We start from the raw sequence: 40,450 nt of genomic DNA on the forward strand, positions 1-40,450 counted from the left end.
CAATAATTTGTTCCCTCGTAACGATTCAAAGGTGAAATCACTCTCATCTCCCCACAATGCATAATTGGTGATGGCTGGCACAGCCGTTGGATCATCGGGTGGTGGTAAAATCGCTGCATTCAGGTCGGTACCCACTTTATACGCTCGAAAATCAACCACAGGTAAGTGTTGGATCGCATTGTACGAGATCAAAAGAGAGAACACCAGCGAAGCGGCTACCACGATGCTAGCCATTCGCCCTTTGGCTTCAGCAACCTCTTTTCTTTTCATGAATAGGATCACTATGAAAAAGAGCAGCACCACATCCTTACCAAAAGACTGCCAAGGCGTTAGCTTGATCGCATCTCCAAAGCACCCGCAATCGGTCACTTTGTTGAAATAGGCAGAGTAAAAGGTGAGAAAGGTAAAGAAAACGATCATCCCTAAAAGTATTGGGGCCGTTAGCTTTTCTTTGAACTTAAGCAAGAGTGCAATTCCAAGCACCACCTCCAAGGTCGAAAGCGTGATCGACAAGAACAAAGAGGCCGGTTTCAGGCTATTGAAAAAGGGCGCAATGTCTATGGCAAAAACGGTAAAGTATTCTTCCAATTTGATCTGTGTGCCAACGGGATCGTTGATCTTGATCAGGCCGGAAAAGATAAAAAGCCCCCCAACCAAATAACGCGCTACTGAATGCAATACTTTCATGATTTTACAAACCCCATTAAGATCAAACAAAAAACAGCATAATTGATCATGTCCATGTAATTCGCGTCAATGCCTTCCGAAACAAGCGTCTCCCCTTCGTTGTCTTCTATTTGTTTGACGCGCAACAACTTCATTAAAATAATGTCGGTCATTGAACTGACGCGCATATCGCGCCAAGCCTCACCATAGTCGTGGTTTTTGTTTTCTAGCAATTGGCGTGTGGCTTCAGCGAAATGATCGTATCGCTTTTCCAAGTAATCTACCTCTAGCTCCATTGGTGCATTTTCGTCCAATTCCATTTGAATGAGCGCGATCAGGCAGTAGTTGATGATCCCCACAAATTCTCCGGTAATGTCATCATCGACTCGCTGACCTCCCTTTTCTTGGATGGATCGGATCCGTTGTGCTTTGATAAAGATCTGGTCAGTCATGGACGATAGCCTCAAGATTCTCCACGCAGAACCATAATCGATCGTCTTCCGCATGAACAATTCTTTACAGACCTTAATAACTTCTTTATATTCGCCTACCGTTTGTTCTTCCAAGATGTGAGGAGTTTAGCAATGATCAATTTTTGAACGCGAAAGATAGTTTTTTTCAGGTGAAAAGCACATTGAATATACATGGAAATCTATGGCATTTAAACGAGCCCAAGGTCATGGGGATATTGAATGTAACGCCTGATTCGTTTTATGCAGGAAGCCGCGTTCAAGAAGAGGAACAACTCTTAATGAAGGCAGAAGAAATGGTGAACGATGGTGCAGCCATTTTAGACATTGGGGGTTATTCTACACGCCCGGGTGCAGAAGACATTAGTCCTTCTCAAGAAATTGAACGAGTGGTATCAGCAATTAAGACCATCAGGCAGGCCTTACCGAACACCCTGATCTCTATTGATACATTTCGAGCATCTGTAGCGACCGAAGCCATTGCAGCTGGTGCTTCGCTCATCAATGATGTATCAGGTGGTAACTTGGATCCACTCATGTTCGAAACCGTTGCCTCCTTAAAAGTACCCTACATTCTTATGCACATGAGGGGTACACCGCAAACCATGAAATCACTGGCTGAGTATGAAAATGTGGTGCCAGAAGTCTATCAAGAGCTTCAAACAAAACTCAACCGGCTCCATCAATTAGGCGTTGCCGATGTCATCATTGACCCAGGTTTTGGATTTGCCAAGACGATCGAACATAACTTTAGGTTACTCAGAAATTTACGCTATTTTAAGGCCCTCGGCCAACCTGTTTTGGCTGGGGTTTCACGTAAATCCATGATCTATAAAACGCTCGACATTACACCAGAAAATGCACTTAACGGCACAACTGCTCTGCACATGGTTGCTCTTGAGCAGGGTGCAAGCCTCTTACGGGTGCATGACGTGAAAGCCGCCATGGAATGTGTTCAACTTCATCACAAATTGAACGCATGATCTTTCTTTTTAAAATAGGCTTTTTAGACATCCGATGGACCGACATCGTGGATATTCTCTTGGTGAGCATTCTCCTTTATCAGGTGTACAAATTGTTGAAGGGAAGTGTAGCAGTAAGGGTATTGATCGGTTTTCTACTACTCTACCTCATTTACCTGATTGTACGAGCGGCAGAAATGGACCTGCTGGCTGGAATACTCGGCCAATTCATGGGGGTTGGTGTACTTGCCGCGATCATTATTTTCTCTCAAGAGATCAGAAAATTCCTTCTCCTACTTGGCAAATCCACCTTTCGGCAGAACGAATTATTAAAGTCGATCATGATCTGGAAGAGAAGGCAAGGAAAAGAAAACGTGAACATCAGCCCGATCATCGAAGCGACTAAAACGCTGTCTGCCTCGAATACCGGAGCGTTGATGGTAATCTCTCGTAACTCAGAATTAAAATTCTACGCCGATACCGGCGATATCATGGATGCGCAACTCTCTAAACGATTGATTCTCTCCATTTTCAACAAATATTCTCCCCTCCACGATGGAGCAGTGATCATTTTTAAAGAACGAATCAAAGCCGCTCGTTGCGTACTGCCGGTAAGTGAAGAGGAATTGCCGGCACAATTCGGTATGCGGCACCGCGCGGCCCTCGGCATGTCGGAAGCAACCGATAGCCTGATTCTCATCATTTCTGAAGAAAGTGGGCAGATCAGCATTGCCAGAAACGGCAGTCTGGATAACAACCTATTGATACCGGACGTCCGTAAACGAATCAATGAATACCTACAGGAAGTAGAAAGCAATCTTACTGAAGATGCCGCCCCTGAACAGAACGTAGAGGTGGCCACTCAGAATTAAATGCAACACTAGGCCTGAGTCCAGAAGCAGGAAGTTTGTGCTTTGCACTATTGACGAAGACTAGATAAGGTGCACTAATAATGACCATTCCTAATCCCGAGCACCCACAAATAACGCCACTGCGCCAACACTGAAGCTTGCGCGCAAGCGTTCAGAACGTATCCGGATGAAATCGGAAGAAGCGATGAGTCTTCTTTTCGTATTGAGTATTGGTTCTTGAGTCATGTGATAGTGAGCATTTGTCACCATTCAAACGAACTGTCTATTCTCAATCGAGCACAAACTTATTGAGCCCTAGCAGAACACTAGGACTAGTGCGTAGAAACGGGATAAAGAACCTAACCTCAGAGGCAGTCGATCAAACCACCCCAAGTTCTTTACCCACTTCTGTAAAGGCCTGAATGGCTTTATCCAAATGGTGCTTTTCGTGACCTGCAGAAACTTGTACCCTGATCCTGGCTTGTCCTTTTGGTACTACAGGGTAGAAGAAACCGATCACATAAATACCCCTTTCCAAGAGTGCGTCGGCCATCTTTTGAGCCAATGGTGCGTCATAAAGCATCACAGGAACAATGGCATGTTCTCCTGGCTTGATATCGAAACCAGCAGCCGTCATTTTTTCTCTGAAGTACTTCGTGTTTTCTTCCAGCTTATCTCTCAACTCCGTGGTTTCGGATAGCATATCGAATACCGCAATGGAAGCGCCTACGATAGATGGTGCTAAGGTATTGGAGAACAAATAAGGTCTTGACTTTTGGCGTAGCATCTCGATGATCTCTTTTTTACCCGCCGTGAAGCCTCCACTCGCTCCACCAAGCGCCTTGCCCAAGGTTCCGGTAATGATATCCACACGATCCATGCAATGGCAATGCTCATGCACACCTCGTCCTGTTTTACCCATAAATCCGGTAGAATGACATTCGTCGGTCATCACCAAGGCCTCATACTTGTCAGCTAAATCACAGATCTTGTCTAATTGCGCAATGGTGCCGTCCATAGAAAAGACACCATCTGTTACAATGATCTTGTTCTTGGCTCCTTTTGCATTGGCATCTTGCAATTGTTTCTCCAGGTCTGCCATGTCGTTGTGCTGATAGCGGAAACGCATGGCTTTGCATAACCTGACGCCATCAATGATGGAGGCATGATTCAATGCGTCGGAGATGATGGCATCTTCAGGACCCAATAACGGTTCAAAAACACCACCATTGGCATCAAATGCCGCCGCATAAAGAATGGTATCTTCGGTTCCCAAGAATTCGGAGATCTTGCGCTCCAGCTCTTTGTGAATATCTTGTGTACCACAAATAAAGCGCACCGAGCTCATTCCAAAACCGTGCGTATCGATAGCATCTTTTGCCGCTTGAACAACCTTAGGGTGTGAGCTCAGCCCCAAATAATTATTTGCACAAAAATTAATGACCTCTTTGCCATCGGCAGTTTTGATATCTGCAGCCTGAGGACTGGCAATGACACGCTCTCTTTTGAAAAGGCCTGCTGCCTTGATCTCTTCTAATTCAGCTTCTAACTTCGGTTTTAACGTTTTGTACATGTTACTCAGATTTAGGTTTTGCTATTTTCGGACGCATCACTGGCTTCTTCTTTACCTGCGTTTCGGCCGCTAGGGCCAACGGATTTTCCCGCCGGATCTTATTGATCAAAAAAAGCTTTTGTTGGGTAAAACTGTTCGGATGCATTTGGTCAAATTCAACCTTCCATTGCTCAAACATCGAAGCATCCGCTGAATAGAACTTTTTCGGATCGATCTTCTTGCTTTTTAAGTAGGCTGTGAAAGTCAATTCTTCCATGAAGGACAAAGATATAAAGAATGTTTGCTCAATTACCTTTCACGATGCAAACGTTTTACATCTCCTCTTGTTTGTCTAATATTGCAGCCAACGAAAGATAGGAATGGAAAGAGTTTTAGTCATTGGAGCCAGTGGTCAGCTCGGTTCGGAACTTACCAACGCCCTTGGTGAGCTCCATGGGAAAGACAATGTAATTGCATCGGATATTGCTGGGCCAAGCCCCGGTATTTCCGAATTTCAATTCGAACATTTGGATGTGATGAATGCCGAAGCCATTGATAGCTACATCCAAAAATATCAGATCACGCAGATCTATCACTTGGCCGCCATTCTCTCTGCCAAGGGAGAAGAGAACCCGCAGTGGGCTTGGAACCTCAACATGACCAGTCTGCTCAACATACTGGAAGCAGCACGTAAGCACCAACTCAATAAGATCTATTGGCCAAGTTCAATTGCCGTTTTCGGTCCAAATACACCAAGACAACATACACCTCAATACTGTGTCAAAGACCCAAATACTGTCTATGGCATCAGTAAGTTGGCAGGCGAACGTTGGTGTGAATACTATTACAACAAATATGGTGTTGATGTGCGTAGCTTAAGATATCCCGGACTAATTGGCTACAAATCCCTTCCCGGAGGTGGTACCACCGACTATGCCGTGGACATTTATCACAAAGCACTAGCCGGTGAGCCATTCACTTGCTTCTTATCCGAAAACACCTCGTTACCCATGATGTACATGGCCGATGCCATAAAAGCCACCATCGATCTGATGGAAGCGCCAAAAGAAAAGGTAAAAGTAAGGTCCAGCTATAATGTAGCCGCTTTTTCATTCACCCCATTAGAGCTGGCCTCGTCGATCCAACGGCATCATCCAACTTTTGGTATTGATTTTGCTCCAGATTTCAGGCAAGCCATTGCCGACTCCTGGCCTGATAGTATCGACGACAGTGTCGCAAGAGCGGACTGGGGTTGGCAGCAGGGATACACCGTCGACGACATGACGGATGATATCCTCAGCAACTTGCCTAGGTACTTTCCAAGCTAGGAAAAAGCTTGGTAGTGGCAACGTAAATATCACAACTTATGAATAAGGCCAATTTAGCTCTTATGGTATGGGGCACACTCTTTTCCTGTGAAAAAGAGAGCGCAAATCCTGCAAATAAAAGACGGGCATTTTTTGAGAATGTGGAATTGAGCCTTAGCGATAATGCAGGGGTATACCCCATTTGGACTCGAGGTGAAAAAACCATTTTTCAGTATGCCTTTGTACATCCAGATGAACCGCTAATTTCTGACGACGAACTTACTGAACACTTCTGGATTGAAATCCCTTCCGACCTTGAGGAGTTTAGCATTGAAGAACCCTTATCAGAAGGGAGCACTATTGAGGCATACTATACTCGATCTTGTTTCTGTTATATCCCAGAAGCCTTTGAATTTACCCAACTCAAGGTGAATGGCAGAAAGACAGCAAAAAACCAATGGACCATCTCTTTCGAGATGAAAGCAGAGGGAAAGTACGGTACTTATCAATTATCAGATTCTGGCACCTATCGGATCGACACGTTTACTTGGGAATAAAAAAAGGCTTCATTACTGAAGCCTTTTGGTTTGCTATTCTTTTTTTACTCTCCTTGACTCAAGGAATATCCTCTTTCCCCGTCAAAGAAGTACAAATGCTCTGTTTTGATAAAGTCAAAACCGGCAGCTTGTACGCTTTGGAGCAACTCAATCACATGATCGTTCTTTAAGGTCTCTCCTTCTGGGTGAACAAATCGACATCTCCAGTGGTCTGTTTTGAATGTTTCGGGCATACCATTCGGGTACACTAAAACTCCCCTATTCGAGATAAGCTTCAATTTGAGCTTATCAGTAGAGGCGTCATTCAACAAACGGTCTCCGATGACATCCGCATCTCTTCCTGACTCTCTCCAATCAATGAAAACATCCACTCCTTTCAGCTCTTTTTTCATTGCAGGCTTTTCCTCAACATTCACACTGATCTTGACGTTATCGTTGTATCTCACCGCTTTCAGTTTATCTGGTTTTTGCCCCAAACGATCGATGATGGCATCAGCAAACTCTTTGGTACCTACACGTTGTTTACTGTGCTGAGCCGTATAAATGTCGCCAGTGTGGATACCATCTTCCAAGGTGCGTAACCATGCGTTTTGAATCAACTCTGCTTTGTCGGCCATGCCTAATTGCACCAGCATCATGGTGGCACCATTCAGCAATCCGGACGGATTGGCAATATTTTGACCGGCAATATCCGGTGCAGAACCATGAATAGCCTCGAACATGGCATGCTCCATGCCGATATTTGCAGAGCCGGCCATGCCCACAGAACCCGCTACTTCAGCCGCGATATCTGAGATCACATCACCATATAGATTGAGTGTAACCACAACATCTAAGGTTTCAGGTCTAGAAGCCACCACAGCTGATCCGATGTCAATGATCCAATGATCTGCAGCGATGTCTGGGTATTCCTTAGAGATCTTATCGAACACGCGATGGAAAAGCCCATCGGTATGCTTCATGATGTTGTCCTTGGTCATGCAGGTCACCTTTTTGCGACCATAGGCTTTCGCATATTCGAAAGCATATCGGATGATCTTTTCAGAACCTGGCTCAGAGATAAGTTTTAGCGTTTGCACCACTTCGGAGGTTTGCTGGTGCTCAATACCCGCATATAGGTCTTCTTCGTTTTCTCTGACGATCACAAGATCCATCTGAGGGAAGAACGACGGAACATAGGGAGGGTAAGAACGAAATGGCCTTACGTTAGAATAAAGACCTAGTGATTTTCTGATGGTGACATTTAAGCTTTTGTAGCCTCCACCCTGTGGGGTGGTGATTGGTGCTTTTAACAAGATCTTGTTCTTCCTGAGGGTTTCCCAAGATTCAGGACTGATGCCTGACTTATGACCGGCTTTGTAGACTTTTTCACCAATGTCAATGGTGTCATAGGCCAACTTAACTTCTGCGGCATCCATGATACGCAAGGTGGCATCCATGATCTCAGGTCCTATTCCATCACCGTGAGCTACTGTAATTCTTTGTTCCATCCTTCTTATGCTTGATTTTGGCGCAAATGTAACTGAGAATCCCTTAAATAGAAACTCTATTGTACTTAATCGGTAAGGGCAAAGGCAAGAGATCGAAAAAGCCCTTTTTGAGTTTCGCGGGCTACTGTTATCTTTGAGTCGACTCAAAGCTGAAAAGGCCATGTACGAAAACCTGAAGTTCGAAGTAGAGAATGGAATCGCCACGATCACCATCAATCGCCCAGACAAACTCAATGCGCTCAATTTGAAAACCATCGAGGAAATCAACTTGGCATTTGAAAGGGTCTACGATGAGGACGAGATCAAAGCGGTTATCTTGACGGGTGCTGGAGAAAAAGCCTTTGTCGCTGGTGCAGACATCAGCGAGATCGCGGAGCTCAACGAAATGAATGCCAGGCGATTTGCGGAGAATGGACAAGAGGTTTTTGCCTCCATTGAAAATTGTCATAAACCGGTAATTGCCTTGGTCAATGGATTTGCTCTTGGTGGCGGTTGTGAGTTGGCCATGGCTTGCCACATGAGAGTCTCTACGGCAAACGCGAAGTTTGGTCAGCCTGAAGTGAACCTAGGCGTAATTCCAGGCTATGGCGGTACGCAACGACTCACCCAACTGGTTGGAAAAGGGAAAGCCTTTGAGTTGTGCATGACAGGAGATATGATCAAAGCAGATGAAGCCAAAGCGTTGGGTTTAGTAAATCATGTATGCGAAAATCAAGAAGAAGCGCGTTTGAAATGTGAGGAGATGCTTGGGAAAATTATCCAGAAAGCACCCGTAGCCGTTGGTCTTGTGATCGACTGTGTGAATGCAGCGATCAGCGAAACCGAAAATGGATACCAAACCGAGGCCAACGGTTTTGCCGCTTGTGCCAAAACAGAAGACTTTAAGGAAGGCACCAGTGCTTTCATGGAAAAGCGCAAACCTGAATTCAAAGGAGCCTAAACGGCCCTTTCTATATGACGCAAATTAAGAAGCTTGCCGGGCAAACGGCCTACTACGGCATCAGTAGTATTTTGGCCCGGGTACTCAATTTTTTATTGCTACCCATCTGGACAGCCCGGTTGGAAAGAGAAGAATATGGTGCCGCAACGGAGGTGTACGGCTATATGGCCTTACTCCTCATCATTTACACATTTGGCATGGAAACGGCTTTCTTTCGCTTTTCCAGAAAACTTGAAAGCCTCAAGGTCTACCAAAGTGCCGCTTCCGCCATTCTGCTAGTTGCCCTATTGCTCTCCTCTATCATCTGGTTCAATGCCGATGGTCTTGCTTCCTATTTGGGCAGTAACGTCGAACCAAAATATGTCCATTACCTCGCAGCCATACTATTCATTGATGCAGCCATTGCCATTCCTTTTGCCAAGCTACGTTTGGAAGAAAAAGCGTTGCGCTTTACCTTGATCAAGACAACGGTAGTTAGTATTACGATTTGCTTGAACCTGGTGCTGTTGGTGATCTTTCCTGATATCATGGCCGGCAAGTACTTGACTTCCATGCAGTCTTGGGTAGCGCTTCTTTATCAAGCAAACGACCTCATTGGTTACATCTTCTTTGCCAACCTAGCAGCTAATTTGTGTTACTTACCCCTTCTTTGGCGTGAGATCCGACAACTTCGTTTGCGTATTGAATGGTCGATTTTCAAACCCATGCTAGTCTATGCATTCCCTCTATTTTTTATGGGATTGGCCGGCATGTTCAATGAACAAGGCTATACTGTGCTCTTTGAGCATGTTTATCCTGAAAGCGATGGATTGTCTGCAACTGGTGCCTTAGGTGTGTTCAGTAGCACCGTCAAATTGAGTGTCATTATGATGCTCGGGATTCAAGCTTTTCGCTATGCGGCAGAGCCGTTCTTTTTTAATCATGCCGACAATAAGGAAGCACCTGCCTTGTTCGCAAAAATCATGCATTACTTCGTGGTCTTTAATGTGGTGATCCTAGTAGCTGTTTCACTCAATACACCACTGATCAGTGATGTCTTCATTCAAAGTGACAGCTTTAAAGAGGCACTCTATGTGCTTCCTGTACTGTTGCTTGCTAAGCTATTTTATGGTGTTTATGTCAACCTCAGCGTTTGGTTCAAACTGAAAGACAAGACGATTTATGGCTCATATTTTGCCAGCGCCGGTGCCTTGATCACCCTCATAGGGAATGTGCTCCTTATTCCTATTCTCGGCTTTTTGGGGAGTGCACTTACTTCCCTTGCTTGTTATTTCATCATGTGCTTATTGTGCTATGCTACAGGAAAGCGGCATTTTCCTATTCCTTACAAGTTTTCTCCTTTGCTCATCCACCTATTCATTGCGGCTTCGCTCATTCTCGTAACCTCACAATTTGAAATTGAAAATAACTTGATTAACTATGGCAGCAGTCTGCTGATCACCTTAATGTATGCGGCAGTGGTTTTCTGGTTTGAGTCAAAAAAGCTCAAGTACAAAACCGAAGAAGTATAAACTTGTGGCACCCTGATTCGTTCTATTGGTAATTCTATGCGCTTGCTCATTAACATCTTCTGCATCATTTGTCTCTTCATTGGCTTCGACCTTGTTGGGCAAGATCCTGTGGAAGCTCAGATCAATGGCGAAAAAGAAGCAACGGCTTACGAAAAAACCAACTCGGCCTATTTTCTCATAGAAGCAAGCAAATTCGTTTTCCTCGAAGATTACGACCAAGCATTGGTTCACTTAGATAAGGCTCTTGAACTCGATAAAAAAAATCACGCGGCCCTTTTCAAAAAAGCCGAAATCCTTGTCGCACAAGAAAAATTCAAAGAAGCCTTAGCTGCAACAGAACAGGCTATTGAGCTTCAAAAAGAGAACAAGTACTATTATTTACTGGCTACCCAGATTCATAAAGCACAAAATGAAATCAGTCAGTCAGCAGACATGTATCACCTGATGATCAGCCAAGTACAGGGTTGGGAATTATACGGTGAAGAAATCGTCGACACCTTCACTGAGGCCCAAGAGTATGACGCAGCACTGGCCTTGATGCCTCGCCTGTTGATCTACTATCCAAACTATCCAGAGCTCTACCTCAAAAAGGCAGAACTGGAAATTGCCTTAAAAATGAAGAGCGCTAGCATTTCAACCTTGGCCGAAGGGTATGCAAAATTCCCAGAAGATCCTACGATACTAAGCGCTTATGTGCAGGAGTTGACCAAGAACGGATCACGCGCAGAGGCAGTAAGCCTATTACAGCGTCAAGCGGAGATTGACTATAAAGCCAGATTGCTACTGCTTGACCTACTGAGTCAAGAAAAAGAATTGGAACAAATAGAATCCCTTGTGTTGCAAACCTTTGAGGATGAAGAAGCCGATCTGGAATCGAAATTACTTGCCATGGGTTATTTGCTAGAAACCAATCAGGGAAATGCCGACCAGATCGATAGCCTGCAACAAACACTTGTCGCTTCCAATCCTGAAAACCCCTTGGTGTATGAGAATGGAGGGTACGTGTATAACATTTTGGCAAATCAGTCACAAGGGGAAGCAAGAGCAACCTTTTATGCCAAAGCCATCGCAGCCTACAAGTCCTCTGCTCAATTGAATCCAACTAATTTTGACGCTTGGCTCCGGGTATTCGACTACGAAGTGGCACAAACCCAATGGAAAGAGCTCCTTGAGGATGTGGAATACCTCCTCGATCTTTACCCAAATCAAGCCCTGCTGTTCTATTATTATGCAGAAGCTTATCGGGGTTTAGAGGATTTGGAAGAAGCCCTGGGCATGACCGATCAAGGACTACGGATGGGCGGAAGAAACCCGCTGTTGAAAAGCCTGCTATTGGCTGAAAAAGCCAAAATACTGACAGCGCAAAACAAGAACGAAGAAGCCGATGCGCTTTTTAATCAAGCCCTCAATACAGAAGAAGTGGACGAACGAGCGATCTATGCCTATGCGATTTGGTTGACAAAGGTCAACCCAAAAGCCGCAATTGAATTGATCAAGGGCTTCTCGGATGGACTTAGCCGAAGTACAGAATGGACCATTGCCACTGCCAACGCCTACGTAGCCCAAAACGATTTGAAAAATGCTAGACGTGTCTACGAAAATGCCTTCAAAGAGACGCCGAGTCTTGTCAATGCACAAACCATCGAAGGCTATGGAGATATTTTATTTGCGTTAGGAGATGTGGAGGGCGCATTGCGCCAATGGGAGAAAGCCCTAACTTTGGTCGGTTTTTCAAAAGAACTACAGGAAAAAATTGAGAAGAAATCCATCAACTAAGACGAGCACGCTACTGATGCTGCTCATCGTCTCACTTGCCGTCCAAAGCTGCAGTAAGAAATTCTTGGGCTTCAGTTTCGCTGAGCGAGACGAAGTAGTGGTGACCACTTTGGATTTTGACTACATGACCACTCGTACCAAATTCAAATACAAAAACGGAGAGGATAAAACAAAGGCTACTGCGCGCATACGCATTAAACGCGATAGCATCATTTGGTTTTCATTGACTCCTGGAGTGGGTATAGAAGCTGCAAGGGGCATCATTACTCAAGATTCGCTCATCTTGATGGACCGCGTGAACAAAGAAGCCTATTTCTTCAGCTTTGAAGCCCTGAGTAAAAAATTTGACTTCAACTTTTCCTACAACCTCTTTCAGTCTGTCTTGATCGGAGACCTACCGTTTGAGCGCAAACGAATGGATGTGGTGACAAAGATGAATAATGACATGCTGATCGCACAGCAGGAAGGCCCCTTGACGATCAATAACCGCATCGATCTAAAAACCGGTAGGCTAAAGAACCTCCGTGCGCGTACCATGGAAAATGACAATACCCTAGAAATACGCTACAACGAATTTAAACCGTTAGATGAGAAAGCCTTTGCAAACAAGGCCATGATGATATTAACTTACTTCCTTGAAGGTAAAAAGGAACAAGCCACGGTTGACTTGGAACATAATAGAGTACAAATTGAAGAAGGACCACTGCAATTCCCGTTTTCCATTCCGGCACACTACCATCGTAACTAGCGGTATCATCTTGCTCGGTCTTTTCATGTCCTTGGGGATGGTGGGACAAACCGACAGAGCAAAATTGGAAGCTCAGAAAAAGGCGATCCTTGAAAAAATTCAACAGAATCAGGTCATCCTCGATCAGACGGAGGAAAAACGGATTTCCTCATTAGGACGGCTCAAGGCGCTGAATAACCAGATCAGTTCCAGAAGCCGACTGATCAATGCCATCAACGAAGAAGTCGATCTTTTGAATCAGCGCATTGAAGAAGATCAAGAATTTATTGCGCAGTTAGCCCGAGATCTGGAAGCCATGAAGGAGGAATACGCTGAAATGGTATATACCACACAGAAAACCGCTGCCGGCTTCAATGAACTCACCTTTCTTTTTGCTGCCAATACATTTAACGAACTCTTCATGCGATTCAAATACATGGAGCAATACGCCAAAATGCGTAAGAAACAAGCCATACAAATCGAATTGGTGCAAGTAAGCCTGAACGAACAAATCGCTGAAGTAGAGGAGCAAAAGAGTGAAAAACAAGCGCTCCTGAATGATGAGCTCCAAGAAAGTACTGAGTTACAAAACCTAAGGGCTCGACAAAGAAGCCTTGTAAGACAATTAGAGCAAGAAGAATCTCGCATTCGCGCCGAGCTAAAGAAGCAACTCGCATCCGAAAAAGAATTGACCAATACCATAGAATCCATCATTGAAGCCGAGCGAAGAGCAGCATTGCTCGGCTCTGCTGATATGACCGAGATCACAGCAGCCTTTGAAGGAGCCAAAGGCAGATTACGATGGCCTGTTGAAGAAGGCTTTGTTTCTTCAAAGTATGGAAAACACAAGCATCCCACCTTACAACGTGTGACCATGAACAACAAAGGCATTGATATTCAAACGCCAAAAGATGCCTTTGTCAAAGCCGTATTCAATGGAAAAGTTGCGGGTGTACAATCCATACCCGGCCAAGGCATAACGGTCTTGATTCAACATGGTGAATTCTTTACCGCTTACTCAAAACTAAAGGCCGTGATCGTCAAAAAAGGAGATACCATTGTCGAAGGGCAGCGATTGGGACAAGTGCTTACAGGAGCAGATAACGTATCGGAAGTAAAATTCAGGATCAATAATCAAAAAGCCACTGTCAACCCCGAATACTGGCTACAAAGTAAGATCAACTGAACGAAACGTGACGAGTTTCGTTTCAATTGAAACAGTCAATACAAATTCATGCATAGACTATAAGATTTTGTCTATCTTTGAATTCTAATTACAGAACTATGGAAGTAATATTAGCTTTAGGACTACCAGGAGGACCAGAATGGATCATAATCATTTTGGTGGTGTTGTTGTTTTTTGGTGCGAAGCGTATCCCTGATTTGGCAAGAGGTCTTGGAAAAGGCATCAGAGAGTTCAAAGATGCGACCAAAGAAATCAAAAAAGAGGTAGATGACGCCTCAAAAGAGATCGAGAAAGAAACAAAATAAGACTTGACAGCATATCGTCAACTCGATGACATTCAGCAAGACCTCCGCAACAACACCATGAGTTGCGTTCAGCTTGTTGAACATTACCTGAGCAAGATCAAGGAAAACCACCACCTCAATGCCTTTATTGAGGTGTTCGATGAAGAGGCACTACTTCAAGCCTCACGAATAGACCAAAAAATTAAGGAAAATAGAGCCGGCTCCCTTGCCGGCTTAGTTTTTGGCATTAAAGACCTCCTCTGTTACCAAGGGCATGCTGTCGGTGCTGCCAGTAAGATACTGGAAGGCTATGAATCGCCGATTACGGCAACGGCTGTCCAACAGCTTTTGGCGGAAGATGCCATTTGCATTGGCCGACAAAATTGTGACGAATTTGGCATGGGTTCTTCTACCGAAAACTCTTACTACGGACCTACTCGAAATGCAGCAGCGCAGGAACGCGTGCCGGGAGGCTCTTCAGGAGGTTCAGCCGTCGCCGTACAGGCTGGTTTATGCCTTGCTTCCTTAGGAACCGACACGGGGGGTTCGGTGCGTCAACCCGCCTCTTTTTGTGGTGTTGTGGGCATCAAACCGACCTATTCAAGGGTGTCGCGCTGGGGACTTTTGGCCTATGCCTCAAGCTTCGATACGATCGGTGTCTTGACCCATCATTCACAAGATGCCCTGCGCATTCTGAATACGATTTCCGGGCAAGATCCTAAAGATGCGACCAGTGCACAAAGCACCCAAATCAACATTGACCTAGAGAGCTCTGAAACCTATAAGATTGCGTATTTGGCCAATGCGCTCAAGGGTGATGGAATAGAAGAGCCGGTCCAGAAAAAATTCAGTCAGTTACTCGATGCTCTGGTTCAAAAAGGACATCAAGTGGAAGCCGTCAACTTTCCACATGAAAAATACTTACTGCCCACCTATTACATTTTGACGATGGCTGAGGCGAGCACGAATCTAAGCCGCTATGATGGCGTTCACTATGGGCGACGCAGCGCCAACGCAGCTGACATGGAAAGCCTTTACAAAAATTCTCGAACGGAGGGATTTGGGCCGGAAGTACGCCGAAGGATCATGCTAGGCACTTATGTGCTTTCCGCAGAATATCACGATGCCTATTTCAAAAAAGCGCAGCAACTGAGACGGCTGATCAAGGAAGAAACGGAGCAATGTTTGACGGATTATGATGTACTCCTTACCCCTACAGCGCCAACTACCGCCTTTGCTTTGGGTTCACACCAAAAAAATCCATTGGAAATGTACATGGCCGATGTTTTTACCGTTCAAGCATCTGTAGCGGGTGTTCCAGCCATCTCCATCCCTCTGGGAAAAGATGAAAAAGAAATGCCCATTGGCCTTCAGATCATGGCCAACACTTTCAGAGAAGATAAAATTTTTGCATTTTCGAATTACCTAAGGACATTGATAGACGATTACATTGCGTAAATGGATTTGCCTCATATTGCTTTGCACATCACTAGGCCTCTCTAGCCAAGAAATACAGCCATTGTATGAGTTGTATGACTATGCACCCGATTTCGATTATGAAACCATTGAAAAACGCTACAATAGTCTAGAACTAGAAATCGACATCCAATTCAATAGCAGCGTTGACGCCTTTGTCAATTATTTTACGGTCCGAGATCGTGGCTATACCCGAGAAATGCTCCGTCGAAAAGCGGTCTATTTTCCTATTTTTGAGAAATACCTCAAAGCATATGGCCTCCCCGAGGAGCTCAAATACTTGCCCATTATTGAATCCGGCTTAAATCCGAAAGCCGTTTCAGGCCCTCGAGCTGTAGGCTTGTGGCAGTTTATGGCTCCCACCGGTAAAGAGCAAGGACTCACCATTGACTGGTACATTGATGAACGAATGGACCCCGAAAAGGCTACTGAAGCCGCCTGCAAGTACATCAGCTGGTTGTATGGAATTTTTGACGATTGGAAATTGACCTTAGCCGCTTACAATTCAGGCATAGGAAATGTCAAACGAGCCATCCGAAGGGCAGGCTACAAAAATGATTTTTGGGAAGTCTATCGTTACTTACCGCGCGAAACGCGCTCCTATGTTCCTCAGTTTGCCGCAATGGTTTATGCCATGGAATTTGCAGATGAGCACAACATCTTCATCGATGAAGAACTCTACCCAACAGATATTGAAGAGATCACCATCGATCAATTCGTCTATCTGAAGAGCTTTGCTGAGTCAGGAGGTTTCGATCTGGATGAATTGCGTGCATTGAACCCCGCCATCAAAAAAGACGCTGTGCCCGAGCACATCAAGGGCTTTAAACTCCGCATTCCTAAGAACAGGGCAAACCAGTTCTACAGCAACAGTGAGCAGATTCTTGCCCAAGCAGCTGAAGGTAAAACAGAATTTGAAAAAATGGCTAGCGGTATGCCAGGCAGCACCTTTGGGAAAGAAAAGAACACCTATCGCGTAAGAAGCGGCGATGTCTTAGGAAGTATTGCCCTTCGCTATGGTGTTAAAGTAAGTGATATCCGCGCATGGAATGGCATTCGAGGGTCGATGATCCGAGTCGGTCAACGACTGACCATTTACACAGGGCCAGACTTCATCGCTGACCGTACCATCGCAAAAGCGAGTCCAAAAGACCAACCCATTCCCGCATCTAAGGTGCATGTGGTTCAGCCTGGGGACACCTTATGGGATATCTCCAGAATGTACAAGGGATTAAGTATTCAAAAACTCAAATCCTTGAATAACCTGACATCCAATAGCCTAAAACCGGGCATGAAACTACGTGTTGGGTAAAAACATAGAACAACTAAACTTTTAGTCGTTATTTCTTGTTTCTATTCTCAGAAATCCTTTCATTCATTGGAAATTGCATCAACATGAAAAAATTATTCCTACTTCTATTCACATCCGCCCTCATTTTCAGCTGCCAATCCGAAAAGCAAGAGTTAGAGGGAACTGGTAAGGAACGGATATCGACCAGTGCTGCCGCATTACCCGATGCCAGCGGCGATCCTGGTGAGATCGTGATCATCATGAATAAGAAGAAATACGATGGCGCCTTAGGCGATGCCATTCGAGAAGTATTTGAGGAATATACCGATGGACTCATTCGCAGAGAACCCTTGTTCACCATTCGAGTCGTGGAGCCGTTTGAGTTTAATCGCATATTTAAAATCGCAAGAAACCTGGTCTACGTGACCTCCTTCGAGGGTAATTCCGCTGCTGATCAATGGCTAAAAGACATTTATGGGGAGTCTTCACGAAAAATGATCTATGAAGATCCATCACGTTTTATGCAAACCTCTACCAATCAATACGCCAAAGGGCAAAATGTACTGCAACTTTTCGGGAAGGATGATGCCACCCTGATCAAGAACCTCACCGAGAACAAGCAGCTCATTCAGAACTTTTTCAACATCGCAGAAAAGAAACGCCTAGCAAAAGAATTGAGGATGTCGACCGAATCGCGAGGACTGCTGGCAGAGGTCAAGAAGGCACTCGATGTCAGCATCAAAATACCTGCTGGTTACGAAATGGCAAGAATCGACGATGATTTCATGTGGGTACGCACATTGCCTCCAGTCGGTCCTTCGAAAAATTTAATGGTTTACTACAAAACCTATGAAGACCAAAGTGAATTCACACACGAAAATGTGATCAAACTCAGGAATGAAGTAGGGAAAAAATACGTCTACGGTGATCCTGAAAACAAAGAATCCTACATGACCACAGAAGAAGTTTATGTGCAACCTGTTCAGGAGAACGTAGATTTCAAAGGGCGCTTTGCTGTGGAAACACGCGGTGTTTGGAAAACCAATAACCTTTCCGTCGGAGGCACTTTTATCAGCTACACCTTTGTGGATGAAGCAACCAACAGGTTATACTACATTGAAGGGTTTGTTATTCATCCTAGCGAAGACCATAGAGAACTCATCAGGGAAATGGAAGCCTTGTTGTCGACTTTCCAGGCGAGCTAAGAATTTCTTCTTTTCGGTAACAAGAACCGCGAATATTACTACTTTTAAACGGCAAGACTACCTTGCCTTATTTTAAATCACCAAGACTATGTTCGCTTACCTAAAAGGTAAATTAACCTACAAGGACCCTACGTTCGTTATTATTGACATCAATGGCGTTGGGTACGAGGTAAAAATTTCACTTAACACCTATGGCCAGATCAAGGACCAAGAAAATATTCACCTCCATACGTTCTTACAAGTAAAAGAAGATAGCCATACACTGTTTGGTTTTTCGGAACCTCAAGAAAAAGAACTCTTTCTTCAATTGATCTCCATCTCAGGTGTGGGTCCCTCAACAGGCCTCATGGTCTTGAGTTCCTTAGGTCCGGAAGAAGCCATGAATGCCATCATCACAGAAGATGTCCGTGTCATTCAGGGAGTCAAAGGAATCGGGGCAAAAACTGCACAGCGCATCATTTTAGAGTTGAAAGATAAGGTGGGTAAAACAAGCAGTTCATCAGACACCATAAATATTCCAATATCTTCTGCTTCAGCCATAAGAAACGAGGCCCTTCAGGCGTTAGTTACTCTAGGCATCAATAAAAGTGCTGCTCAAAAGAGTATTGAAAAGATCTTAAAAGATAAAGGCACTGATTTAAGCCTTGAAGATCTGATCAAATTTGCGCTTAAAGCTGCATAAGGGGAATTTTTGACCACTCGGAACTACTACATATTACTCTTCAACCTGATATGCGTAGTACTGACAACCATGGCCTTTGACGCGCATGGATTTCAGTCTACCCAGGATACGACACAAACCAAGTCGGACACGGTCAAATATACCCCATCCCCTTACCCGAATTTTAATAGAAAATTTAGACCTGGAGATCCATTAACAGGAAAGCCCTTGCGCTCACCCCTGTGGTTCAATAACCTTAGTTTCCTTCAAAAGGATGCCGCCTTGGACACAGGTAAGAACTTTGTCTTCGAAGAGAATGTAGGTGGTAGCATGCTCAAACCACCTGTGCGACTGTCTTTTGAAGAGGCCTTAGAAAAACGGCTCCAAGAAGGAAATAGAGCCTTTTTTGAACAAAAAGCGAAGGCCCAAGATGGAGAAAGTGCAGTAAGCAACAGAGGACAGCTCATTCCTCCTATTGCATTGAATCCCTTTTTCGATCGCTTATTCGGTGGTGATCAGATCTTGATCAATACCAATGGCTTTGTGCAGTTAGATTTTGGCTATCGCCACCAGCGGGTTGATAATCCGGCCATTCCAGTCAGACAGCAACGAACAGGCACCTTTGAGTTTGATCAAAACATTCAGATGAACCTGCAAGGAAACATAGGTTCTAAACTTCGCTTGACAGCCAACTTTAACAACAACAACTCTTTTGATTTTGAGAATACCCTCAAAGTAGAATTTGCCGGTCTAGAGTCTGACATCATCAAATCGCTAGAGGTGGGTAACGTAAGTTTACCGATAGACAATAGCTTGATCGTTGGGGCGCAGAACCTCTTCGGTTTTAAAACGCAAATGCAATTTGGCCGACTTTATGTGACGGCCCTGGCAGCATCACAACGAGGCAGTACAGAAAGCATCGAGATTGAAGGGGGTGTACAACGCAATGAGTTTGAGATCAGGGCTTCCGACTACGATGAAAACCGGCATTTCTTTCTCGGTCATTTTTTTAGAGACAATTACGAAAATTGGTTGAGAAGTATCCCATCCATCATTTCAGGCGTGCAAATTAGCCGTGTAGAAGTTTACGTCCTCAATAGAAACAACAATACGCAAACACTCCGAAACTTTGTCGCCATGATGGATCTCGGAGAAGGAGATGTCATCTTTCAGGAGAATAATCCATTTGTCGGATCCGGCACAGCGGGAGCCCCAACCTCCAACGGCGCCAATCAACTCTTTGCCAACATGCTTGCCGATCCGGATTTAAGAGAACCAGACCTGATTTCCTCCACACTTGAAAGCCAATACGGCTTGCAACGCAGCCAAGACTTTGAAAAGGTAACAGGTGCCAGAAAACTCGACCCCTCGGAGTACTACTTCAACCGGGAACTCGGGTTCATCTCTTTAAGTCGGCAATTGCAAAACGACGAAGTTTTGGGTGTCTCCTTCGAATACAACTACCAAGGCAGAAATTACAAGGTTGGTGAAATGTCGGAGGACTATCAAAACCGTTCGGAACAAGACATCATCTTCCTGAAAATGCTGCGGCCGAGCAAGATCAATACACAGGTACCCACCTGGGACCTGATGATGAAGAACATCTACAACTTCAATGCAGCGCAGATCGACAGACAAAGTTTTCAACTCAGAGTGATCTACCGAGATGACAACACTGGAATCGATAACCCAAGCTTACACGAAGGAACGAATACCAAAGACATTCCACTGATCGAACTCATGGGGCTTGACCGGCTCAATCAAAACGGCGACCCACAGAAGGATGCGAATTTTGATTATGTCGAAGGAGTGACCATCAACCCAGAAAGGGGCTATATGATCTTCCCCTTTTTAGAACCCTTTGGTGATCAATTGGAAAAGCAATTTTTAGACAGTGAACAATTTCTCAAAGACAAATACGTCTTCGACACCCTCTACAGAACCACTCGCGCAGATGCGCAACTCATCTCACGGCTCAACAAATTTTTCATCAAAGGAAGCCTCCAATCGGGCTCGACCAGTGAGATCAACCTAAATGCCTTTCAAGTAGCCGAAGGCTCCGTTGTGGTGACGGCCGGAGGAACACCCTTAACAGATGGTGTCGACTACACGGTAGATTACAACCTTGGCCGTGTGTTGATCATCAACCCATCCATCTTGAACTCTGGCAAAAAGATCAAGGTGACCTATGAAAAAGCTGATCTCTTCAATTTTCAGGCACGTAACCTGCTGGGTACCCGGCTCGACTATGTTTACAACGACCGCACAAATTTTGGTTTCACACTACTCCATTTGAACGAAAGGCCTCAGCTCACGCGCGTCGCGATTGGCAATGAACCCGTGAGTAACACGGTCTGGGGACTAGATGTTAATTACAGCGAAGAATCTCGTTTCCTTACCCGAATGGTGGATGCCCTTCCTTTCATCGACACCAAAGCGCCTTCACGTGTCACCTTTAGAGGTGAGTTTGCTCAGCTGATTCCGGGAACAACCAACGAAGTGCTAGGAGAAGGCACCTCCTACATTGACGATTTTGAAGCCACCTCCACCCCTTTCAGTTTGAGCAACGCGCAAAACTGGAAGCATGGATCAACGCCAAAAACCGACAATAACCGCTTTGACATGAGCAACATCGCAGGTAATCGACTGGGTGTAAATTACAAAAGAGCCCGAATGGCCTGGTATACCATCGACAATGTGTTTTATCGGGCAACAGGGGTCGCACGACCGGATAACATTACTGCACAAGATCTTGAAAACCATTATGTCCGTTCGGTTGGCCAGCAAGAGGTCATCAAACGAGATGCCCAGCAGATCAATGTCAATGAACCGAGTTTTGATATTGCCTACTTCCCGGCCGAAAGAGGTATCTACAATTTCAATCCCGACCTGAACGCAGATGGTTCATTGAAAAACCCAGAAGACAATTTCGGTGCCATTACCCGAGCGATCACTAACGAGGTGGATTTCGATAAAACCAATATCGAATACTTAGAATTCTGGGTGATGGATCCGTTCATCAATGTGAGTTCTGGCGATCTCTCAAACCCTCGGGGCTTTATCGATGACGGCATCAATCCTCCAAAACCCAATACCACGGGAGGAACGATGTATTTGCATTTAGGGAGTATTTCGGAGGACTTACTACAAGATGAGCGACATGCTTTTGAACAAGGACTTCCGGCAGATGGAGCCAATGACCCGGACAAAGTCGTGGAAAACGAATGGGGACGAATCACTCGCCAGCCCTACCTCAACCCTGCTTTCGATAATTCTGCAGCAGCACGGGCAAACCAGGATATTGGCCTTGACGGATTAGCATCACCCGATGAGGTGAACTATTTCGCGGACTTTTTGAATAACATCAATGTCAATCCTGAGGTAAGAGAACAGATCCTGAATGATCCGTCCGGTGATAACTTCCTGTATTACCTCAATGACTCACTGGATAATGCGGATGCGAAGATCCTGGCCAGGTACAAAAAATTCAACGGCATGGAGGGCAATAGCCCGATCAATGGAGCGGACAACAATAATTTTACAGCCGCCAACTCTAACCTTCCCGACAACGAAGACCTCAACAGAGACAATACCCTTGGTGACCTGGAGGAATATTATGAATACCAAATCCCGCTACGACCCGGGCAGCTAAGAGTGGGCAGCAACAACATCATCGATAAGGTCACTAATCAAATCAATGGCGATGAAGTCGATTGGTATTTATTCAGAATTCCGGTGAGAAAACCTGATCGCGTTCAGGGCAATATCAATGGATTCAAGTCCATCCGATACATCAGAACCGTACTGACCGATTTTGCCGAACCTGTTGTGCTGCGCATGGTGAATTTGCGTTTGGTCGGGAGCCAATGGAGAACCTATCAGGAAAGCTTATTCGAGAAAGGCCTGTTTGAGATCCCTGAACCCTCCGACCCTCAGTTCACCGTCAGCACTGTGAGCATTGAAGAAAACAGTCAAGGAAGCATTGACCAACCGCCTTATACAGTTCCACCGGGAATTATCAGAGACCGAGATAACACCTCCGCAGTCGAAAGAAGAAGAAACGAACAGTCGCTCCAGCTTTGCGTGGAAGACCTGCGGGATCGTGATGCGCGTGCCGTCTTCAAAACGGTCAATATGGACATGGTGAATTACGGTAGACTCAAAATGTTCATCCATGCCAATAGCTCGGACAACATCTTACCCGGTGAAGTCACTGCTTTTGTGCGATTAGGGACAGATTTCTCTGAAAATTACTATGAAGTAGAAGTCCCCTTAACGATGTGGATCAATGGTCAATTCTCGCCAAGAGATATCTGGCCAGAGGAAAATGAGATCGACATCTCTTTTAACACATTCTATGAGGTCAAGGCCGAACGTAACCGACAAAATGCAAACCTTACCCTGCCTTTTAGCCAACAGGTAGGTCGTTACAACGTCACTGTTGTTGGCCGACCGGACATGAGCTCGGTACAAACACTCATGATCGGTATACGGAACCCAAGTTCACCAGATGCAGAACCGAAATCCTTTTGCATTTGGGCGAATGAAATGCGTGTAACAGACTTTGACTCCAACTCAGGTTGGGCAGCCAATGCCCGACTCGATGCTCAATTGGCTGATTTTGGCAATGTGACAGCAACCGTGAGTCACTCTTCTATCGGATATGGGGGAATCGCTGAGAAAATCTCTGATCGAAACCGAGAAAAAACAACCCAATACGACATTTCAACACGCTTAGCACTTGACCGTTTCTTCCCTGAATCCTGGGGCTTAGAAATACCTGCCTTTATGAGTTTTGAAAATGCCCGATCAGTTCCACAGTTCGACCCCTTAGACCCGGACCTGCCCTTAGATGATGTACTCAATTCCTTCGACACGCGATCGGAACGCGATGCCTATTTCCAAAAGGTCATTGATCAATCGAAACGCCGAAGCTTTAATTTTTCCAACGTAAGAAAGAGAAGAGTGAACCCTGATAAACCGCTCTACCCTTGGCAAATAGAGAATTTTAGTTTCACCTATGCCTACAATGAGCTAAATAGAAGCAACATCAATACGGCCTCTTATGATTTCCGGAATTACCGTGGTGGTTTTACATATACCTACCAGCCACAAGGACTTATCATTAAACCTTTCGAGAATGTCGGGATCTTTGACTCTAAATGGTTGCAATTGATTCGAGACATTAACTTTAATCCGATCCCTAGCTCGGTTATCTTAAGTGCAGATGTCAACAGAAGTTTCTTGAAAACACAACTGAGAAATGCCGACTTAGGAACGGATGGCATAGATCCCTACTTTGAGAAATCCTTCACCTTCGATCGGGGCTATGCATTGAACTGGAATTTAGCAGAACGGCTGAGTCTTGATTACTCTGCTAGTGTCAACGCCATCATTGACGAACCTGCCGGAGACATCAATACCGACATCAAAAAAGACTCTGTCTGGAACAACATCAAAAGCCTAGGGCGAATCAAAAACTACACCCATCAAATCACCTCTTCTTACACAATTCCTCTTGATAAGCTGCCCGCCACTGCTTGGATCAACTCCGATGTTAGCTATACCGCACGCTACAATTGGACAGCTGGCGCTATCGGACAACAAGATACCTTAGGGAATTTGGCCAATAACGCCCGTACCATAGACCTTTCCGGCAAGTTTGACCTCGTTAAACTCTACAACAACATCGGCGTGCTCAGCAAGATCAATTCACCAAGCAGAAGTCGCAGCCGAGCCAGACCAAGCAATGACACCACCGCTCGAAAAAAGACGATCGAAGACATGCCTTTATTAAAAGGATTCCTTAGGACCCTGATGTCATTTCGCTCACTGGATTTTAGTTATAATCAGACAGAAGGCACCGTTTTACCGGGCTATATGCCTCAGGTCTTTCTTTTCGGGATGGACGAGGGTTTCAGTAACCCCGGATTTGGCTTCGTACTGGGTAGTCAAAACCCCAACATTCGACAACAATTGGCTACACGGTCCCAGTATGCCCCGAGTGAATTTTTGACCAATCCCTTCAAGCAAAACAAAAGCGTCTTATTCTCCTATAATGCCTTGATCGAACCCTTTAATGATTTTAGGATTAGCCTCACCGGCAGAAAAACCTTTACCGAGAATTACCAAGAGATCTTCAGAAAAGATGCTGATTCTGATCTGTTCATCAGTGTGAATCCCAACCGCTCGGGCACATACAGTGTCAGTCAGGTGATGATCAAAACAGCTTTTGAACAAGACGACGCACTGAACAACTCCCCCCTATTCACCAATTTCGAAAGTTACCGAGGCATTCTTAAATCCAGATTGGACGCCGCAAATCCGGAAGGCAATTACGACATCAATTCACAAGAGGTGGTGATCCCGGCATTCAGAGCGGCGTATACAGGAGAAGACCCCAATACAATTGAATTTAGTCCTTTCCCAACCTTCCCTATCCCGAACTGGAGTCTGAATTACAGAGGCTTAGGAAATATTGCAGCAGTAAAAGAAGTGTTCAATAGTGTGACGATACAACATGGTTATACCAGTCAATATAGTGTGAGCAACTTCGTAAATTCTCCCTTGTACACCACCGGACTGACCTTGAATAACCCGTTGAATGATACCGGCTTGGCCTCTGAGGTCAACGAAAATGGCGCTTTGGTTCCGGTGTTTCTTACCCAGCAAGTGGTGATGACAGAATCACTATCTCCCTTAATTGGCGTCAACATGCGCACCAATAATAATTGGGACTTGAATTTCAACTATTCAAGGGAACGCAATATTGGGCTCAATTTGAACAATATCCAGGTCACAGAAAGTACCTCAAAGTCGATGCAACTAACGGTTGGTTTCGCTAAGTCAGGTGTGGCCATTCCATTTCGCATAAATGGCAGAAAAGAACGCTTGCCAAATGAGTTGCGTTTCAACATGACCTTTTCCATCAATGACGGCAAAACCGTGCAACGACGTATAGACGAGGACCCGATCGTTACGGACGGAATTCGAGTATTTAGACTCAGTCCAACGTTAGATTACAATGTGAGCCAAAGCCTGACCGTTACCCTCTATTTCGATCGAAATGTGAACGATCCAAAAGTATCCACGAGCTTCTTAAATGCTCGAACAGCCTTTGGAGGAAGAATTCGATTTAGTTTAGCCCAATAACTCAGATTTTCTCAAGAATCCATTTATTTTTGAGCTCTGAATTAGCTGAATATGAATATTCCTGAAGAATTAAAGTACACAAACGACCACGAATGGGTCAAAGTTGAAGGTGATATTGCCACGATCGGTATCACAGATTTCGCACAAGGTGAACTTGGCGATATTGTTTATGTTGAAATTGAGACCGAAGGCGAAACACTTGAGGCAGAAGAAGTATTTGGTACTGTTGAAGCTGTAAAAACAGTTTCTGACCTTTTCATGCCAGTGTCAGGAGAAGTGCTCAAAGTCAATGAAGTTTTAGAGGATGCCCCTGAAACAGTAAATGACAGCCCTTACGAGGCAGGATGGATGGTGAAAGTGAAACTCTCCGACCCAAGCCAATTGGATAAGCTAATGAGTGCGGCAGATTACGGTGCACACGTTGGTGCTTAAATGCTACTTCAACGGATAGCAAAAATTTCAAGTGTCATTTGGGCAGCAGTTATCGGCGTACTGATGCTGCTTCCTCAAGACGCTTTTCCGGAAAGTAAGTTGCTATCGTACGATAAACTCGTACATGTCGCTGTTTTTGCCGGGTTGTCCTTCTTGCTTTGTCTCGGATGGATCCGACAACAAACTAAAACGGCAATAAAATCCTACGGCATACCGTTAACTATATGTATAGTTTATGGTAGTCTACTTGAATTTCTTCAACGCTTTGTGCCAGGAAGAATGTTCGATTTGTACGATTTTATTGCCAATTTTACAGGCGGTCTTGTTGGAGTGATTATTTTTTCGATCTTTATCCGACAGAAGTTTGTGATTAATAAACTAATGTTATAGTTTTAGAATCTAACAAAAGAAAAATGGAAGCTAAAAAAACCCCACAAGCTGATATTACAAAGAAGACATCGCTCTTCCTTGCGATCGGTTTGGTTGTGAGTTTAGGTTTAACGCTTGCCGCTTTCGAATGGAAAAAATACGAAAAAGGCGAGATCATGGACCTAGGTATGGTAGCAGATGACTTTGAAGAATTGACGGAGATTCCTCCTACCGAGCAACCACCACCACCGCCACCAAAAATTCAGCAACCTCAGATCATTGAGATTCCAGATGAAGAAGAGATCGAAGAAGAAATTGAAATCGACCTTGATGTGGAAATCACAGAAGAGACAGAGGTAGAAGAAATTGTCTTTGAAGAGGAACCAGAAGAAGAAGAAGTTGATCAAATCTTTTTGGTAGTAGAAGAGCAGGCATCCTTCCCTGGTGGAATGGGTGAATGGAATAGCTATTTAAGAAAGAATTTGAAGTACCCTCGCCAAGCAACGCGAATGGGTATTGAAGGAGCTGTTTTCTTGTCATTCGTTGTAGACAAAGGCGGTAATATTTCTGACATTCAGGTGATCAGAGGTATTGGCGGCGGCTGTGACGAAGAGGCCATCCGAGTGCTTAAGAATTCGCCGAAATGGGCGCCGGGTAAGCAACGAGGACGTGCTGTAAAATCAAGAATGCAATTAAGAATTGTCTTTAGACTAAAATAAAAAGAAAAGGCCCGATTCGTTCGGGCTTTTTTACCTCCTATTTAACTAATTAATTAGTTGTTTTTAGTAGGGTTGGATGATCTTCCATTCCCCCCCAACTGTCATCACTAAGCTCGTTCTAACGCTCTGAGAAGAGTTCATTACTTTACAAAGAAAGGAGCGCTGCCATTCGTATCAGATGACATTGAGTAATTGCTCTTTTACCTTTTCCAGATCATCTTTCATGTCGATCACTAATCGCTGTACGGGAGCGTGATTCGCTTTGCTTCCAATTGTATTGATCTCTCTTCCGATCTCTTGACTGACAAAGCCCAACTTTTTACCCTGGGAATCAGGCAATGCCAATACCTCTAAAAAGTAATCTAGGTGGGCCTTGAGTCTAACGAGCTCCTCACTGATATCGAGTTTTTCGATGTAATAGATCATTTCGGCTTCGAATCGATTTTTATCGAATTCATCGGAACCACTGATTTCTTCCTGATGACTGTATATTCTCTCTTTAATAACCTCAGTACGTTCAGGATCTAGTCGCTTCACTTCCTCCAACTTCTCTCCTATGTTCTTGATATAGCCAACGAGCTCATCCTCGAGCTTTGCTCCTTCTTGAGCTCGAAATTCATTACACTTTTCAAGGGCCTTTTCGAGGAAGCTATTGATCAATTTCCATTGTTCAGTGAGCTCCTCATCGGACACAGCGCCACCGTTCAGCACATCAGGACTGTGTAGGGCCAAACGAAATAAGTCCGCTTTGTCTGCACCCAGTTCATCTGCCAGCTCACTGAATTCTTGATAATAAGCTTTGAATAATTCTTGGTTCACTACTGATGAATTCAGTCCTGCCGATTCATTGATCACTTCAATGCTGACAGAAACTTTACCCCTTACCAAAGAAGTCGACAGCTTATTGCGGACGTCAAGTTCCTTGTCTTGCATGTTCTTGGGCAACCTGATCTGTGCGTCCAAAAACTTCGAATTGAGTGTTCTGATTTCTACTGTAATATTGAGGCCTTCGTGTTGGCCTTTTGCTAGGCCATAGCCCGTCATCGATCTTAGCATAGGAGCATTATAAGTGAGGCCAAAAATACGCAATTAAGCATTGCTTAAAAATCGTATCCGAATGAGAGTTGGAATTGAGGGTTTTGTACCTCAAAGTTTTGAATAGGGAATGAAAGATCTATTCTAGAAAAGAAACCGAACAGCATGGTGCGAACCCCAACGCCTGTGCTTTGTAACCACGGATTATTGAAGTTATTGATCAATGCAGAAAAGGGTGAACCCTCGGTTCTGATCTCTTCAATATTCAAATTATTGCGTTCTTGAAAAGGTGAAAGGTCGTCCCATGCAGACCCGATGTCGTAATAACCGATGATTTGAAGGTTGCGTAAGAAGTTTGATCTTAGCTCGTTATTGTTCAACAGTTGATTGATCGGTACCCGAATTTCAGCACTAGCGCTTAATACATTTCTTCCTTGGAACCTGTTGTAATTATAGCCTCTCAGATTCACGAACTTATTGAATAAAACATCGCTATTGTCCAATAGGGTGCTGAAGAAAAGTGGATCTCCTTCTTCGCCAGAACCATCGGTTTGGTTAAACGCCCAATTGTCTACTCCTCCAAGCATGTAACGCTTTGGATCGCTTCCGAAGTAACTCCCAAAGTGCAGGCGCCCGGCAATCAACAAGCCTTTGGATATGCGCTGGTAATGCCTAAAATCTGCTTCTAAATTATGGAAAGTCGCTGCCTCTCCATTTGCCTTCAGGTGAGACTCCATTTCAATTTTTGCTCTTGTTCCTTCGTGAATATTGGTTCCTGTCACGACACTGTTATCATAGATCAGCCCCAGGTTATAGCCCAAATATCTTCGTACCACATTCGGCTCGAATTGGGCAGGATTATTTGATGGGATGAATAAACGTACATCACTATCCAAATACCTCGTTTGACTGTAAAACGGATTAAGCTCAACTCTGAACCGCTGTGTAAATGGTAACTTAAAGCCCACTTCAAATCGATCGAGATTATACCGTTGATTCAAAAAGCGTGATGGATCTCGCTGCACGATCGACTTGCGGTAATATTTCGCAGAGAAATCGATGCGGTATTTGAGGTATTCGTATTCCGCAAAAACATCATATCCTTGGTTGAAACTCAGAGGAATCAGAATCCCCCCTTGGAACCTATGGTTCTCAAGAAAATCATTCATCTCGATCTCCATCAAGGTGGAAAAGGACCTGATCTCATCAATTACGAATGAAGTGATGAGATTGTCGGTTTGCATTCGATTACGGTAAGTGAATGGCCCCTTGACCGCTTCATCACTAGTGGTGTTTTGATAGATGCTGAGAAAGGAATTTGCTTTCTCCAATGGATTTACCGGTTCCTTCGGTTTCTCAAATTGATAATTCTTTGTATCCACTTTAGTGGTTGACGCGTTCCTGAACTGGTAATCTTCCGTATTGATTGCCCCCGCTTTTATGGTATCCACCGTTCTTTTCGGACTAACCAGCAACTCCGCTTTCTTTTCATTGAGAATAGAATCTCTAGACACTTGGTTTTGTAAGAGACGGGCTCTTCTTAATTCGGCCAAAAGCCTGGAAGTTTCCTGCGCTTTTCTTGGTGTAACTGGGGTGAAGATGCTTTCATCAGTAGTTAAGGATTGCAGGTAAATGGCATCTCGCGTATTACTTTTTGAAATAAAAGCCAATCGTTCTTTGTTGGCATCATAGGCAAACGCTTCTATGCCGTAGACAAAATTAGTCAGCTGTACACTCAATGAGTCCGTTACGGAGTAAGTATATAAGTTATTAATGCCTTGCTGATCGCTCAGGTAAAGTATCTCTCTGTTGGTGCTCATGGCAGGCTTTGTTTCCAGCGCCAGTCCATTGGTCAATTTGCCAAAGGTGCTGTCTGGGAAATCAAGGTCGTAGCTGAACAGATTGAATTTGTTGAGTTCCGCTTCTTCTATTGTTTTTGGTCCTGTCACATAAACGCTGTCGCTTGGCCTATTCGAGCTAAATAGAATCTGATTGCTTCCTCGGAAATACTTCACATCCCGATCATCATATCGGTCTGTCGTAATGTTACGCACTTGGCCTCGAACAATGTTATACAAAAACACATCACTCACCCCATTCAAGGTACCCGTCAAAACGGCCTGTCTTCCGCCAGACTTGAAATCAAAGCTTTGGATATGACTCAGTCTAGGAATTCTGATCTTTTGTTCCCCTTTGGTGTTCATTCGCTTAACGGCAAGCACATTAGTCCCCCCTTCGGCATAAACTATTCCTAGAGTAGTGGAATCAGCCCAGCTTAGAAGTGGCAAGTTGTTTTCAATCTCTTGATCAATAAGGCGTAGCCCCCCTTTGTAAACGACGCCCTCACGCTGGTTATCCATATCCACAACACGCACTTCAAATCGGCCGTCTTTCGCGGCTGTATAGGCCAAATATTTACCATTGGGGTTGAATTCAATATCCGTATATTTTTCCTCAGGCCTGTTCTTACCGGTGATCTTGTAATCAGCTTGTGGTTCTTCGTATGCTTCTAACAAGTTGGTATTGATGGTGCTGTAAAAGGTCCTCCATTCTAAAATGAATTGATCGAAAGGAACGCCAAGCGTTCTGCTGATGCTATTCTCTTCGTTTCTAATGATACGAGCCAGGTTTAGGATATTTGAAATACTCCTTCTGCCATACTTTTGAACAATAAAATTCCAAATGGAATGACCAATGACCTTATTGGTTTCCTCACTCAACCGCGCAAACTTATCTGTTTGGTTGTGGTAAACGTATTCTCGGGCCAAGTCATCCATTTCCTTATTCCATCCGTAAGCAACGTATTCGGAGGCTCCTGAAGTGAACCATTTCGGTATTGGCGAGGTAAATGCACTTTGAAACATCTCAGCGATATTCCCACCATAAAGCATCTCATGAATCAGCATGTCCGTCACAGCGTAAATGGATTTTTCCTTGAACGAAGCCAAGTCACCTGAATAGGCCAGTTCGAGCTGCGCCTGAACAAACTCCGTTTGTCCACCTATGCTAAAATCTTGGCCTCGTATGCCAATATTACTTTGCTGCTTATCAATGACTGAATTGTATAAAAAGATGCGGGTCTTGGTGTATGGGTAATACCCGATGGTCTCTGTGATCCGACCGAATTCTTCCTCTAAATAGGTGACCGTCTCTTTTGCAAGCTCCTCACCACCTGCATAGTAATACACCTCATAATTCTCAGACTGGTAGAATTTCCAGTTGAATTCTTTGTATTGGATGCGGTTCTTCCCAAAGCGCTCTTTGTAGGTTTGTGCATACGCATGTTGCATGCCTATCAAGGACATAAAAACCACTAAGAACACCCAACCTATTCTTCTTCGCATGCTACTCTCAAAAGATTACTCAAAATAACGAAAAATAGCGCTTTATATTGACCTCGTCATCAAGTTTAGCTTGATTCAACAGATGATTTACCAACTGACTGGCATAATAAGGCGCCAGTGACACTCCTTTCGCTCCCAGACCGTTGAATATGTACATGTTTTCCTCTCGCGGATGCCTTCCAATGATAGGTCTTCTATCTTTTGTTGCCGGACGAATTCCAACTTTTTGATCAACCACCTTGTATTCGTAATTGATCAATTTATCCAGCTTCTCTATTAACTGAATTCGGCCCCTTTCGGTTGCAACTAAATTCAAGTCATTATGGTCATAAGTCGCTCCAACAGTAGCAAATGGTGCTTCCTTCCCAATAACAAATACTCCGCGGTTGTAGATGACTTTGGGCTGATGGTGGCTTTCAATGGTCAGCAGTTCGCCCTTCACCGGCCGAAATGGCAACCAGTTGAATAAGGGGTTGTTTTCCACAGCCGTTCCTTCGCAAAAAATAATGCCTTTGGGGCGAAATGCTTTGTATTGAATTTCTTCTCCGTTGCGCACGATAGCGCTTGGATCGAACGCCTCTTCTACAAGAAGCTCTTTGCCCTTGAGGTAGCTGCCGTAGGCTTCAACAAATCTTTTGGTGTCTAAATAACCCGATCGTTTCAATAAGATCCCTCCGAACTCATCCTTCAACTGATCGAAACTCCCTTGAGAAAAGGTCTTCTCAATGTATCGATCAAAGCCGGTTTCCGCAGATTTCCCCATCCATTCATTCTGTGCTTCAATGCTTAAGAAAGGACGGTAGATGGGTAAATCATGTAAAAATCGCTGATTTAAGGTCTTTTCCAATTGTTCATAGAAAGGAATGAGGTAATCAAATAGCGCGTCACAATTCCAGGTTTTGACCATCTTCCGACCTGTAATTGGGTTATACAAACCGCCTGCTACTAAAGAAGCGTTCGAGAGATGCGGCGCGGCGATCACTCGAATCTTTAAGCCCTTTCTAAGGCAATGCTCTGCTAAGATAGACCCGGCAATCCCTTGGCCGACGATAAGATAATCTATGCACATGCTGTGAAATTAGTTTAACTTCGCATGAATACAATTTTACAAACAGGAACAGAAGCAAATACTATGGTTGAGATCAAGTCTTTCACCTTCAACCCTTTTATGGAGAACACCTACGTGCTTTTTGATGAGAGCAAAGAATCGGTCATCGTTGACCCAGGTTGCTATGAACCGGAAGAGCAGGAAATGCTCACGAGTTTCATCTCAAACGAAAAGCTTAGCCCCAAGGCCATACTAAATACCCACTGCCATATTGATCATGTATTGGGTAATGCCTTTGTTCAAAAAACCTACGGAATCCCTCTTCTCATCGGAGATAAAGAAGTGGAAACCTTAAACGCTGTAGCCGCTTATGCGCCCAGTTATGGATTTCAGCAATACGAGGCAGCCGTACCTGATCAACTTTTGTCTGAAGCCGATTCGATTCAATTTGGCCAAACGACCTTGCAGAATGTTTTTGTACCGGGCCACGCACCAGGTCATATCGCCTTCTACGATGCAACTAAAAAGTTCATCATTGGTGGAGATGTTTTATTCGAAGGGAGCATAGGCAGAACGGACTTACCTGGTGGAGACCTGACGACATTGATCAATAGCATTCACACCAAATTCTTTACATTCCCCGATGATACCGTTGTATACACTGGCCATGGCATGCCGACAACAATCGGTAGAGAAAAAGCCTCAAATCCTTTTTGTGGATTAACGAACCAATGAGACTGATCAAATTCATACCGAACTTATTCACACTGGGTAATCTCTGCCTCGGCGTAGTTGGTATTTATTGGATTCTGAAGGCGCAACCAAACGACATCCACTGGGTCAGTTATTTCATACTTACAGCAGCCATTCTTGACTTTTTCGACGGCTTTTTAGCCAAAGCACTTCATGCACAATCTGAGATTGGTGCTCAGTTAGACTCTTTGGCTGATCTCATCACCTTTGGTGTACTTCCTGGCTTCATTTATTGGCATCTCGTGCAAGACATGAACGCATCGGCCATTATGCTGATCATTCCTGTATGTTCTGCCTGGCGCTTAGCCAAGTTCAACGCCCAAAAGGATCAAACAGATAGTTTCAAAGGCATTAGCACCACGGCTCATGGCTTATTCTCAGCAGCGCTATTGATGATTGCCTTGCAACCGCAGACCTTTGTTGATGCTTGGCTTAGTCAGGAGATCGTGTTGGTCGGGCTCGCCCTAGTTTTTTCCGTTCTTATGATCAGCAATATGCGGATGATCTCTCTAAAATTTAAATCTAAAGATGTCCGAAGTAATTGGGATCGGTACCTGCTGATCTTGGGGTCACTCATCCTCGCATTCATTTTTGCTTGGTCGGCAGCCCCCTTCATTATGTTGCTATATCTGAGTCTTTCAATCTACAAACACTACACTTCAACTTGATCTTTTACGTTCCATAAAGGACCGATGCAAAAGTACTTGCTCACCATATTGGCCTTCGTATTCTTAAACGGCGTAGTGGCTCAGCAAAGCCCCCTGTCCTCTGGTCGCTGGGTCAAGATGACATTTTCCGAACCCGGTGTTCACTCTCTCAGCTATGAAACGCTCAAGAACATGGGGTTTGATGCAGAAACTCTTGATCCGTCAAAAATTCAACTCTTTGGTTTGCCAGGAGGAATGCTCCCTCAAAGGAATGATGCCGATTGGCCTGAGAGTATAGTTGAAATTCCTATCCAACGTGCGACGTCATCACCAAATCGTCTACTTCCGGGAGAACGTATTTATTTCTACGTTGATGCCATTGACCACCTAAGCTACACTCATGAGGATGAGGTCTTCACAATAGATAAAAATCTATATACTGATCAGATCTCCTATTTCATTACCCTTGGCGAATCCGCAGGTCTTACCCTAGCTGAATCGTTAGACCTGGGCACTGGCTTTGCTAGCTACGACTGGCACCACCACATTATTTACCACGAAGAAGAATTAACCAACCTTCTAAGTTCCGGTCGTGAATGGTATGGCGAGAGACTCACGAATAATGCACTTGCCTTCAACCATTCCTTGCAAGAGGTAAAGGAAGAAGAAGCGAAAATAAGTATTGATGCTATGGCGCAAGCCTTTACATCGACCTCCTTGAACATAACAATCAATGGCAGCAATGAAACCATGAACTTCAATGCCATTCCGAACCAGCAATACACCATCAAAGGGAATGAGCAGTCTTTGGTCTATCCTTTTCAAGCACAGCAAAACATTAGTTTAGCGATCAGTTACGACCGCAATGGCAGTACGAATGCGACAGCTTATTTGAACAAATACTTGTTGCAAATTCCCGTGTTAAACCAATTCAATGAAAATTTTCTATTGACCAACGCAGAAAGTTTGACCAATCCAGTCTCCGAATTTGTGGTTCCTGGTAATGCGGACATTCATGTGTGGAATGTGACAGATCCGTTAAATCCCCAATCACAAAAGACAAGGCAAAACGGGAGCGAAACCCGTTTCAGTACATTCACGAATAGCTTACAAAAGTTTTGGGTCTTTGATCCGAATCGCACACCAGAACCTACACTTTTTGAAGAAATTCAGCCCCAAGACCTTTTGGGCGCGTCAACTCCTGAATTCATTATCATTACGCATGCAACTTTCCTTGAGCAAGCAGAGGCCATGGCTGCATTTAGGCGAACCCATGATCAGATGGAGGTCATGGTCACAACGATAGAACAGGTGTATAATGAATTTAGCGCGGGAAGACCTGACCTAACGGCCATCAGGAACTTCATTCGCACAAAGTATGCACAATCCAATCGGTTGAGCTATGTGCTTTTCTTTGGAAAAGGATCTTACGACTACAAAGACCGCATATCCTCCAATTCCAATTTTATCCCCACCTATGAATCGAGAAATTCTCTTCACCCTCTCTTTAGTTTTTCGTCGGACGACTATTTCGGTTTTCTAGAGCCTGATGAAGGGGAATGGATTGAAAGTAGAGCGGGAGACCATGATGTAGAAGTGGGCATTGGCAGAATCCCTGTTACCTCCGTTCAACAGGCCTGGGACTTTGTGGAAAAATGGAAAAGCTATCAGTTGAATGGCCCTGAAAAAGGAGATTGGAGAACAAAACTCACCTTTGTTGCAGATGATGGGGATCGTAACATACATCAACGGGATGCAGATATCTTGGCTACTACAGTCACCAACGAACAGCCAGAGTTTGAGATCAATAAATTGTATTTGGATGCCTTTAAGCAAGAAAATCTTCCCAATGGCGAAGCCTCTCCTGAGGCAGAAAAAGCATTACTCGACGCTGTCCATGAAGGTCGTTTATTGATCAATTTCACTGGACATGGGGCAGAGTTTGGCTGGATGCAAGAGCGTATCCTAACCTTCCAAACCATGGAACAATGGAATAATCCCGATAAGCTTCCTTTTTTGGTAACGGCAACTTGTGAATTTGGTCGCAACGACGATCCCAATACCGTTTCAGGAGCGGAGTTTTTGATCACCAAAAAGCAGTCCGGTGCCATCGGTTTGGTGACCACTGCCCGACCGGTTTTTTCCAGCACTAATTTTACCTTGAATGAAGCCCTTTACGAGGTGATGCTCAGTCTTGAAAATGGAGAATATCGAAGACTTGGTGACATCATTAAATACACGAAAAACAATAGCCTAGAAGGAAGCATCAATAGAAACTTCATTTTACTGGGTGACCCAAGCATGCGATTAGCCATCCCTTCACACAGAATTGGGATCAATGAAATCAATGGAAGACCGGGAAACGGACAAGATACAATTCGCGCCTTTGAAGAAATCACCTTCAATGGCGAGGTACTCAACCAACCCAACTTCAATGGAACCTTAGGTTACGAATTGATCGATAAACCGTCAGTTAAGACCACCTTTGGTACGGAAAGTCCTCCATTTGATTTTACCGAAAAAGACCAGGTTTTGGTACGAGGAGAGGTTTCGGTAGAGAATGGTTCGTTTCAGATCACCACTCAGGTTCCACAAAACATAGATTATACCTTTGATAAGGCACGGATACAGTTCTATGCACGCAACCAAGACAAAAGCAGCGATGCTTTTGGTGCATTTGAGGAATTCATTCTTGGTGGATCGGCCAATGAAGTGGAGAGCGATGAGCTTCCTCCTACTGGTAGATTATTCTTGAACGACACATCAAGCGCACTGGTCTCCTCATATCCGAACCGTGTCAGATTGATTGGTTTATTGCAAGACGAAAATGGAATCAATATCTCTTCAAATGCCTTAGGGCAAGAGCTGTTATTGGTGGTGAATGACTCGATGACTATTAATTTGAATGCGCATTATCGCCATTTGCCTGATCAATACCAGAAAGGCATGGTCACCTACTTGATTGAGAATTTACCCCAAGGCAACAATCACTTGACCTTGTATTTCTGGGACAACAGGGGGAACAGAGGAAAGGAAGAACTTAGTTTTTGGGTGGGAACAAATTCTCGCTTGATCAATGAAATAAAGAACTACCCCAATCCGTTAGAAAACGAGACAAACTTCCTAATAGCGCATCAATTGGCTGGGGATTTTCTTGAAGTAACCATTCAGCTCTTTGATGTGAATGGGAATTACATTGCAAAAAAAATGGAGCAGATCAGTGAAGCCCCGCCAGAACTATTGATAAGCTGGGATATTGCCGACCAATTGGGTAAGCGATTAGAAAAAGGAGTGTATATTTATGACATTCGAATCAGTTCTCGATTAAGTGGTTTAAGCGAGTCTAAACGTAAGAAGCTGATCATTTCATATTAAACCAAAATATTGACCTTGAACATTTATCCTATGCACCAACGGTTTGGTATATTTTTATCGCTGATACTTACAGTTCTTATAATTTTCCCTTTAAATGCACAAAATTCTGGAGTCATCAGTGGACAAGACACCAGCCGACGGGTGATCACAACGGCTGTTCCCTTTTTACTGATTGCACCTGATCCTGTCAGTGGCGCCATGGGAGATGTGGGAGCTGCTACACAACCGGATGCCAATGCCACCTATTGGAATCCGGCAAAACTTGCATTCATTAATAAATCTGCCGGAGTTGCACTTTCCTTTACCCCTTGGCTGAGCAAATACGTGGATGACATGTCCATTTCTTATTTGACGGGCTACAAAAAAATTGGGAATGATCAGGCCTTTGGACTTTCGATGACCTATTTTGATTTAGGAGATATTGAATTGACCGATGGATCCGGTGGAAGTCTGGGTAGTTTCAACCCAAGAGAATTTGCGCTGGCTGCATCTTACTCTCGAAAGCTAGCTGAGAACTTGAGCTTAGGCATCACGGGTAAATTCATTCACTCTAACCTGTCGGGCAACATCACCACGAGCCCTGTGACAGATCCAAAACCGGGAACGAGTATCGCGGCGGACATCGGACTTTATCACAATTTCGATCTTAGCGTGCTCAACAAGCAATCCTTATTATCCTATGGTGTTGTTCTCTCAAATATTGGTTCAAAGATCACCTACAACAGTGCAGATGAGGAAGATTTCATTCCTACCAATTTGAAGATCGGTGGTGCGCTGACCAGCTTCATTGACCCTTATAACAAGCTGACCCTTGCATTAGACTTTAACAAATTAATGGTACCGACACCACAAGGTGACGGCTCTGAGCGCGAAAAAGGATTGATCGAAGGGATGTTCAGTTCATTTGGCGATGCCCCTGGAGGCTTCACTGAGGAGTTACAAGAAATCATGATCTCGTTTGGTGCTGAGTATGAATACAAAGAGACCTTTGCGCTTAGAGCTGGGTATTTTTATGAGAACCAAAACAAAGGAAATCGAAAATACTTCAACTTTGGAGCGGGTTTTAACATCAAAAAATTCGAGATCAATTTCTCTTATTTGATCCCACAATTCCAAGAGCACCCATTGGCTGAAACACTGCGTTTCGGAATCATTTTTGATTTATCACCTCGATCAGATCAGTAGTATTGGATAGATCAATTGCCCCCAAGATCAACCAAATTCAGGACATCCGTATCCCGACGGTTGAACACGCGCAACTAGACTGTGGCATTGACCTGTACTATGTTGAAGAAAACAGTGCTGAAGCCTTTAAGATAGAAGCGGTTCATCAAGGCGGCTTTCTCTACTTACCATCCGCAAGTACAGGCTCCTTGTTAAACAAGATGTTGTTGGAAGGAACGCAGCGATATCCAGGCAGCACATTTTTAGATGCTGTGGACGGTTTCGGCAGCTTTATGGAATCGTCTCCTAGCTTCGATCAGGGCATGCTGAGCCTATTCGGATTATCTCGCTTCTTCAAAGAAAATATTGCCCTTTTTGCCTCCGTACTCTATGAAGCTGAGTTCAAGGAAGAGCGCTTGACGCAATTGCAAAAGAAGGAAATCAATCGAATTAAGCTCAACGAAGAGAAAGGCAGTTACCTCACATCCACCGCTTTAAGAAAAAGTCTTTTCGGATCACACCCCTATGGCTATACCTCCAGTGTTGAAGAGGTCATGGAGGTAGGAATAAAGGATCTGCATGCCCTTTACAAGAATAACATTCAACCCTTTAGTTTATTTCTATCGGGAGAACTACCAAAAGACTTTCTGTCCATTCTGAATGATCAATTCAAGCAAGCTCCCAAAGAAGGGCTAGAACCAAGCTATAAAAAAGAGGAAATCGTACCCACTCATTACGAAAAGCGGGATGATAAATACGTTCAGAGCTCCATTCGTTTAGGAGTAGAGCTATTCAACCGAAAGCATAAAGACTATAGTGCATTTATGCTGCTCAATGAAATTCTTGGAGGCTACTTTGGCTCGCGCTTAATGAAAAACATACGAGAAGACAAAGGCTATACCTATGGTATCTCATCGCATCTTTATGCCTTAAAAGAAACGGGTTACTTCACGATTGGTACAGAGGTCAATCAAGAAGCTGAAGAAGATACATTGAAGCAAATCCACTTGGAATTTGATCTGCTTCGCAATGAGTTGGTCAGTGAGGAAGAACTCAATACCGTAAAAAATTACATCTTGGGCAGTTTTGCCAACTCCCTTTCCGCACCTTTTGCAGCGATCGACAAATTCAAGACGCTCTACACCCAAGGGTTAGACCTCTCCTTTTACGATGCCTACTTGGCTGACTTCCGTGCGCTATCGGGTCACGATATTCAACACACAGCGCAACAATACTTGCACTTTGATCGGCTTACCAAAGCTATTGTCGGAAGACCCTAATTCTATTAATTTCTTCCTTTTTGGACTGTAATCAAGGTTGATTGCACTGTTTAATGCTTTGACATGAAGCTCAACTGTCGAACATACACCCAAAAGCGCATAAAAAAACCCTGAAAGTTTGAACGATCAGGGTTTAATAAAGGTCTGGCGACTACTTACTCTCCCACCTTTTGAGGCAGTACCATCAGCGCAAGTGAGCTTAACTTCTCTGTTCGGAATG

General features: G+C 44.3%; 31 protein-coding genes and 1 rRNA gene (1 of these 32 only partly in view). 23 read left to right on the forward strand and 9 right to left on the reverse strand.

Features of this window, described 5'->3' with window-relative positions; genetic code table 11:
• Together AC2D6U_RS08560 and AC2D6U_RS08565 are read right to left on the reverse strand one after the other, a co-directional pair.
• On the reverse strand, nucleotides 1-687 hold the 5' portion of the coding sequence (locus AC2D6U_RS08560; protein WP_484720540.1) for a MauE/DoxX family redox-associated membrane protein. It extends 303 nt beyond the left edge of the window; only the first 687 of its 990 coding nucleotides appear in the window; its start codon is at nucleotides 685-687; its stop codon lies beyond the left edge, outside the window.
• Nucleotides 684-1,232 (reverse strand): DUF1599 domain-containing protein, encoded by a 549-nt coding sequence (locus AC2D6U_RS08565; RefSeq protein WP_484720541.1) that lies wholly within the window; start codon nucleotides 1,230-1,232, stop codon nucleotides 684-686. Before AC2D6U_RS08565 ends, AC2D6U_RS08560 begins: the two co-directional genes overlap by 4 nt.
• Before the next feature lie 113 nt (nucleotides 1,233-1,345).
• Here AC2D6U_RS08565 and folP point away from each other — a divergent pair, with 113 nt between their 5' ends.
• A complete protein-coding gene (gene folP / locus AC2D6U_RS08570; protein ID WP_484720542.1) occupies nucleotides 1,346-2,119 on the forward strand; it encodes a dihydropteroate synthase in 774 nt (257 codons plus the stop codon).
• Entirely contained in the window at nucleotides 2,116-2,970 is an 855-nt protein-coding gene (gene cdaA / locus AC2D6U_RS08575; protein ID WP_484720543.1) for a diadenylate cyclase CdaA, read from the forward strand. The genes folP and cdaA overlap by 4 nt, the downstream gene beginning before the upstream one ends.
• Nucleotides 2,971-3,328: 358 nt before the next feature.
• On the opposite strand, the gene kbl is transcribed toward cdaA, so the two are convergent.
• The gene (kbl, locus tag AC2D6U_RS08580; protein ID WP_484720544.1) at nucleotides 3,329-4,522 is read right to left on the reverse strand and encodes a glycine C-acetyltransferase; all 1,194 of its coding nucleotides are present in this window, start codon (nucleotides 4,520-4,522) and stop codon (nucleotides 3,329-3,331) included.
• Between the two features lies 1 nt (nucleotide 4,523).
• Complete coding sequence (locus AC2D6U_RS08585) at nucleotides 4,524-4,778, reverse strand: hypothetical protein (RefSeq protein ID WP_484720545.1); 255 nt, start codon at nucleotides 4,776-4,778, stop codon at nucleotides 4,524-4,526.
• Between the two features lie 103 nt (nucleotides 4,779-4,881).
• Here AC2D6U_RS08585 and AC2D6U_RS08590 point away from each other — a divergent pair, with 103 nt between their 5' ends.
• The gene (locus AC2D6U_RS08590; protein WP_484720546.1) at nucleotides 4,882-5,829 is read left to right on the forward strand and encodes an NAD-dependent epimerase/dehydratase family protein; all 948 of its coding nucleotides are present in this window, start codon (nucleotides 4,882-4,884) and stop codon (nucleotides 5,827-5,829) included.
• A 38-nt stretch (nucleotides 5,830-5,867) separates the two neighbouring features.
• The gene (locus tag AC2D6U_RS08595) at nucleotides 5,868-6,365 is read left to right on the forward strand and encodes a hypothetical protein (protein WP_484720547.1); all 498 of its coding nucleotides are present in this window, start codon (nucleotides 5,868-5,870) and stop codon (nucleotides 6,363-6,365) included.
• 44 nt (nucleotides 6,366-6,409) lie between these two features.
• On the opposite strand, the gene AC2D6U_RS08600 is transcribed toward AC2D6U_RS08595, so the two are convergent.
• Nucleotides 6,410-7,855 carry an NADP-dependent isocitrate dehydrogenase gene (locus tag AC2D6U_RS08600; RefSeq protein ID WP_484720548.1) on the reverse strand — a complete coding sequence of 482 codons (1,446 nt, stop codon included), beginning with the start codon at nucleotides 7,853-7,855 and terminating at the stop codon, nucleotides 6,410-6,412.
• A gap of 160 nt (nucleotides 7,856-8,015) precedes the next feature.
• On the opposite strand from AC2D6U_RS08600, the gene AC2D6U_RS08605 reads away from it, so the two are divergent.
• The 14 genes from AC2D6U_RS08605 (at nucleotide 8,016) to AC2D6U_RS08670 (ending at nucleotide 27,584) form a co-directional block, all read left to right on the forward strand.
• Nucleotides 8,016-8,795, forward strand: coding sequence for an enoyl-CoA hydratase/isomerase family protein (locus AC2D6U_RS08605; RefSeq protein ID WP_484720591.1), 780 nt, complete (start codon nucleotides 8,016-8,018; stop codon nucleotides 8,793-8,795).
• Between the two features lie 14 nt (nucleotides 8,796-8,809).
• The gene (locus AC2D6U_RS08610) at nucleotides 8,810-10,306 is read left to right on the forward strand and encodes a lipopolysaccharide biosynthesis protein (RefSeq protein WP_484720549.1); all 1,497 of its coding nucleotides are present in this window, start codon (nucleotides 8,810-8,812) and stop codon (nucleotides 10,304-10,306) included.
• Nucleotides 10,307-10,342: 36 nt separating this feature from the next.
• Nucleotides 10,343-12,082 (forward strand): tetratricopeptide repeat protein, encoded by a 1,740-nt coding sequence (locus tag AC2D6U_RS08615; protein WP_484720550.1) that lies wholly within the window; start codon nucleotides 10,343-10,345, stop codon nucleotides 12,080-12,082.
• 16 nt (nucleotides 12,083-12,098) lie between these two features.
• The gene (lolB1, locus tag AC2D6U_RS08620) at nucleotides 12,099-12,830 is read left to right on the forward strand and encodes a lipoprotein insertase outer membrane protein LolB1 (RefSeq protein WP_484720551.1); all 732 of its coding nucleotides are present in this window, start codon (nucleotides 12,099-12,101) and stop codon (nucleotides 12,828-12,830) included.
• A 10-nt stretch (nucleotides 12,831-12,840) separates the two neighbouring features.
• Nucleotides 12,841-13,995, forward strand: coding sequence for a murein hydrolase activator EnvC family protein (locus tag AC2D6U_RS08625; protein WP_484720552.1), 1,155 nt, complete (start codon nucleotides 12,841-12,843; stop codon nucleotides 13,993-13,995).
• A gap of 98 nt (nucleotides 13,996-14,093) precedes the next feature.
• On the forward strand, nucleotides 14,094-14,300 hold the full coding sequence (gene tatA, locus AC2D6U_RS08630) for a twin-arginine translocase TatA/TatE family subunit (RefSeq protein WP_484720553.1): 207 nt from the start codon (nucleotides 14,094-14,096) through the stop codon (nucleotides 14,298-14,300).
• A gap of 3 nt (nucleotides 14,301-14,303) precedes the next feature.
• Nucleotides 14,304-15,737: an Asp-tRNA(Asn)/Glu-tRNA(Gln) amidotransferase subunit GatA gene (gene gatA, locus AC2D6U_RS08635; RefSeq protein WP_484720554.1), complete on the forward strand. Its 1,434-nt coding sequence runs from the start codon at nucleotides 14,304-14,306 to the stop codon at nucleotides 15,735-15,737.
• 61 nt (nucleotides 15,738-15,798) lie between these two features.
• Nucleotides 15,799-17,067, forward strand: coding sequence for a lytic transglycosylase domain-containing protein (locus AC2D6U_RS08640; protein ID WP_484720555.1), 1,269 nt, complete (start codon nucleotides 15,799-15,801; stop codon nucleotides 17,065-17,067).
• A gap of 83 nt (nucleotides 17,068-17,150) precedes the next feature.
• On the forward strand, nucleotides 17,151-18,251 hold the full coding sequence (locus tag AC2D6U_RS08645; RefSeq protein WP_484720556.1) for a DUF4837 family protein: 1,101 nt from the start codon (nucleotides 17,151-17,153) through the stop codon (nucleotides 18,249-18,251).
• Nucleotides 18,252-18,339: 88 nt separating this feature from the next.
• Nucleotides 18,340-18,933, forward strand: a complete 594-nt coding sequence (gene ruvA / locus AC2D6U_RS08650; RefSeq protein WP_484720557.1) for a Holliday junction branch migration protein RuvA — start codon at nucleotides 18,340-18,342, stop codon at nucleotides 18,931-18,933.
• A gap of 69 nt (nucleotides 18,934-19,002) precedes the next feature.
• The gene (gene sov / locus AC2D6U_RS08655; RefSeq protein WP_484720558.1) at nucleotides 19,003-26,064 is read left to right on the forward strand and encodes a T9SS outer membrane translocon Sov/SprA; all 7,062 of its coding nucleotides are present in this window, start codon (nucleotides 19,003-19,005) and stop codon (nucleotides 26,062-26,064) included.
• Nucleotides 26,065-26,115: 51 nt separating this feature from the next.
• Nucleotides 26,116-26,496, forward strand: a complete 381-nt coding sequence (gene gcvH, locus AC2D6U_RS08660) for a glycine cleavage system protein GcvH (RefSeq protein WP_484720559.1) — start codon at nucleotides 26,116-26,118, stop codon at nucleotides 26,494-26,496.
• Nucleotides 26,497-26,559: 63 nt separating this feature from the next.
• Entirely contained in the window at nucleotides 26,560-26,886 is a 327-nt protein-coding gene (locus tag AC2D6U_RS08665; RefSeq protein ID WP_484720592.1) for a VanZ family protein, read from the forward strand.
• Nucleotides 26,887-26,909: 23 nt separating this feature from the next.
• On the forward strand, nucleotides 26,910-27,584 hold the full coding sequence (locus tag AC2D6U_RS08670) for an energy transducer TonB (protein WP_484720560.1): 675 nt from the start codon (nucleotides 26,910-26,912) through the stop codon (nucleotides 27,582-27,584).
• A 174-nt stretch (nucleotides 27,585-27,758) separates the two neighbouring features.
• Here AC2D6U_RS08670 and AC2D6U_RS08675 read toward each other — a convergent pair whose 3' ends face one another.
• From AC2D6U_RS08675 to AC2D6U_RS08685, 3 genes are read right to left on the reverse strand one after another with little or no spacing between them, the layout of a single operon-like run.
• On the reverse strand, nucleotides 27,759-28,640 hold the full coding sequence (locus AC2D6U_RS08675; protein ID WP_484720561.1) for a YicC/YloC family endoribonuclease: 882 nt from the start codon (nucleotides 28,638-28,640) through the stop codon (nucleotides 27,759-27,761).
• Between the two features lie 44 nt (nucleotides 28,641-28,684).
• Nucleotides 28,685-31,963, reverse strand: coding sequence for a hypothetical protein (locus AC2D6U_RS08680; protein WP_484720562.1), 3,279 nt, complete (start codon nucleotides 31,961-31,963; stop codon nucleotides 28,685-28,687).
• Between the two features lie 19 nt (nucleotides 31,964-31,982).
• The gene (locus tag AC2D6U_RS08685; protein WP_484720563.1) at nucleotides 31,983-33,032 is read right to left on the reverse strand and encodes an NAD(P)/FAD-dependent oxidoreductase; all 1,050 of its coding nucleotides are present in this window, start codon (nucleotides 33,030-33,032) and stop codon (nucleotides 31,983-31,985) included.
• Nucleotides 33,033-33,056: 24 nt separating this feature from the next.
• Between AC2D6U_RS08685 and AC2D6U_RS08690 the strand changes: the two genes are divergently transcribed.
• From AC2D6U_RS08690 to AC2D6U_RS08710, 5 genes are read left to right on the forward strand one after another with little or no spacing between them, the layout of a single operon-like run.
• A complete protein-coding gene (locus tag AC2D6U_RS08690) occupies nucleotides 33,057-33,746 on the forward strand; it encodes an MBL fold metallo-hydrolase (RefSeq protein WP_484720564.1) in 690 nt (229 codons plus the stop codon).
• The gene (locus AC2D6U_RS08695) at nucleotides 33,743-34,432 is read left to right on the forward strand and encodes a CDP-alcohol phosphatidyltransferase family protein (protein WP_484720565.1); all 690 of its coding nucleotides are present in this window, start codon (nucleotides 33,743-33,745) and stop codon (nucleotides 34,430-34,432) included. Before AC2D6U_RS08690 ends, AC2D6U_RS08695 begins: the two co-directional genes overlap by 4 nt.
• A 24-nt stretch (nucleotides 34,433-34,456) precedes the next feature.
• A complete protein-coding gene (gene porU, locus AC2D6U_RS08700; protein WP_484720566.1) occupies nucleotides 34,457-37,786 on the forward strand; it encodes a type IX secretion system sortase PorU in 3,330 nt (1,109 codons plus the stop codon).
• A 30-nt stretch (nucleotides 37,787-37,816) separates the two neighbouring features.
• The gene (gene porV, locus AC2D6U_RS08705) at nucleotides 37,817-38,971 is read left to right on the forward strand and encodes a type IX secretion system outer membrane channel protein PorV (RefSeq protein ID WP_484720567.1); all 1,155 of its coding nucleotides are present in this window, start codon (nucleotides 37,817-37,819) and stop codon (nucleotides 38,969-38,971) included.
• 2 nt (nucleotides 38,972-38,973) lie between these two features.
• Nucleotides 38,974-40,230 (forward strand): M16 family metallopeptidase, encoded by a 1,257-nt coding sequence (locus tag AC2D6U_RS08710; protein ID WP_484720568.1) that lies wholly within the window; start codon nucleotides 38,974-38,976, stop codon nucleotides 40,228-40,230.
• 142 nt (nucleotides 40,231-40,372) lie between these two features.
• Here the strand turns inward: AC2D6U_RS08710 and rrf are convergent.
• Nucleotides 40,373-40,450: ribosomal RNA gene (rrf, locus tag AC2D6U_RS08715) — 5S ribosomal RNA — on the reverse strand; the annotation flags it as partial.

The sequence above is a fragment of the Roseivirga sp. YIW32 genome (assembly GCF_057219245.1).

What these genes read in the sequence shown, in the direction of transcription:
- AC2D6U_RS08685 (WP_484720563.1), bottom strand. Translation starts at nt 33,032, where the DNA reads ATGTGCATAGATTATCTTATCGTCGGCCAAGGGATTGCCGGGTCTATC.
- AC2D6U_RS08665 (WP_484720592.1), top strand. Translation starts at nt 26,560, where the DNA reads ATGCTGCTTCCTCAAGACGCTTTTCCGGAAAGTAAGTTGCTATCGTAC.
- ruvA (WP_484720557.1), top strand. Translation starts at nt 18,340, where the DNA reads ATGTTCGCTTACCTAAAAGGTAAATTAACCTACAAGGACCCTACGTTC.
- porV (WP_484720567.1), top strand. Translation starts at nt 37,817, where the DNA reads ATGCACCAACGGTTTGGTATATTTTTATCGCTGATACTTACAGTTCTT.
- sov (WP_484720558.1), top strand. Translation starts at nt 19,003, where the DNA reads ATGGCCTTTGACGCGCATGGATTTCAGTCTACCCAGGATACGACACAA.
- AC2D6U_RS08610 (WP_484720549.1), top strand. Translation starts at nt 8,810, where the DNA reads ATGACGCAAATTAAGAAGCTTGCCGGGCAAACGGCCTACTACGGCATC.
- AC2D6U_RS08645 (WP_484720556.1), top strand. Translation starts at nt 17,151, where the DNA reads ATGAAAAAATTATTCCTACTTCTATTCACATCCGCCCTCATTTTCAGC.
- AC2D6U_RS08680 (WP_484720562.1), bottom strand. Translation starts at nt 31,963, where the DNA reads ATGCGAAGAAGAATAGGTTGGGTGTTCTTAGTGGTTTTTATGTCCTTG.
- AC2D6U_RS08695 (WP_484720565.1), top strand. Translation starts at nt 33,743, where the DNA reads ATGAGACTGATCAAATTCATACCGAACTTATTCACACTGGGTAATCTC.
- kbl (WP_484720544.1), bottom strand. Translation starts at nt 4,522, where the DNA reads ATGTACAAAACGTTAAAACCGAAGTTAGAAGCTGAATTAGAAGAGATC.
- AC2D6U_RS08605 (WP_484720591.1), top strand. Translation starts at nt 8,016, where the DNA reads ATGTACGAAAACCTGAAGTTCGAAGTAGAGAATGGAATCGCCACGATC.
- AC2D6U_RS08615 (WP_484720550.1), top strand. Translation starts at nt 10,343, where the DNA reads ATGCGCTTGCTCATTAACATCTTCTGCATCATTTGTCTCTTCATTGGC.
- gcvH (WP_484720559.1), top strand. Translation starts at nt 26,116, where the DNA reads ATGAATATTCCTGAAGAATTAAAGTACACAAACGACCACGAATGGGTC.
- lolB1 (WP_484720551.1), top strand. Translation starts at nt 12,099, where the DNA reads ATGCTGCTCATCGTCTCACTTGCCGTCCAAAGCTGCAGTAAGAAATTC.
- AC2D6U_RS08670 (WP_484720560.1), top strand. Translation starts at nt 26,910, where the DNA reads ATGGAAGCTAAAAAAACCCCACAAGCTGATATTACAAAGAAGACATCG.
- AC2D6U_RS08600 (WP_484720548.1), bottom strand. Translation starts at nt 7,855, where the DNA reads ATGGAACAAAGAATTACAGTAGCTCACGGTGATGGAATAGGACCTGAG.
- tatA (WP_484720553.1), top strand. Translation starts at nt 14,094, where the DNA reads ATGGAAGTAATATTAGCTTTAGGACTACCAGGAGGACCAGAATGGATC.
- porU (WP_484720566.1), top strand. Translation starts at nt 34,457, where the DNA reads ATGCAAAAGTACTTGCTCACCATATTGGCCTTCGTATTCTTAAACGGC.
- AC2D6U_RS08590 (WP_484720546.1), top strand. Translation starts at nt 4,882, where the DNA reads ATGGAAAGAGTTTTAGTCATTGGAGCCAGTGGTCAGCTCGGTTCGGAA.
- folP (WP_484720542.1), top strand. Translation starts at nt 1,346, where the DNA reads ATGGGGATATTGAATGTAACGCCTGATTCGTTTTATGCAGGAAGCCGC.
- AC2D6U_RS08690 (WP_484720564.1), top strand. Translation starts at nt 33,057, where the DNA reads ATGAATACAATTTTACAAACAGGAACAGAAGCAAATACTATGGTTGAG.
- AC2D6U_RS08585 (WP_484720545.1), bottom strand. Translation starts at nt 4,778, where the DNA reads ATGGAAGAATTGACTTTCACAGCCTACTTAAAAAGCAAGAAGATCGAT.
- AC2D6U_RS08595 (WP_484720547.1), top strand. Translation starts at nt 5,868, where the DNA reads ATGAATAAGGCCAATTTAGCTCTTATGGTATGGGGCACACTCTTTTCC.
- AC2D6U_RS08675 (WP_484720561.1), bottom strand. Translation starts at nt 28,640, where the DNA reads ATGCTAAGATCGATGACGGGCTATGGCCTAGCAAAAGGCCAACACGAA.
- cdaA (WP_484720543.1), top strand. Translation starts at nt 2,116, where the DNA reads ATGATCTTTCTTTTTAAAATAGGCTTTTTAGACATCCGATGGACCGAC.